56 protein-coding genes, 1 pseudogene and 1 riboswitch (2 of these 58 only partly in view) are annotated in these 57,671 nt (G+C 45.1%); of the genes and pseudogenes, 46 read left to right on the forward strand and 11 right to left on the reverse strand.

Annotated elements, in window-relative coordinates; genetic code table 11:
• The 8 genes from xylB to ACQKMP_RS26500 all read left to right on the forward strand — a co-directional run.
• On the forward strand, nt 1-20 hold the 3' end of the coding sequence (gene xylB / locus ACQKMP_RS26465) for a xylulokinase (RefSeq protein WP_339798647.1). 1,477 nt of this gene lie to the left of the window's left edge; the window shows 20 of its 1,497 coding nt (coding positions 1,478-1,497); its start codon lies beyond the left edge, outside the window; its stop codon occupies nt 18-20.
• Between the two features lie 217 nt (nt 21-237).
• A complete protein-coding gene (locus ACQKMP_RS26470) occupies nt 238-2,025 on the forward strand; it encodes a sensor histidine kinase (RefSeq protein WP_076285491.1) in 1,788 nt (595 codons plus the stop codon).
• Nucleotides 2,022-3,563, forward strand: coding sequence for a response regulator (locus ACQKMP_RS26475; protein ID WP_427471885.1), 1,542 nt, complete (start codon nt 2,022-2,024; stop codon nt 3,561-3,563). Before ACQKMP_RS26470 ends, ACQKMP_RS26475 begins: the two co-directional genes overlap by 4 nt.
• Before the next feature lie 788 nt (nt 3,564-4,351).
• Complete coding sequence (locus ACQKMP_RS26480; protein WP_231573511.1) at nt 4,352-5,287, forward strand: ABC transporter permease; 936 nt, start codon at nt 4,352-4,354, stop codon at nt 5,285-5,287.
• Between the two features lie 65 nt (nt 5,288-5,352).
• Entirely contained in the window at nt 5,353-6,258 is a 906-nt protein-coding gene (locus tag ACQKMP_RS26485) for a carbohydrate ABC transporter permease (protein WP_042191881.1), read from the forward strand.
• A 146-nt stretch (nt 6,259-6,404) separates the two neighbouring features.
• Nucleotides 6,405-8,162: an ABC transporter substrate-binding protein gene (locus ACQKMP_RS26490; protein WP_076285489.1), complete on the forward strand. Its 1,758-nt coding sequence runs from the start codon at nt 6,405-6,407 to the stop codon at nt 8,160-8,162.
• Between the two features lie 118 nt (nt 8,163-8,280).
• Complete coding sequence (locus ACQKMP_RS26495; protein ID WP_427471888.1) at nt 8,281-10,653, forward strand: glycoside hydrolase family 95 protein; 2,373 nt, start codon at nt 8,281-8,283, stop codon at nt 10,651-10,653.
• 140 nt (nt 10,654-10,793) lie between these two features.
• Entirely contained in the window at nt 10,794-11,933 is a 1,140-nt protein-coding gene (locus ACQKMP_RS26500) for a transglutaminase domain-containing protein (protein WP_427471890.1), read from the forward strand.
• A gap of 76 nt (nt 11,934-12,009) precedes the next feature.
• Here the strand turns inward: ACQKMP_RS26500 and ACQKMP_RS26505 are convergent, their stop codons facing one another.
• Together ACQKMP_RS26505 and ACQKMP_RS26510 are read right to left on the reverse strand one after the other, a co-directional pair.
• Nucleotides 12,010-13,488, reverse strand: a complete 1,479-nt coding sequence (locus ACQKMP_RS26505; protein ID WP_042131059.1) for an amino acid permease — start codon at nt 13,486-13,488, stop codon at nt 12,010-12,012.
• 201 nt (nt 13,489-13,689) lie between these two features.
• Nucleotides 13,690-13,895, reverse strand: a riboswitch (Lysine riboswitch).
• A gap of 103 nt (nt 13,896-13,998) precedes the next feature.
• Complete coding sequence (locus ACQKMP_RS26510) at nt 13,999-15,135, reverse strand: virulence factor (protein ID WP_042191874.1); 1,137 nt, start codon at nt 15,133-15,135, stop codon at nt 13,999-14,001.
• A 243-nt stretch (nt 15,136-15,378) separates the two neighbouring features.
• Here ACQKMP_RS26510 and ACQKMP_RS26515 point away from each other — a divergent pair, with 243 nt between their 5' ends.
• From ACQKMP_RS26515 to ACQKMP_RS26525, 3 genes are all read left to right on the forward strand, one after another.
• Nucleotides 15,379-16,344 carry an MBL fold metallo-hydrolase gene (locus ACQKMP_RS26515; protein WP_042191870.1) on the forward strand — a complete coding sequence of 322 codons (966 nt, stop codon included), beginning with the start codon at nt 15,379-15,381 and terminating at the stop codon, nt 16,342-16,344.
• 156 nt (nt 16,345-16,500) lie between these two features.
• Nucleotides 16,501-18,126 (forward strand): ABC-F family ATP-binding cassette domain-containing protein, encoded by a 1,626-nt coding sequence (locus tag ACQKMP_RS26520; RefSeq protein ID WP_042131056.1) that lies wholly within the window; start codon nt 16,501-16,503, stop codon nt 18,124-18,126.
• Between the two features lie 115 nt (nt 18,127-18,241).
• Nucleotides 18,242-18,850, forward strand: a complete 609-nt coding sequence (locus ACQKMP_RS26525) for a histidine phosphatase family protein (protein WP_427471894.1) — start codon at nt 18,242-18,244, stop codon at nt 18,848-18,850.
• A gap of 82 nt (nt 18,851-18,932) precedes the next feature.
• Here ACQKMP_RS26525 and ACQKMP_RS26530 read toward each other — a convergent pair whose 3' ends face one another.
• A complete protein-coding gene (locus ACQKMP_RS26530; protein WP_042191867.1) occupies nt 18,933-19,118 on the reverse strand; it encodes a hypothetical protein in 186 nt (61 codons plus the stop codon).
• Nucleotides 19,119-19,242: 124 nt separating this feature from the next.
• On the opposite strand from ACQKMP_RS26530, the gene ACQKMP_RS26535 reads away from it, so the two are divergent.
• Entirely contained in the window at nt 19,243-20,112 is an 870-nt protein-coding gene (locus ACQKMP_RS26535; protein ID WP_042191865.1) for a cation diffusion facilitator family transporter, read from the forward strand.
• Nucleotides 20,113-20,313: 201 nt separating this feature from the next.
• Nucleotides 20,314-21,390, forward strand: a complete 1,077-nt coding sequence (locus ACQKMP_RS26540; protein ID WP_076285484.1) for an SH3 domain-containing C40 family peptidase — start codon at nt 20,314-20,316, stop codon at nt 21,388-21,390.
• A gap of 236 nt (nt 21,391-21,626) precedes the next feature.
• Here ACQKMP_RS26540 and ACQKMP_RS26545 read toward each other — a convergent pair whose 3' ends face one another.
• On the reverse strand, nt 21,627-22,001 hold the full coding sequence (locus ACQKMP_RS26545) for a hypothetical protein (protein WP_042191861.1): 375 nt from the start codon (nt 21,999-22,001) through the stop codon (nt 21,627-21,629).
• 126 nt (nt 22,002-22,127) lie between these two features.
• A complete protein-coding gene (locus tag ACQKMP_RS26550; protein ID WP_042131050.1) occupies nt 22,128-22,295 on the reverse strand; it encodes a DUF1328 family protein in 168 nt (55 codons plus the stop codon).
• 188 nt (nt 22,296-22,483) lie between these two features.
• Between ACQKMP_RS26550 and ACQKMP_RS26555 the strand changes: the two genes are divergently transcribed.
• The 9 genes from ACQKMP_RS26555 (at nt 22,484) to ACQKMP_RS26595 (ending at nt 32,973) form a co-directional block, all read left to right on the forward strand.
• A complete protein-coding gene (locus ACQKMP_RS26555; RefSeq protein WP_427471898.1) occupies nt 22,484-22,990 on the forward strand; it encodes a DUF948 domain-containing protein in 507 nt (168 codons plus the stop codon).
• A gap of 60 nt (nt 22,991-23,050) precedes the next feature.
• Complete coding sequence (locus ACQKMP_RS26560; RefSeq protein WP_076300663.1) at nt 23,051-23,575, forward strand: hypothetical protein; 525 nt, start codon at nt 23,051-23,053, stop codon at nt 23,573-23,575.
• Between the two features lie 235 nt (nt 23,576-23,810).
• On the forward strand, nt 23,811-24,983 hold the full coding sequence (locus ACQKMP_RS26565) for a SpoIIE family protein phosphatase (protein ID WP_042191856.1): 1,173 nt from the start codon (nt 23,811-23,813) through the stop codon (nt 24,981-24,983).
• Nucleotides 24,980-28,651 carry a response regulator gene (locus ACQKMP_RS26570; RefSeq protein WP_339243505.1) on the forward strand — a complete coding sequence of 1,224 codons (3,672 nt, stop codon included), beginning with the start codon at nt 24,980-24,982 and terminating at the stop codon, nt 28,649-28,651. Before ACQKMP_RS26565 ends, ACQKMP_RS26570 begins: the two co-directional genes overlap by 4 nt.
• Nucleotides 28,652-28,738: 87 nt before the next feature.
• The gene (locus ACQKMP_RS26575; protein WP_042191852.1) at nt 28,739-29,605 is read left to right on the forward strand and encodes a CheR family methyltransferase; all 867 of its coding nucleotides are present in this window, start codon (nt 28,739-28,741) and stop codon (nt 29,603-29,605) included.
• Nucleotides 29,606-29,626: 21 nt separating this feature from the next.
• On the forward strand, nt 29,627-31,297 hold the full coding sequence (locus tag ACQKMP_RS26580) for a response regulator (RefSeq protein ID WP_042191849.1): 1,671 nt from the start codon (nt 29,627-29,629) through the stop codon (nt 31,295-31,297).
• Between the two features lie 99 nt (nt 31,298-31,396).
• On the forward strand, nt 31,397-31,735 hold the full coding sequence (locus ACQKMP_RS26585; RefSeq protein WP_427471901.1) for an STAS domain-containing protein: 339 nt from the start codon (nt 31,397-31,399) through the stop codon (nt 31,733-31,735).
• Nucleotides 31,736-31,753: 18 nt separating this feature from the next.
• Nucleotides 31,754-32,206 (forward strand): anti-sigma B factor RsbW, encoded by a 453-nt coding sequence (rsbW, locus tag ACQKMP_RS26590; protein WP_042191848.1) that lies wholly within the window; start codon nt 31,754-31,756, stop codon nt 32,204-32,206.
• Nucleotides 32,203-32,973: a sigma-70 family RNA polymerase sigma factor gene (locus ACQKMP_RS26595; RefSeq protein WP_042131042.1), complete on the forward strand. Its 771-nt coding sequence runs from the start codon at nt 32,203-32,205 to the stop codon at nt 32,971-32,973. The genes rsbW and ACQKMP_RS26595 overlap by 4 nt, the downstream gene beginning before the upstream one ends.
• 208 nt (nt 32,974-33,181) lie before the next feature.
• Here ACQKMP_RS26595 and ACQKMP_RS26600 read toward each other — a convergent pair whose 3' ends face one another.
• From ACQKMP_RS26600 to ACQKMP_RS26610, 3 genes are all read right to left on the reverse strand, one after another.
• On the reverse strand, nt 33,182-33,514 hold the full coding sequence (locus tag ACQKMP_RS26600; RefSeq protein ID WP_042191847.1) for a DUF5665 domain-containing protein: 333 nt from the start codon (nt 33,512-33,514) through the stop codon (nt 33,182-33,184).
• A 149-nt stretch (nt 33,515-33,663) separates the two neighbouring features.
• A complete protein-coding gene (locus ACQKMP_RS26605) occupies nt 33,664-34,173 on the reverse strand; it encodes a YtxH domain-containing protein (protein WP_042191844.1) in 510 nt (169 codons plus the stop codon).
• Nucleotides 34,174-34,279: 106 nt separating this feature from the next.
• Entirely contained in the window at nt 34,280-36,040 is a 1,761-nt protein-coding gene (locus ACQKMP_RS26610) for a glycoside hydrolase family 13 protein (protein ID WP_427471903.1), read from the reverse strand.
• Nucleotides 36,041-36,493: 453 nt separating this feature from the next.
• Here ACQKMP_RS26610 and ACQKMP_RS26615 point away from each other — a divergent pair, with 453 nt between their 5' ends.
• The 4 genes and pseudogenes from ACQKMP_RS26615 to ACQKMP_RS26630 all read left to right on the forward strand — a co-directional run bounded on the left by ACQKMP_RS26615 (nt 36,494) and on the right by ACQKMP_RS26630 (nt 41,356).
• The gene (locus tag ACQKMP_RS26615; RefSeq protein WP_427471905.1) at nt 36,494-37,828 is read left to right on the forward strand and encodes a maltose ABC transporter substrate-binding protein; all 1,335 of its coding nucleotides are present in this window, start codon (nt 36,494-36,496) and stop codon (nt 37,826-37,828) included.
• Between the two features lie 19 nt (nt 37,829-37,847).
• On the forward strand, nt 37,848-39,155 hold the full coding sequence (locus ACQKMP_RS26620) for an ABC transporter permease subunit (protein ID WP_427471907.1): 1,308 nt from the start codon (nt 37,848-37,850) through the stop codon (nt 39,153-39,155).
• A pseudogene (locus ACQKMP_RS26625) lies at nt 39,152-39,987 on the forward strand (sugar ABC transporter permease). The gene ACQKMP_RS26620 and the pseudogene ACQKMP_RS26625 overlap by 4 nt, the downstream one beginning before the upstream one ends.
• A 364-nt stretch (nt 39,988-40,351) precedes the next feature.
• Nucleotides 40,352-41,356 carry an asparaginase gene (locus tag ACQKMP_RS26630; RefSeq protein WP_427471908.1) on the forward strand — a complete coding sequence of 335 codons (1,005 nt, stop codon included), beginning with the start codon at nt 40,352-40,354 and terminating at the stop codon, nt 41,354-41,356.
• A gap of 77 nt (nt 41,357-41,433) precedes the next feature.
• Here ACQKMP_RS26630 and ACQKMP_RS26635 read toward each other — a convergent pair whose 3' ends face one another.
• A complete protein-coding gene (locus tag ACQKMP_RS26635; RefSeq protein WP_042191840.1) occupies nt 41,434-41,658 on the reverse strand; it encodes a DUF1128 domain-containing protein in 225 nt (74 codons plus the stop codon).
• 146 nt (nt 41,659-41,804) lie between these two features.
• Here ACQKMP_RS26635 and yyaC point away from each other — a divergent pair, with 146 nt between their 5' ends.
• The 6 genes from yyaC to ACQKMP_RS26665 all read left to right on the forward strand — a co-directional run bounded on the left by yyaC (nt 41,805) and on the right by ACQKMP_RS26665 (nt 48,726).
• Entirely contained in the window at nt 41,805-42,332 is a 528-nt protein-coding gene (yyaC, locus tag ACQKMP_RS26640) for a spore protease YyaC (RefSeq protein WP_379425344.1), read from the forward strand.
• Nucleotides 42,333-42,422: 90 nt separating this feature from the next.
• Nucleotides 42,423-43,229 carry an alpha/beta fold hydrolase gene (locus ACQKMP_RS26645; RefSeq protein WP_427471910.1) on the forward strand — a complete coding sequence of 269 codons (807 nt, stop codon included), beginning with the start codon at nt 42,423-42,425 and terminating at the stop codon, nt 43,227-43,229.
• 306 nt (nt 43,230-43,535) lie between these two features.
• Nucleotides 43,536-44,207: a DUF6483 family protein gene (locus tag ACQKMP_RS26650; protein WP_339243499.1), complete on the forward strand. Its 672-nt coding sequence runs from the start codon at nt 43,536-43,538 to the stop codon at nt 44,205-44,207.
• The gene (locus ACQKMP_RS26655; protein WP_427471911.1) at nt 44,207-45,013 is read left to right on the forward strand and encodes a PhzF family phenazine biosynthesis protein; all 807 of its coding nucleotides are present in this window, start codon (nt 44,207-44,209) and stop codon (nt 45,011-45,013) included. The genes ACQKMP_RS26650 and ACQKMP_RS26655 overlap by 1 nt, the downstream gene beginning before the upstream one ends.
• An 85-nt stretch (nt 45,014-45,098) precedes the next feature.
• Nucleotides 45,099-46,289: a class I SAM-dependent methyltransferase gene (locus tag ACQKMP_RS26660; protein WP_076300657.1), complete on the forward strand. Its 1,191-nt coding sequence runs from the start codon at nt 45,099-45,101 to the stop codon at nt 46,287-46,289.
• 244 nt (nt 46,290-46,533) lie between these two features.
• On the forward strand, nt 46,534-48,726 hold the full coding sequence (locus ACQKMP_RS26665; protein WP_427471913.1) for an O-antigen ligase family protein: 2,193 nt from the start codon (nt 46,534-46,536) through the stop codon (nt 48,724-48,726).
• On the opposite strand, the gene ACQKMP_RS26670 is transcribed toward ACQKMP_RS26665, so the two are convergent.
• Both ACQKMP_RS26670 and ACQKMP_RS26675 read right to left on the reverse strand, forming a co-directional pair.
• A complete protein-coding gene (locus ACQKMP_RS26670) occupies nt 48,715-49,368 on the reverse strand; it encodes an SdpI family protein (protein WP_042191828.1) in 654 nt (217 codons plus the stop codon). The genes ACQKMP_RS26665 and ACQKMP_RS26670 overlap by 12 nt on opposite strands.
• A gap of 2 nt (nt 49,369-49,370) precedes the next feature.
• Complete coding sequence (locus ACQKMP_RS26675) at nt 49,371-49,709, reverse strand: autorepressor SdpR family transcription factor (RefSeq protein WP_427471936.1); 339 nt, start codon at nt 49,707-49,709, stop codon at nt 49,371-49,373.
• Between the two features lie 217 nt (nt 49,710-49,926).
• On the opposite strand from ACQKMP_RS26675, the gene ACQKMP_RS26680 reads away from it, so the two are divergent.
• The 14 genes from ACQKMP_RS26680 to gatA all read left to right on the forward strand — a co-directional run.
• Complete coding sequence (locus ACQKMP_RS26680; RefSeq protein ID WP_427471915.1) at nt 49,927-50,685, forward strand: SDR family oxidoreductase; 759 nt, start codon at nt 49,927-49,929, stop codon at nt 50,683-50,685.
• A 355-nt stretch (nt 50,686-51,040) separates the two neighbouring features.
• A complete protein-coding gene (locus ACQKMP_RS26685) occupies nt 51,041-51,655 on the forward strand; it encodes a DedA family protein (protein ID WP_042191826.1) in 615 nt (204 codons plus the stop codon).
• Nucleotides 51,652-52,218 (forward strand): thioredoxin family protein, encoded by a 567-nt coding sequence (locus tag ACQKMP_RS26690; protein ID WP_076285468.1) that lies wholly within the window; start codon nt 51,652-51,654, stop codon nt 52,216-52,218. Before ACQKMP_RS26685 ends, ACQKMP_RS26690 begins: the two co-directional genes overlap by 4 nt.
• A 4-nt stretch (nt 52,219-52,222) precedes the next feature.
• Nucleotides 52,223-52,852: an MBL fold metallo-hydrolase gene (locus tag ACQKMP_RS26695; RefSeq protein ID WP_042191821.1), complete on the forward strand. Its 630-nt coding sequence runs from the start codon at nt 52,223-52,225 to the stop codon at nt 52,850-52,852.
• A gap of 186 nt (nt 52,853-53,038) precedes the next feature.
• Nucleotides 53,039-53,362 (forward strand): hypothetical protein, encoded by a 324-nt coding sequence (locus tag ACQKMP_RS26700; RefSeq protein WP_042191819.1) that lies wholly within the window; start codon nt 53,039-53,041, stop codon nt 53,360-53,362.
• A gap of 75 nt (nt 53,363-53,437) precedes the next feature.
• Nucleotides 53,438-53,983 (forward strand): RNA polymerase sigma factor SigY, encoded by a 546-nt coding sequence (gene sigY / locus ACQKMP_RS26705; protein WP_042191818.1) that lies wholly within the window; start codon nt 53,438-53,440, stop codon nt 53,981-53,983.
• Entirely contained in the window at nt 53,970-54,305 is a 336-nt protein-coding gene (locus ACQKMP_RS26710; RefSeq protein ID WP_042191817.1) for a YxlC family protein, read from the forward strand. Before sigY ends, ACQKMP_RS26710 begins: the two co-directional genes overlap by 14 nt.
• Nucleotides 54,302-54,514: a hypothetical protein gene (locus tag ACQKMP_RS26715; protein WP_042191816.1), complete on the forward strand. Its 213-nt coding sequence runs from the start codon at nt 54,302-54,304 to the stop codon at nt 54,512-54,514. The genes ACQKMP_RS26710 and ACQKMP_RS26715 overlap by 4 nt, the downstream gene beginning before the upstream one ends.
• A 52-nt stretch (nt 54,515-54,566) precedes the next feature.
• Nucleotides 54,567-54,758, forward strand: a complete 192-nt coding sequence (locus ACQKMP_RS26720) for a PLDc N-terminal domain-containing protein (protein ID WP_042191814.1) — start codon at nt 54,567-54,569, stop codon at nt 54,756-54,758.
• On the forward strand, nt 54,758-55,672 hold the full coding sequence (locus ACQKMP_RS26725) for an ATP-binding cassette domain-containing protein (protein ID WP_427471917.1): 915 nt from the start codon (nt 54,758-54,760) through the stop codon (nt 55,670-55,672). Before ACQKMP_RS26720 ends, ACQKMP_RS26725 begins: the two co-directional genes overlap by 1 nt.
• A complete protein-coding gene (locus ACQKMP_RS26730; protein WP_427471919.1) occupies nt 55,669-56,439 on the forward strand; it encodes an ABC transporter permease subunit in 771 nt (256 codons plus the stop codon). Before ACQKMP_RS26725 ends, ACQKMP_RS26730 begins: the two co-directional genes overlap by 4 nt.
• A 244-nt stretch (nt 56,440-56,683) precedes the next feature.
• Nucleotides 56,684-57,067, forward strand: a complete 384-nt coding sequence (locus ACQKMP_RS26735) for a hypothetical protein (protein ID WP_042131017.1) — start codon at nt 56,684-56,686, stop codon at nt 57,065-57,067.
• A 122-nt stretch (nt 57,068-57,189) separates the two neighbouring features.
• Nucleotides 57,190-57,477, forward strand: coding sequence for an Asp-tRNA(Asn)/Glu-tRNA(Gln) amidotransferase subunit GatC (gene gatC / locus ACQKMP_RS26740; RefSeq protein ID WP_042131015.1), 288 nt, complete (start codon nt 57,190-57,192; stop codon nt 57,475-57,477).
• A gap of 27 nt (nt 57,478-57,504) precedes the next feature.
• On the forward strand, nt 57,505-57,671 hold the beginning of the coding sequence (gatA, locus tag ACQKMP_RS26745; RefSeq protein WP_042191806.1) for an Asp-tRNA(Asn)/Glu-tRNA(Gln) amidotransferase subunit GatA. The gene runs 1,291 nt beyond the window's last position; the window shows 167 of its 1,458 coding nt (coding positions 1-167); the start codon lies at nt 57,505-57,507; its stop codon lies beyond the right edge, outside the window.

The raw sequence follows: 57,671 nt of genomic DNA on the forward strand, positions 1-57,671 counted from the left end.
TGGCAGCGTACCGCCAATAATTAAGGACGCCGAAGGGTTTATGCTTGATATGTCTGATAAAAAAGGTCTTTCGCATATGGCGAAGGCCCTTTTTATGACCATCTCGTTTATTGATCTGAGGATAGGCTGTATTCGTAGTTGTTGCCGTTCCTATTTTTCTTCTGTAAAGTATGGGGTATCTCCAGGGCAGCGTTAAACTCTGCATGAGATAGTGAAGGTTTCGGGGGGCGGAAGGCCATGTTCCAATGGATTGTTAAGCTGTTGAATGACATCAAAATCCGCAATAAGCTGTTGCTTGCTTTTTTACTCACTACGTTACTTCCGGTATTACTGGTAGGCGGTTATCTTACGTTTGAGATGAGGACCATGGCGTTTCAGAGCGCACTGGAACAAGCTTCAATCAACGTAGATCGGGTAAAGAAAAGAACAGAAGAAGTCATCGGTGTATCTCAGGATATCGCATATCGCTTGAGCAATGATGCACGGTTGAAGAGACTTGCCATACGTCAGTATGTTAGCACTTATGATGTGGTGGAAGCTTACCGCGATTACTCGGATATGCGTGAGTATCTAAGGTTGTATAAAGATATATCCAACATTCGCTTATACACTGACAACGCTACGCTGCTTAACAACTGGGAGCTGATCAATCCTTCACCTGAGATTAAGGAGAGCCAGTGGTATCAGAGAGCACAGCGGTACGATAGTCTTGTCGGTTGGGAATATATCGAAGATGAGCGTGATAAGCGGAATTATTTAAGTCTTGTCCGCAAAATCGAGCTGGAGGGCTCCAGTAAGATCGGTGTACTCGTTATTAATGTGAACAGTCAGCAGCTTGCATCCATTCTAAGCCAGGAATCTTTTGATACCATGATCGTCGATGATCAAGATAATATCATTGCAGCGAATCGCAAAGATCGGACAGGTAAAAAGCTGGTGGATGTTTCTTTTGACACGAAGCTCTTGGGGCAGGGAAGTGGAAGCTATGAAGCAGTAGTAGATGGTGAAGCTTCCAAAATTGTGATCGAGGAGCTTAAACCACAAGCCAGCCGAAATGCACTACGAATTATATCTGTTTTTTCGATTGAAAGTATAGTTAAAGAACCCAATCAAGTGATTAAGCTTTCGATTACTGTGGTTGCGATAAGTGTTCTATTGGCCTTTTTAATTATATATAGCTTCTCCTCTTTGTTTTCACGACGATTGCTGCATTTAAGCAGACATATTAACCGAGTCAGTACTGGGGATTTTGATACGACATTAAAGATTGATGGCAAGGATGAAATCGCCCTGTTAGCTCGTCAATTCAATTCCATGGTACGCAGCATTAATGATTTGATGTATGAGGTACAGGAATCCAATGCACAGAATAGTCTGCTGGAACAGAAACAAAATGATATTAGATTCAAAATGCTGGCCAGCCAGATTAACCCGCATTTCTTATTCAATGCACTAGAAGCGATTCGGATGGAAGCTCACATGAAGGGGCAAGTGGAAATTGCCCGTGTGGTACGTCTTCTAGGTAAAATGATGCGCAGTAACCTGGAGGTAGGCCGAAGTAAAATTTTGCTTAGTCAGGAATTAGAAGTGGTACGTTGTTACTTGGATATTCAGCAATTCCGTTATGAGGAGAGGTTGAAATATCAATTTACTGTAGACCCTGCCGTTGAATCTCTTTACATGCCCCCGCTTCTTATTCAGCCACTCGTTGAGAACGCAGTAATCCACGGACTGGATAATAAGATGGAAGGTGCATTTGTGACGGTGGAAGTTGTACAAGTTGGGGATCATGCTAAATTTACGATTACAGATAACGGAGTAGGAATATCTCCAATTCAGCTGGAGGAATTACTGAACACGCTTGAGCGTAAGGAAGAGCGTGAAGGTGAGCGAATTGGACTTCGTAATGTACATGACCGGCTAAAACTATCCTACGGCGCAGAATATGGGCTAACGATTGAAAGTAGACCTAATGTAGGAACGGTTATTTTCTTCTGCATACCAATGGAGGACAACAATCTATGATAAAAGTGATGATTGTCGATGATGAGCCGAAGCTACGGGAAGGACTTCGAAGTCTGATCCCTTGGGAGAAGCTCGGTTATACGGTGGTAGCTACAGCAGCTAATGGCTTGCAAGCACTTGAAAAGTATCATACCTTCTACCCGGAGCTGATCGTTGCTGATATTCGTATGCCTGGAATGGATGGTCTGGAAATGATTAGTGAGCTTCGTAAAGAAGGCTCAGAAAGTCATGTACTCATTTTGAGTGGACATGCTGATTTTGAATATGCTAAGCGGGCGATTGGATATCGGATCGACGGCTATTTGCTGAAGCCAGTGGATGAGGATGAGATGATCGTATGTCTGGAACAGCTACATGAAACGATTGAGCAGGAGCAGCGGTTCAGTGACTGGAATGAGGAGGAGCCCGCTCGTAATAGGGAAACTTTACTCCGAGCGCTTCTACAGCCAACCTCAGAGGAAGAACTGGAGGAGGACCTTAGCAGACATGTGGATGCGCTAGGACTCGATCAGGGAAATTATGAAGTCATTCTCATTGAGTTAAGAAAAACAGCTGGTGCAAATGATGAGGATCTCCGGGGAATCAAAACAGTAATGGAACAGCATTTTAGTAATCATCCTAATGCATCATTCTTTACATTGTCACAGTATTTGGGCATTCTCATGAAGGATCCGGACCAGAGCGTGAGCAAGCGGGAAGAATTATATAAGGGATTATCTGCAGTGATAGAACCAAAGGGTTACGACTTCATTGCAGTAGCGGGGGGAGTAGTACCTCGACCTGAAATGGTGGGAGAATCGTTTAATTCAGCACGTGAACTGTTAAGACGTTCCTTCTTCTTCAAAAAGGGGATCATCATCAGTACAGATCCTTCAGGATTTCTGATGGAGATGAAGGAGAAGACTGAAGAGGATCAGGAGACGGAGAGTCGTCTGCTGCTTGCAGTAGAAACCGGAAGTCTGAGCGCGATTCGACCGATAGTGCTGACTATCTGTGCTGAACTTGTATCTGCGGGCAGCGACGAATTGCGAATTAAAGAGACCTTTGTGAGACTCCTTAGTACTGTCCTGGCCCGTCTGGAGCCTACGTATCCGGAAATTCGCACTTATGCAGCAGAGCATTCCCCTCCAATAGGGGAGCTTTATCAAAGTTATTATTTGTCTGATTTGCAGGATCAGGCTGTCTCATTTCTCGAAGAAATTGCGGGTCAGATGACCAGTGGGCGTGGAAATGAAATTAAGAAGATCACAGAAATAATCAACCGTCGCTACAATGAGAACCTAAAGCTGGAGACCTTATCCGAGTTATTCTGCTACAACAGCGCTTATCTCGGTAAAATGTTCAAGAACACCACAGGAGAATACTTCAATACGTACGTGGACAAAGTGCGGATTGAGAAGGCTAAGGAATTTCTGACGCAAGGGATGAAAGTATACGAGGTGGCTGAGAAGGTAGGGTATATGAACCCTGATTATTTCAACGCTAAGTTCCGTAAATATGTAGGAATCTCACCAACTTCTTATCGTAAAAGCATCTAAGGATGGTGTGGTATTCTTGTCTTGTCTGTTATACCCGTGGCTGAGTTCAGGTGGTTTTCTGAACTTCAGTCCACGGGTCTTTTTTTGTTTTCCCTACTCCCACCAATTGTACGTGGTGAAGTATTAATGTAGTTAAATAGACACCTGCTTAAGCTTATGCGGGTGAAGGGTTAATGCAGTTTCTTTTGATTTTTGGTTCAATAAAATCTGCTGGTAAAGGAGCGAAGAGGGATTTTTGAAACTGTAGAAGCGTTGAAAGCTTCTAATTTTAAATTGGTGACTGGTAGAAGAACGAAGAGGAATATTTGGAACTGTAGAAGCGGAGCGTTCGCCCGAAAGCTTTTCGTAGAAAAGCTAGCTTCGAAAGCATATGCTATCCTCGGATTTCTACCGCGAGAAGCGGTTCAAATCAGGAAATCTGAGGATAACAGCGATCGGAAGTCCAAATATTCCGCGTAGTGGCTGGTTACCAGAAGCCTAGTTAGAAATTTCGAAGAACCAGCGATCAAAAAGTTCGAACATTCCTCGTAGTGACTAATATCCAGCAAGCAAAGTGTTTTTAGGAGTCCAATTCAAAGAATAATGTAGACGCCAGCAGCATTAGCCCCCCTGTGTCGATGAGCCGAAATGAGAATTCACCCCGGACAAAAATCTCTAATTTTCACCTGATTTTAAGTCGAATTTATAGGGTACTGCAATCGCTTACAAAGTTTTAGAATTAAGGCATAGAGAGGAGGGGCTTTATGAAAGCGGACACAGTAACTGCTCAAATCCCGCCGGACACCCGAATGCGCAACAAAAAGCCTGCTTCAGGAGGACGGTTTTGGAGAAGCTTTAAGAATCAAAAGTATTTGTGGCTGATGTCGATACCTTTTGTAATCTGGGCATTCGTCTTCAGTTATCTCCCATTATGGGGCTGGACGATGGCTTTTCAAAAGTACAAGCCCGCACGTGGCTTTTTTGAACAAGAATGGGTAGGTTTTGAACACTTTAAGACACTGTTCAGTGACTCGCAATTTCTTCTGGCGCTGCGTAACACGCTAGCGATGAGCGGAATGGGCTTGGTCGCAGGCTTTATCTTTCCGATAACGTTTGCAATATTGCTCAATGAATTGCGTCTTGGATTTTTTAAACGTTTTGCTCAGACCGTCTCGTATTTGCCTCACTTTGTATCATGGGTGGTTGCAGCGGGAATTGTAACTAAAATGTTATCTAGCGAAAATGGTCTTGTAAACGATCTCTTGTTAACAATTGGATTTATAGACTCACCTATCCAGTTCATGGCTCAGGGCCATCTCTTCTGGGGAATCGTTACTTTATCAGATGTGTGGAAAGAAACCGGATGGAATGCGATCATCTACCTTGCAGCCATCTCGGGTATTGGACCTGAACTGTACGAAGCGGCTCGAGTGGACGGTGCCAGCAGGCTCCGCCAGGTATGGCATATTACTCTTCCTGGTATCCGGCCGACCATTACAGTGCTACTTATTATGTCGATTGGTAATTTGCTGAATATCGGCTTTGAGAAGCAATTCTTGCTTGGAAATAACCTCGTTACCGACTACTCTCAGGTGCTGGATCTGTACTCTCTGAAATACGGACTAGGCATGGCGAGATATTCCTACGGTACCGCGATCAATATATTCAACTCAGTGATCAGTGTAATCCTGCTGTTTACGATTAATGGAATCTTCAAGCGTACAACTAAAGAGAGCCTTCTGTAACACAGAAGGCCCTTCTACCAATCGTGGCTGCAATATTGCCCTTTTCATGAAAGGAGAGCGTTACAGTGGGAAACACAGCTATCACCGGAAAGTCGTGGTCAGACCGGATCTTTGACTTCATAGTGTACTTTGTAATACTGTTCGTGGTTGTAATCACGATCTATCCGTTTCTGAATGTGCTTGCTATCTCGCTGAATGATTCAGTGGATAGTGTGCGCGGCGGCATCACCATTTATCCTCGGGAATTTACCTGGGACAATTACTTAAAAATCTTCAGTTTCGCAGGGCTGATCACCGGGTTTAAAATATCCGCTTTGCGGACAGTCGTCGGTACTTTGTTCGGTCTGATCAGTGCCTCGATGCTAGCATTTACGATCAGCCGTCCTGATTTCGCAGGCCGCAAGTTCGTCTCTACATTCTTGGCGATGACCATGTATATCTCTGGAGGAATGATTCCAATATACATGCTGATCAAGGATCTCCATATGATGAACAGCTTTGCAGTCTATGTATTACCTGGACTGGTTAGTGCCTTTAACGTCTTCGTCATCCGCTCCTTCATTGACGGACTGCCGTATGCACTGCAGGAATCGGCGAAGCTGGATGGAGCGAATGATTTTACCATTTACTGGCGTGTCATCCTGCCGCTGATGAAGCCGGCCCTAGCAACAATCGCACTGTTCCTAGCGGTAGGTCAATGGAATGCTTGGTTTGATACGTATTTGTATAATGGTTCAAGCCCTCATCTGACAACACTCCAATATGAACTGATGAAGGTTCTGCAGAGTACAACCAGTGGTAATGGTGGCGATTACCGCTCCAACATTGCTTCTCTAGCTTCGAATCAGGTCTCGCCAGAGTCTATCAAGATGGCGATTACGATTGTCGTAACCGTGCCAATTTTGTTGGTGTATCCGTTCATTCAGAAATATTTTGTTCAAGGTATGACACTTGGCGCTGTGAAGAGCTAATCACAGCTAATAGGGGAGCATAGTCTCCCCAAAGCTTTAAGAGTGTTTTGTATCCGTTTTCTTTTCTTGTGGGAAGTTTTGGGATAAGTATTAACAGGATTTATCTGTGATACGATAGATAAACAATTTTAAGGAGGGTTTATGTAATGGGGAATAATAGAAAAATAAAAGCTAAAGCAACGGCACTTACACTTACTTCTATTATGATGCTCGGCATGCTCGCAGGTTGTGGTGGAAACAACGGCAATAATGCAGCTGGAGATGCAGCTGGAAATGCAACAAATAAGGGGAATGCGGCTAATTCGGCCAATGCGGTTGAGGATACTTCTCCGCTCACGATGACTTTCTTCAGTGCTGACCCTAACCCGAACTGGACAGGCATGCAAGATGAAGTAGGTAAAGTGATTACGGAAAAAACAGGAGTTACCTTGAATGCTGAATACGCGGTTGGTGACCCTGCTCAGAAAGTAGCGTTGATCGCAGCGAGCGGTGATTATCCGGATCTGATCAGTGCCAAGACCGACGTAAGCAAGCTGGTGGATGCAGGCGCAATGCTTGATCTGACAGATCTGATTGAAAAATATGCTCCGAACATCAAAAAAGTATTAGGCGAAGAAGGCATGAAACGCTCACGCTACAGTGACGATGACCACGCGATCTATGCTATTCCTACGTACGCAGGTGTTGATAACAAATACTTTGATGCTGGTGGCGGATTTGAACTACAACACCGTGCTGTTAAAGAAGCGGGATATCCTGCAATTAAAACTGTCCAAGATTATGAGAACGTAATCAAGGCTTACCTGGAAAAACATCCAACCGATGAAAATGGTAACAAAAACATCGGTCTGACCCTAAATGCAGATGATTGGTACATGTACATTACAGTAACTAACCCAGCATTCACTACTACAGGCTCTCCTGATGATGGAGAATATGCAATTGATATCGACACACAAGAAGTAACTTATCACTTCCGTCGTCCTGCTGAGAAAGAATATTTCCGCTGGCTCAACCATATGAACGATATCGGATTGCTTGACCCGGAAAGCTTCGTTCAAAAGTATGATCAGTACAAAGCTAAAATCGCTACCGGCCGTGTTATTGGTTTGATCGACCAAGACTGGGGTTATGGCGATGGAGAAAGAGCATTGAAAGCTGAAGGTAAGCTGGATCAAGGATACGGACACTATCCAGTAACCCTGTCTGAAGAGTACAAAGAAACTTCCTTCTGGCCTACAGGCTTTATGGGTGGTAACGGCATTGGGATCAGTGTAGATGCTAAAGATCCGGTACGTGCAATTAAATTCTTGGACTACTTAGCTTCCGATGAAGGTCAAGTATTGGTTAACTGGGGTATCGAAGGCAAGCATTACAACGTAGTTGACGGCAAACGCGTCATTCCTGAAGATGTGAACAACCGTAAATATAATGACACTACCAATTTCCAAAAAGAAACAGGACTTGGCAATGTCGGATCAAACTACGCTCTGCTTAGCGCTCACTATGGTGACGGCGTATTGGATCCAACTGGAAACTACTATACCACTCGTTTCCCTGAGCAAGTAACAGTAGGCTACAATGCGGTTGAAAAAGAAACACTTGCTGCTTATAAAGCAACAACTTGGAAAGACCTCTTCCCAAATGAAGATGAATTCAAAGTTAAACCTTGGGGCGCGGCATGGAACATCACGATTCCTGGGGATAGCGAAATTGTCGTTCTCGACAACAAGCTGAAGGATATCAGTTGGAAACGGATTCCTGAAGCCATCTTGTCCAAACCAGCTGATTTCGACAAAGTTTGGGATGCTTACATGGCTGAACTGGATAAAGCTGGTGTGACGAAAGCTGAAGATTTACGTGAAGAGCTGGTTAAACAACGCGTGAAACTTTGGAATGAGTAATTATTCCTGGAACACGGCTAATAAAATAAAAGCATGAAGATGGCGGGAAGTCCGAACGAAAGTCCGGGCTTCCCGCCAATTTCTTTTCATCTGTAATTATAGGATAGGAGGAATATACGTGGGAGAAAGTAAGAACACTGGGGTGCATGATCTCTGGTATAAGCAGCCGGCGGCTGAATGGGAAGAGGCACTGCCCGTGGGTAACGGCCGTTTGGGCGGTATGATCTTTGGCGGAACGGAAGAAGAACTAATTCAACTAAATGAAGACACCTTATGGTCGGGCTTTCCGCGGGATACAGCTAATTATGAGGCGCTGCGCCATTTGACTCCGGCCAAACAATTAGTGGCAGAGGGGAAATACAAGGAAGCGGAAGCACTGGTAGATTCCAAAATGTTAGGCAGACGGACTGAATCCTATCAACCGCTCGGAGACTTGCGAATGAAGTTCAATCTTGGTGGTCCTGTAGAGGATTATCAGAGGGAGCTTGATTTGGATCAAGCGCTTGCTACGGTATCCTATACTGCTGGGGATGTAAGGATTGTGCGCGAAGTTTTGGCCAGCAGACCAGATGAACTTATAGTCATTCATATCCGTGCAGAGGGGAAAGAGGGGCTGGGTATTTTGCCGGATTTCTCAGTGGCTCTGACTTCGCCGCATCCTTTCCGACTAGAGATCACTCCGGATGGCGCGCTGATGATGACCGGTCGTGCTCCATCGCATGTGGCTGATAATTATGTAGGAGATCATCCGCGTGCCGTATTATACGAAGAGGGGCTTGGCATAAGTTTTGCCGCTGCAATGGAGATCCGTACAGATGGCGGCAAATGTAATGCTGAGAACGGCATGTTGTTGGTTTCAGGTGCGCGCTCTATTACGATCCGCCTAGCTGCAGCAACCGATTATGCCGGGTATGACCGGATGCCAGGAAGCGGCGGTAAGCTGCCTTCGGAGTTGTGCCTAGAGCAATTGGCTTTGTCCTCTAATGGATATGCAGAGCTGAAGCAGCGCCATCTAGAGGATCATCAGTCCTTGTTCCGCCGCGTGGAGTTGACGCTTGCACCTTCGTCCTCCCGGATAGAGCTTCCCACGGATGAGCGACTAGCACGGTACCAGGAGGGGCAGGCAGATTCTGCGCTAGAAGCGCTGCTGTTCCAGTATGGCCGCTACCTGATGATTGCTGGCTCACGGCCGGGGACGCAAGCTCTGAATTTGCAAGGGATCTGGAATCCCTATCTCCAACCGCCATGGAACAGCAATTATACGACTAATATAAACACTGAAATGAATTATTGGCCAGCCGAGTTATGCGGGTTGGGTGAATGCCATGAACCTCTAATCGATTTTATTACGGAGCTTAGTGTGGCTGGCAGCCGTACAGCAAATATTCATTATGGCGCACGTGGCTGGACGGTGCATCATAATACAGATTTGTGGCGTATGACGTCTCCGTCAGACGGCAAGGCGATGTGGGCATTTTGGCCAATGGGAGGAGTTTGGCTCTCTCGCCATTTGTGGGAGCGTTACGCTTTCCGTCCAGATGAGGAATATTTGCGCAACACAGCTTATCCTTTGTTAAAGGGAGCCGCGTTATTTTGTCTGGATTGGCTGGTAGAGCTGCCTGATGGAAGCTGGACAACGGGTCTGTCTACCTCACCGGAGAATGTATTCTTGACTGCTGATGGCACGCCATGCAGTGTTTCAGCTGGCTCAGCTATGGATTTATCGCTGATCGCTGAGCTGTTCAAGTATTGCATTCAGGCTGCTGAGATTTTGAATACCGATGCCCAGCTGAGGCAGGAGCTACGCCAGAAACAGGAACGACTCGCTCATCCTGGGATTGCACCGGACGGACGTATTCGTGAATGGAATGAGGATTTTGCTGAACAAGAGCCTGGGCACCGCCATGTCTCTCATTTGTATGATTTATATCCCGGGAATGTAATTAGTCCTTCCTCCACACCAGAGCTAGCAGAGGCGGCAGCGTTATCGCTTAAGAAGCGCTTGGAAGGCGGGGGCGGACACACGGGCTGGAGTGCAGCCTGGCTACTTAATCTATATGCGCGTTTGAAGGATGGAGAGAGTGCGTATAGCTGTTTACGTCGTATTTTGCAAGATTCAAGTCTGCCGAATTTATTCGGTAATCACCCTCCATTTCAGATTGACGGTAACTTCGGAACTACGGCCGGAGTTGCTGAGATGCTCTTGCAGAGTCATCAGGAAGGGCTTGAATTATTACCCGCTCTTCCAGAAGAGTGGTCTGAAGGCAGTGTGAAAGGCTTGATAGCCCGAGGCGGCTTTATCACAAATATAGAATGGCGTAAGGGACGCTTAACGAAGGCGGAACTGACCTCGACGCATGGACAAATATGCAGAATTTACAGTCACCAGCCTTTGCTCATTCAAAGTCCCGATGGTTCACGAATAGGGATAGAGATGGAATTTGAAACCGTTATAGGAGAGACCTATATCATTACACCGCAAAGTGAATAAAACACATCGTTCTAGCATATAGGCTGTTCTCAGAGTAGAATTATTCTACAGGGAGCAGTCTTTTTTTGCCTAAACGCTCATTATCTATTAAATGGTAGGGTTCATTACAAGTCTATAGGAGCCGGAGGAACGGAATATATATGTGGAAAAAACGCTTCACATTAGTAAAGATCATTCTGGGAGGAGTGATTATATTCGCTGCTATTCCACCGATGATTTATTGGGGCTGGGGTCATGCTTATGCGGCTTCGAGTTCACCCACCCTTCGTTCTGTAAATGAAGTAGCGCAGAAGCTAACGGGTGCAATGAACAACCGCAGGGAGACCATTACTTTTACTTATGAGAGCAAAGCTTCAAATTTGAAAACGAAAATACAAGCGGCTCTGGATCAAGCGATGGCTAGTGACCCTTATTTGTATTACATTATAGACAGCTACGGATATACTTATCGAGGAAGCGCAAGCTCTGTAAAAGTTACGGTGGAAGTGAAATATTTGGAGACGCTGGAGCAGACGGCTTTTGTAAACAAAGAAGTGAAGGCTGCGCTGAAGAAGATCATAACGCCGGGCATGAACAATCATCAGAAGGTGAAGGCTATCCACGATTGGGTTGTGCTTCATCTGAAGTATGACACTTCGTATCGTAAATATACGGCTTATGAAGGATTGAAGAGTGGCAGCGCCGTTTGCCAAGGGTATTCGCTGTTGACCTATAAGCTGTTAAAGGAGGCTGGATTCACGAATAAAATCGTTGAGGGTACAGCCAAACAGCCTGGAGGACGTAGCCAGTTGCATGCCTGGAATCTTGTGCTGTTAGATGGACAGTGGTATCATCTCGACACGACTTGGGATGACCCGACACCTGATAAAGCAGGTGTGGTTAGCACTGCATACTACTTGAGAACGGATGCGCAGATGCGTCAGGACCATAGCTGGACGAAGTCTTATCCGGCAGCTTCTGTAGGTTATCATAAGACCTTGTCTGCGCTTGTGGAGCGTGGAGGACAGAATGCGGCTGTCTATAAACAGCTTCAGAAGGATCTCAATTATGAGCTATATGCCGAGGAGCTAATTGTACGTTCGGTAGGAGATCTGACTCGGCTAGCGAATAAGGCAATTGCCTCCGGTGAGGTGTCTATATTATTCCGTTATCAAGGGAGTGGGACCAAGCTTAAGAACGACCTGCAGGAGCTATATAAGCTTGGACTAGAGGATGTATCTTACTCCAGTTCTGCTTTTGACAATACGGGCGATCTCAAAGTGTTTGTGACCTGGGAATAGAAGGATAACCAAAAAGGACATCCCATAAGCCTAAGTGGCTACGGGACGTCCTTTTTTGTTTTTTACCGGGTCTATTTTATTCTGGGTGAGTACTTAGGTCGCATTTATCCAAAGGAATAATATTACTCTTCCGGAACCAGCGATAGCCTACCCAGATCAAGACAAACAGCGGCAAGCTGATATAGGAAACGGCGATACCATACCAGTCGATATTTCCACCTGAGAAGGCGCCCATATTCTGACCGAGGATAGCTACAATACAAAGTCCTAAAGCAAAGATAGGTCCGAATGGGAACCATCTAGCTCGGTAAGGTAGTTCATCTAGCGAATGCCCTTGTGCTATAAAAGCACGTCTGAAACGGTAATGGCAGACCGCAATACCCAACCAGTTAATAAATCCGCACATACCAGAGGCGTTCAGTAGCCAGTTATATACGGCACCGTCACCAAAGAATGAAGCGAGAAAGGCGAGCATTCCGACAGCCGTAGTTACTAGCAAAGCGCCAACAGGGACACCACGGCGATTGAGCTTACCCAGTGCGCGCGGAGCCATGCCATCCTTAGCCATTGCATACAGGACACGGGTGGAAGCATACATTCCAGAGTTCCCTGCCGACAGTACAGAGCTGAGAATGACGGCATTCATTACGGATGCAGCAATTGCAAGCCCGGCTTTATTGAACACGATCGTAAACGGACTGACTCCGATGTCATCGATGCCTCCACGCAGAAGATCTGGATTTGTATAAGGAATCAACATTCCGATTACAAATATAGCAAGGATATAAAAGATTAATATACGCCAGAATACTTGGCGGATCGCAATTGGGACGTTGCGGCGTGGGTTCTCGCTCTCACCAGCAGCAACGCCGATTAGCTCGGTACCCTGGAAGGAGAATCCGGCTGCCATAAAGACCCCGACGAAGGCGAAGAAGCCACCGTGGAAGGAGCTGCCCCCGATTTGGAAGTTACTGAAGCCTACGGCTTCTCCACCCATAATGCCGAATATCATGAGGACACCGACAACGAGGAAGGCGATAACGGTAATGATTTTGATAATGGCAAACCAATATTCTGATTCCCCGTAGCCACGAGCAGATAGGAAGTTTAGGCCGAACATCAGCAGTAGGAACACCAGACTCCAGAGAAAGGAAGGGCTGTCCGGGAACCAATATTTAATGATGACGGTAGCCGCTGATAGCTCTGCTGCAATCGTAACCGCCCAGTTATACCAGAAGTTCCAGCCGATGGCGAAGCCAAAGGCGGGGCTGACGAAACGAGTGCCGTAGGTACTGAAGGACCCGGAGTCCGGTAAATAGGTGGCGAGCTCCCCAAGACTAGTCATGAGAAAATAAACCATTACACCCACAGCCGTATAAGCTAGAAGCGCTCCACCAGGTCCTGCTGAAGCGATCGCGCCGCCACTGGCTAGAAACAGACCCGTTCCAATAGATCCGCCAAGCGCGATCATGGTCAAATGTCTTGCTTTGAACGATTTTTTTAGCGCAGGCTGATTTATGTTGCCTTGCGCTGGGTTTTGCTGATTGCCCTGCATGAATATGACACTCCTTATGATCTAATCTTACTGTTCATGAACGGGGAGTGCTGAGCTGCTGACTCCCGCAAGGCGGGAGGTATACTTCGTGATTTCCAGAAGGTTATGGATGACTGTACGAAACATACAAATTCTGTAAACGCAAAGAAGCCGCAAACTATGTCTGCGGCTTCCATCTATACAGCTCCGCATCATACTCCCTGTGAAGATAGCGCAACACACTGCAGTCTGCTACTTACGCAGGCTGTACAATGTGACAGTTCCGTGCCTTTCGGCAACGGCCCCAGCCTGCACCGCTGTAAGAGCTACAGCGCAAGCTTCGGCGGATATTCCTTTCGGCGTGATTCATAGACGGCTCTAACGTCTCCACACGCGTACTCTTTATATCCGCGACCTCTACCTCATCTTAGTATGACGAGGCTATCTTTACTTCATTCATTTATAAACAACAGGAATTAGTATAAAGCAAGTTTACTTCTCAAAGCAATGACAAAATCAGGTACTTCCATGTTAATTACGACGGCGTTCTGACATCTGTTGCCATACGGTGCCTGCTGCGGCTTCACCTGAGGCGATACGCTCCAAAGCCATCTTGGCCTGAAGGCCAACCTCGAACTCTGGATCATCCGCTGCAAGTGTGAGCGCATCTTGAGCTTCGGATGTACCAACTTCGTAGAGAAAACGAGCTGCGCGCCAGCGGACAAGCTTGCTCTTATCTGTTAGCGCCGCCGTCATCACTGGCGTGGCGGCAGGATCGCCGATGTCGGACAGCGTATCGCCAGCCGTACGTCTTACGGCTGGGGCGCTGTCAGCCATCGCCTCATAGAGCAGCTCCATCGCCTCAGGCGTGCGAAGGTCGCCAAGATACACGACCGCAAGCCTGCGAATATGCAGCTTGGGATCGTGTAGCGCCGCCTTAAGCTCCGGCAGGAGCTCCGCCGTCGGCGTAAGATCCTCTAGCGCGGCGTAGCGCACGCGCCAATCCTCATGCTTCAGGTCTCGCAGCAGCTCATCCTGTGTGCGAGTTCGTCTCTGCTCGACGAACTCACCTTCGGCTCCGTGCGCAATGGCTTGCTGCACGAGGGAGTCGAGGCGTTCCTGCGGATACGCTGCCTCGATCTCTTGCTCGACCTCGCGCGCAATGTCCGCGGGCTCGCCATAACGCACGCCGTAATCGGTGAGCTTGCGCTCTTTGATCATCACGGCGCTAGCCACATCCATAACCGCTTTAGTAAAGCGGTTAGCTAAGGATATGCGCTCTTCATTCGCGCCCGTTTTGACGCGGATTTGCATCGGAATTCCGCGGAATAATTGGACGAAGACTTGCGCTTCCCCAAAATGAGCACCGGCATTCTCGTCAGCTAGGCTCCAATCTCCAGTTACACCTTCGCTGTTAGCGAAGCGGCTTTGAACTTCTCTTAGAATGGCTGCCCAATCGGCATTGCCTTTGCGCTCAAGTGCTGCGAAGTCAGCAGCATGATAAATGCTAATAACGCCCGGTATCGTTAACATTTCACGTGCCCAAGCAGGTGCGGAACGCTCACTTTCTGGAGTATAGGTTCTGCGAATTCCGGGTTCTAAACTTTCGTCCAAATGTAGCTTCATCGTATTTGGACTTGGAGTCGGTTCAATAAAAGTAATCTTCATACGTAGCTCCCCCTTGAACGGTATATGCACCGCCATACTTTATACACATATTATCTCATTTCTGGTGTGAAACCAAAAGAACTCTTCTATTATTTCGCTAAAGTCTGCAATTGTGATGAATAAAAGGGCGAACCTTTATCATGCTATTTGTATATTTTGCAAAATACGCTGCTGTTCAATATAGTTGTAGTATATTCGCTAAAGCTAGGATTGCTCGGTAAACTTCTGTAGAAGAGGTGTTGTATGCCTAAAACTCGTTACCATAACGTCGATAATGTAAGTACCGATAAATCATTAAAGGAATTTCGCCAGTGGCGTGAGGAACGTCGTCGCAAGAAGAAGGACTATTCATATGTTGTACCGAATACGCCGCCCAGATTATCTTATCTGTCTGAGAATCGATTGGAGTCTACCATTACGTGGATTGGGCATTCAACATTTTTCCTTCAATATGAAGGGATGAATATCATTACAGATCCTATCTGGGCGAGAAGGCTGGGCTTTGAGAAAAGACTGGGACAACCTGGGATTCCACTTAGCGAAGTGCCACCGATTGACCTGATTCTGATTTCGCACTCTCATTATGACCATTTGCATATCGCCTCTATCCGCAAATTATATCGGGCAGGGACAACGCTTGTAGTTCCTGTTGGTCTGAAGCGAAAAATGCTTCGAAAAGGGTTCCGCAACTGTGTGGAAATGGAATGGTGGCAGGAGATTAAGCTAGGTAAGATCAAGCTTAGTTTTGTGCCTACTCAGCACTGGACGCGGAGAACACCATGGGATACGAATACTTCTCATTGGGGTGGGTACATCTTGGAGCCCGCTGATTCCGGAAATCAGAAGTCTTCTCCGAATCTTTATTTCGCTGGGGACAGCGGTTATTTTCCAGGCTTTAAGGAGATCGGAAGTCGTTATAAGATCGATATCGCGCTTATGCCGATTGGGGCTTATGAACCGGAATGGTTCATGACCTCTCAGCATGTAAATCCTGAGGAAGCCATTCAAGCTTTCCTAGATGTAGGGGCGGAGACCATGATTCCGATGCATTACGGTACCTTCAGACTTGCGGATGATACCGCCCGGGAAGCACTGGATCGCATGGAGAACGCCCGAGTTAAACATGCGATTTCGGAGGAAAGAATTCGTACACTCGGTTATGGAGAAACACTGGTCGTACAAAAGGAGAATCGCACATCTGGGGAATAATTGAAAAAATTCCTCCTTAAAAGTTGTCGCCGTAAAACAGTTGGAATAAGTTTCGTAGGAGTGAGATCAGCTTAAATGCCTATTTCACGGGATTTTTGCACTGATTTTATGCTATAATGAGCCGAAACCCTAAAGTGAAAAGGATGGTAATGCGTAATGATTAGCACAAGCGGCGTAACACTCCGCTACGGAAAACGCGCTCTCTTCGAAGATGTAAACATAAAATTCACCCCTGGTAACTGCTATGGTTTGATTGGTGCCAATGGTGCTGGTAAATCAACCTTTCTGAAAATTCTGTCTGGGGAGATTGAAGCGAACACGGGTGATGTTCATATAACACCAGGTGAACGCCTTGCAGTTCTGAAGCAGAATCATTTCGAGTACGATGAATTCCCAGTACTTGAAACAGTAATTATGGGTCACACTCGTCTTTATGAAATCATGAAAGAAAAGGACGCGCTTTATGCGAAGTCTGATTTCACGGAAGCAGATGGTCTGCGTGCCGGTGAGCTTGAAGGCGAATTTGCAGAACTTAATGGCTGGGATGCAGAGCCGGATGCGGCGGCTATGCTGATCGGTCTTGGCATTATGCGTGAACTGCATGATAAGAAAATGGCCGAACTGAGCGGCAATGAGAAGGTACGGGTACTCTTGGCACAAGCCTTGTTTGGCCGTCCAAATAACCTCCTGCTCGATGAGCCTACCAACCACTTGGATCTAGAATCGATTGGCTGGTTAGAGAACTTCCTCATGGATTATGAAGGTACTGTTATCGTCGTATCCCATGACCGTCACTTCCTGAACAAAGTATGTACGCATATTGCGGATATTGATTTTGGCAAAATCCAGATGTATGTTGGTAACTACGACTTCTGGTACGAGTCCAGTCAGCTTGCTCAAGCTTTACAGCGTGATTCGAACAAGAAGAAGGAAGACAAGATCAAGGAACTGCAAGCCTTTATTCAGCGTTTCTCGGCCAATGCTTCCAAGTCTAAACAGGCGACTTCTCGTAAGAAACAACTCGAGAAAATTACGTTGGATGACATTCGTCCATCTAACCGTAAATATCCGTTCCTCAACTTCAAACCTGAACGTGAAGCAGGTAAGCAGCTTCTGACGATCAGCGGATTGACCAAATCGGTTGAAGGTGAGAAGGTTCTTGATGAAATCAGCTTTGTAGTTAACAAAGGTGATAAGATTGCTTTCGTGGGTCCTTACTCCCAGCCTAAATCACTTCTATTTGATGTGATCATGGGTGAGCAGGAAGCGGATGCGGGTGAATATGCGTGGGGCGTCACTACAACTCAAGCTTATTTCCCAAAAGACAACTCCAGCTATTTCGATGGTGTGGACTTGAATCTCGTAGAATGGCTGCGTCAGTATTCTAAAGATCAGGATGAGACGTTCCTGCGTGGATTCCTTGGACGGATGCTGTTCGCCGGAGAAGAAGCACTGAAGAAAGCGAGTGTATTGTCCGGGGGCGAGAAGGTTCGCTGTATGTTGGCGAAGATGATGCTGAACGGTGCGAACGTGCTTGTATTCGATGAGCCTACCAATCACTTGGATCTGGAATCCATTACGGCACTGAATAACGGACTGATCGATTTCGACGGGACTATTCTCTTTACTTCCCATGACCATCAGTTCATCCAAACGATTGCTAACCGTATCATCGAGATCACACCTACAGGTGTAATTGATCGCACGATGACTTACGATGAGTATTTAGAGAATCCTGAAATTAAGGAAATGCGCCAACGCATGTATCCTGTAGAAGTATAATATTTACTTTCCGTTATGCGGAAGGAACCCGTTAAGCAGCTACTCTAATCCTGATAGGATTAGGGTAGCTGTCTTTATAATTTCGATTTTGAAAAGGTAACGGTAGGTGAAGCATGTGGACAGAACTATTTTTATTATGAGGCATGGGGAGACCGAGTTTAATACGCAAGGTCGTTACCAAGGCCAATTGGACTCACCTCTGACTGAGCATGGAATGGATCAAGTCAGACAAATGGGGAGGCTGCTTCGTTATTCGGTGGAGCATCCCTCCGAATGGAAGGTGATTTCAAGTCCACTTGGGAGAGCGCTGCAAAGCACACAAATTTTGTGTGAAATCTTAGGTTATGATTTCAATAAAATAGAAACGGATTCCAGGTTAAGTGAAGTTTCCGTTGGTTCTTGGTCAGGGCTAACGCTCAAGGAAATTGAGCAGGGCTGGCCAAATAGTCTTGAGGATACGAGTATGTATGACTGGTATTTTCGTTCACCAGATGGAGAGAGCTATGAAGCGGTTCAGGAGCGTGTCACAGACTGGCTGGATAGCTTGTCCTCCACTCCGCGGGTCATTGCGGTTACACATGGATTAACAAGTAGAATTCTACGGGGAGTATACGCGGGGCTTGCAAGACAGGAAGCCTTATCACTTGAGGTTTCCCAAAGCGCATGTTTTCAGTTGGCTAATTGTACAATAAAGAGAATCAGTTATGAATTTGATGAGTTCTAGCCCATCCTTTAAGGCAGGCGAACGCATAAAAGGCTGCGTTGTCCCTGAGGGATGCGCAGCCTTTTATGTTTATAAAGTAGTACTAGGACCCGCCGGTACGACGGCGTTGGTTGTTAGGCTTTTTGTTATTCTGACTTTTTAGTGGTTTAGCGGATCCGGCCTGAAAAGTTGATCCAGGTTTGGAGGAAGATTGTTGTTTCTTCTGCTCCAGCTTTTGCCGGATAGCTTCAGCTAAATTGATTTTTCCTTTTTCATTGTTTTCGCTCATTATGATAACCTCCTTTGAAGCAAGTCCTTCACTTTATTCTAATTGTTTTTAAATGCTGCTACAAGGGCAAGAATAATTGAAAGAATTCTTTTCTAACAAGACTGAAAACGAGGAGATAGCCAAAATGGTTGATATTTACGAAGATATACGTAAAGGCGAGCGGGGCGCTTGGGTTAGCATAGCGGCTTACCTCATTTTATCGACTTTCAAGCTGGTTAGCGGTTATCTATTCGCCTCTAGTGCATTGGTCGCGGACGGAGTCAATAATTTAACTGACATCGTAGCATCTGCAGCCGTGTTGGTTGGTCTAAAGATTTCGCGGAAGCCACCTGACTCTGACCATGCTTATGGACATTTTCGGGCAGAGACAGTAGCTGCATTGTTGGCTTCTTTTATTATGGCGGTAGTAGGTATTCAAGTGATTGTGGAGGCGGTGCGGTCCTTTTTCGATCGTGCAAAGGAAACCCCGCAGCTATGGTCTGCTGGTGTGGCTCTAGTGTGTGCAGTAGCAATGATGGGAGTATACATATACAACAAAAGGCTGGCTAAGCAGATAAATAGTAGTGCACTTATGGCAGCGGCGAAAGATAATTTTTCCGATGCTATGGTTAGTATAGGTGCTGCTGTTGGGATTGTAGGTGCTCAGTTCGGACTGCCATGGATTGATTCTGCGGCGGCAGTAGTTGTCGGACTGATTATCTCTAAGACGGCATGGGATATTTTTCGTGACTCGACCTACCGGCTTACGGATGGCTTTGATGAAGATAGATTGATGGATCTACGTAGTACGATTGCTCGAACACCGGGAGTAGAGGGGATTAAAGATGTGAAGGCACGGGTTCATGGGAATCATGTACACGTGGATGTTGTAGTGGAGGTAGACGCGAATATTACAGTGGTGGAAGGTCATAGGATCAGTGACTCCATTGAAGAGAGAATGAGCAAGCTACACAATATTATGAATGTACAGGTGCATGTGGAACCTAAAGATTAAATTTGAAAAATTCTATTTTAAGGAAAAAACAAACATATTTAAGGAGGATTCAAGACTTTAGTCCTGTATTTTACCATAAAGTGGCATGATTATATGTGCAATTTGGAGCATGTTCCAAATCCCGGGCAAGCCTATAATGAGGGCATAAAGGAATGTAGTTCACACCTTTGTTGAAATCTCATCATGGTATTGGGGGAACGTATGATTAAATCACATAAGCAATTAACAGCATCCTTATTGGTTTCAGCTGCAATTGTTGCAGGTTTAGGAGTATCTGCTCCTGGAAATGCAGCAGCAGCCTCAAGTCCATCAAATTCAGTTATGGCAGCAGCAGCCGGTCAAACAGCGGTCATCGAGGCAAGTGTTCGCCTTCGCAGTACACCTTCTACAAGTGGAGAAGTAGTGAAGTATTTGCAAAAAGGAGATCAAGTGCAGATTGTGGCACAACCGAATAGCTATTGGTATCAGGTGAAAGCAGCGGATGGTTCCGTAGGCTATACTAGTACAGATGATAAGTATATCAGCGTAAATTCATCTTCAGTAGGTACACCAACAGCACCATCAGCACAAACGGGAACCATAAAGTACGGAGTGAATCTTCGAACTGCGCCTTCTACAAGTGGAAAAGTACTGAGACTTCTGAAGAAGGGGGAACAAGTACAGCTTCTGGCACAGCCGAACAGCTCCTGGTATCAAATTCAAACCTCTGATGGTAGCATTGGATATATAAGTTCAAGTGATCAATATACTTCGTTCGCTAATAATGGGGGGACTGGGACGGTAACGCCGACACCAACGCCGCCAGCACCAGTACCACCTATTTCTACACCTGGGGCTTCTGCCCAAATCGAGAGCGTAATCTCAGCAGGTATGGGCTATCTGGGTACACCTTATGAGTTTGGTTCCAGCAGATATGATACAAGCACCTTCGATTGTTCTGATTTTATCCGGCAAATTTTCATGGATGCTGTGAATTTGAAACTGCCTGCTGATTCCCGTCAACAGGGAGATTGGGTGAAATCGAATAGTACGGTAGTTACGTCTACTTCCGGTTTGAAACGCGGCGATCTAATGTTCTTTATGGATTATAAAGGGAACTCCGCTTCAGCGTATGAAGGGATCGACAAATCTAAGGCAAGAATATCGCATGTTGCTATGTATCTAGGAGATGGACAAGTTCTCCATACGTATTCCGTAGCTTCAGGCGGGGTGAAAGTAGATAAATTAAGCGCTTCTTGGACGAATCGTTTCCTCTTCGGGGGATCGGTCATCCGATAATTATATAGGTATACAGAAGCGGCAGCATCGCATGTTTGTGACGGGTGAACAAAGGCGGCGTAAGCGCAAAAGCTACCCCCTCAGTAGAATGATCTACTGAGGGGGTAGCTTTTTGTAAATATAAGAATTTATATGTTCCGTTCTATAAATTATCCTTATATTTCTCGCTTAAACACTTGCCGTCCTTATAGGGACGCCGAAGGCGTTTATGCTTGTTATCATCTTTTCTGTACTAATTACATAATTACATTGGCAGCAACAGGAACCTTTACCCACGCTTTTCCTAGCCAAGTGTAGATTTCTCTCCATTCATTGCCCCAAGTATCCGTAATCACTTCACCTGTGGTATCAAGCGTTTGAGCGCTAAGCCAGCCTGCGGGAATCATACTGCCAACTGAAAAGTGGAAAGCTGTTTTTTCGGTTAGAACAATTTGTGGTGTGGCTGGAGTAATATCCGATGGGGTAATGATCGTTTCAAAAGATGTTGTGTAAGTGCTTCCAGTTCCGGGCGTAGAATCTGTAGTTGTCCCTGTTACCTCAGCGGCTGATGCTGTAGCTGCTATTGAAGCCATAAGTCCCAAGGCAAGTGTAATGCTGGCGAATTTTTTCATGTTAAGTTCCTCCTCATTATGATCTAACTTCAAAACTTTTTCTTATTTTCTCAAGTGACATCTGTGTGGGAATGACCTATACTTTCTGCATGATGAATAAGATATATGGATAGATATGGGAGGAGGCTACATCGATCTACCTCTGCGTCCCGTGAAGAGGGAAACAACAAACAGAACCAAGAATACGAAGAATAGTATCTTTGCAAGACCAGCAGCGGCTGCTACAAGATTGAAGAAACCAAAGATACCAGCGATTACAGCTACAACTAGCAGAATTGCGGACCATTTTAACATTACATATCACCTATCCTTTTTTTGATTTGTAGTCATTGTATAAACGGGGACTTTGATTCTGAAACAAAGGGGAGCAGGGAATTTTGACAACGCTCGACAGATTGTTTCGGCATATGGTAGTGGGGGTAACTATGCAGTATACAAGGCTGATTAGCCACTATTTATGAGATTTGGAAGGGGTTATGAATATGATCATTGAACTTAGTGTAGCTCTCGTTGCTATCGCATTCGCAATACTTGTTTTCTTTCTAATTAAGACTTTGCAGTCAGCGAAGCAATCTCTCGACAAAGTAAGCCAGACCTTGGTGGAAGTGCAGAAGACGATGGATGAACTGACTTATGAAGTGAAGACTACAGTCAGACATGCAAATGAAATTACCGCTGATGTACAGAATAAAATTCAGAAGATTGATCCTGTCATAGATTCTGTGAAGAATTTGGGAGAAGTTATGAATGAGTTAACCTTAACCGTTAAGCAAGTTTCAGTAACTGTGATTGAGAGATATCGTAAATCACATGAACTGAGGGAGAAGCGTAAGGGGGTATCCATAAAAGAAGCTCCGCTGACTCCAGCTGAGGAACGTACGGTAAACTCTTATGATGCTGTTAATAACGAGAAAGCATCGGGGAAAATAGCTACTGTGTTAAAAAGTGTAGATGTAGCTGCAACTCTTTGGAAAAAATTCCGTCATTAAAGTTAAGGCAGCAAGTCCTCTGTAAATGGCGGCTGCAGATAAGAAAGGTGGGATAACAACATGAACATTATCATACTCTTGTTTAGTCTACTTTCCCCATACTTTGATGCGTCTCCACAGTTGACGCCTATCTCGACTTTTAGTGATCAGCCTAAGACAGTTCTTACATTTGAACATTCCTCAGAAACGAGCCCTGCTATAAATCAGTTTGATTCACTGCAAGGTGTTGCTTTATATGCTACGAAGGAAGAATTGCTTCTGGCCAAGGGCAATCCGCTGGCGGTAACAAATGATCCATTGCAAGGGACAGAGGAGTACCAATACGCAGATGTAACAGTGGGTGTTGGTGAGGGGTTTGTACTGTATGTGCATGTCTCACCTTCTCAAGCACAGCAGTTTGGTCTACAGGTAAATGGGGTGGGAATTGATCCCGTGAAGGATAATGTGCAATCGACCTTGGGTAAACCGTATTTTATTGCCGAAGATGGTGATGTATATATGAGAGGAAACAATGCGCTCAAAATATACCGAAATTTGGCAGGTGAATTTGAAGGTATTGATTTATTTGATAGTATTTCTTCTTAATATGTTTCACTTTTGATTATTTTGGTTAATAAACAGAGGCTGTCTTTACCATAGAGTAACCTCCCGAACCACTAGATGTAGTGGTTCGGGAGGTTACTTTGCTGAAGGCGTAAATGAACCTATTACTATATTTACATATATTAAAAATAGAAATAACACATTTAAATAGCGTATGATATAGGTAATGAGTCGCAGAATTTTACGTTCGTAATACTATTCGTGTGAGGTGAAGATGATGAGAATCTTAATCGTAGATGACAATCCGACTAATGTTATCATTATCCGTGAAATCCTGAAAAAAGAAGATTACCGAAATTTCGTAACCGCATCCTCTGCAAAAGAGATGCTTACACGGTTGGGTATCGGTTCTGTGAGTGAAGATGGACGTCCTCGGATGTCAGATATCGATCTGATTTTACTGGATATGATGATGCCGGAAATGGATGGAATCGAGGCATGTCGTGTTGTACAGCAATACGAACACCTAAAGGATATTCCAATAATAATGGTTACAGCTGTTGGAGATTCCAAGAAGCTGGCAGAAGCACTGGATGCAGGTGCAGTAGATTATGTTACGAAACCCATTAACAAAGTGGAGCTGATGGCCAGAATTCGGCTCGCGCTGCGGTTGAAGCGAGAGAAAGATTGGCATAAGGAACGAGATCAGCGAATTCAAGAAGAATTGAGACTGGCCGCACTTGTTCAGAATGCTGTGTTGAGCTTGCCTCTTCAGGAAGAGGATTTTGAGGTCAATGCCATCTATCAGCCATCCTCTGAGCTTGCCGGTGATTTATACGCGTGGTATCCCCTTGGTGATGGCCGATATGGCGTGATCCTGCTGGACATTATGGGACACGGAATATCGTCATCTCTTTTTTGTATGTTTCTTGCTTCTGTGTTAAAGGACACGGTAACTACGTATGTAGAGCCGGAAAAGGTAATTCAAGAGCTCAATCGAAGGTTTAATCAGCTCTATATTGAGAAAAAGCTGATCCAATACTACTTTACGACCATTTATCTTGTGATAGATACCCGTATGAAACGTATTGACTACGTCAACGCCGGGCATCCACCTGCGCTATTTTTTGAAGGTGTGGCTAAGACTCCAGTCATGCTGGAAAGTAACTGTCACCCAGTAGGTTTGTTTGAACGGATTGATATTCAGCCACAGAGCTTAACCTATGAAGATGAAGGGCATCTAGTTCTTTATACAGATGGTCTATTGGAACTGGTTGAGGGCGAACAAGAAGAGCAGCTGAAATTTATGATTCAACATTTAAATGTTGAACATGAGTGGAACGAAGAAGCTATTCGAGCTGCTTTTTTCAATGTTGAGGTTCCTAAAGAGCGTGATGATGATAAGTGTATTGTGTGGATCTCACTGAAGAAGGGAACAGATAGAGAATGAAGATAAAGGCTAAACTCTTAATTGGCTTCAGTGCCATGTTAGCGATTATGCTTGCACTTACGATGATAGGGTACGACCGCTTAAATTATATGAATAACCAACTGGAAGGGTATCAGGATAGATATATGAAGGGGCGGTCTTCTTCGGGGATGCGTGGAGAAGTCAATGATATGGCGCGAATATTGACCACGACCATGTTGAGTGCAGATGCATCATCGGTAGAATCTCAAAAGAATGAGATTAATAAAAAGATTACTAAAGCGAATGAGCACTACGAGAAAATAAAAGCATCGATGACTAGCGCTGAAGAAATGCAAATGGTTGGTCAAATAGATGATGCGTACACCACTTATTTAAATTATCAGGAAAAGGTATTGAAACTGCTATCGGCTGGTTATTTTCAGAATGCTAGCACGTATTCCAACACAGAGGGACAAGCGATTCAGAATGCCGTGTTAAACGCTCTGAACAGTCTCTCTGATTATAATGCTTTTATTATGAATGAAGAGAGTACGAAGGCCAACGAAGCTTATAAAAGTTCGACTCAGATGGTAGTTCTAATGATGATTATGGGCTTACTTCTCGGACTTGGAGTGGTTTTATGGATCATCCCAAGCATCACTCGGGGGCTTAATGTCGTTTCGATGATGATTACCAGCTTTGGCAACGGTAGAGTGAGGGCCATACGGCGTATAAAGGTTACTACTAAAGATGAAATTGGTGAGGTTGCTCTTGTCTTTAAGAAGATGGCTTTAGATCTTGAACAGAAGCAGCAAATGGAACAGGCCTATGCGCAAGCGCAGAATGACCAATCCTGGCTGAATGCGAATGTTGCTCGGGTGACGGAACTATTGCGAGGTGTTAGCTCCTTGGATCAGGTCTCACAGACCTTCATCAATGAGTTTACCCCTGTGCTGGGAGCACAGTTCGGAGCTGTATATTTAAAAGATGCCAATCGTCCTGACTTTTTACGAAGCAGTGGATATTATGCAGTAGATAATGATAAGAAACCTAAGGACGGGTTTGTGATTGGAGAAGGGCTTGTAGGACAAAGTGCGCTCGATATGCACCCGATCAGACTGGAGAAGGCTCCTGAAGACTATTCATCCGTTAAGTCCGGATTCGTGGATGCGCAACCTGGATATATTTCTATCCATCCGCTTATTTTTGAAGACGAACTGCTAGGCGTAGTAGAATTTGCTTCATTCCAACCTTTTAGCAGTTTGAAAAATGATTTACTGCAACAACTCGCTAATAATTTAAGTATTATTTTTAATAATATTAGCCGTCGTTTGATCGTGGAGAAATTGTTGCGTGATTCACAAGCTCTTACGGAGGAGCTGCAGTGTCAGTCGGAGGAACTACAGACTCAGCAAGAGGAATTGCGTCGTTCCAATGAGAACTTGGAAGAGCAGACGGATGCGCTTAAACGTTCGGAAGAATTGCTCCAGCGTCAGCAGGAAGAACTGGAGCATTATAATACGGAACTTATTGCGAAGACCCGCGCTTTAGAGGAACAAGTGCAGGAGGTTGAAGAGAAGAAGGATGAAATTGAGCATGCAAAAATTCAATTAGAGAAACAGGCCAAGCAATTATCCGTTACTAGTAAATATAAATCAGAGTTCTTGGCGAATATGTCTCATGAATTGCGAACTCCGCTCAACAGTCTCTTGATTCTGTCGCAGCTACTCACGGAGAATAAGGATGGCAACTTGTCAGAGAAACAGGTTGAATTTGCACATACGATTTATATGTCAGGTGCAGACTTGCTTAAGATGATTGATGAGATTTTGGACTTATCCAAGGTTGATGCTGGCAAAATGGAACTGAACCAAGAAGAAATTAAATTAACGGAGCTGAAGAGCTTTGTGAAGCAGAATTTTGCTCCGCAAGCGCTCAAAAAGGGACTTTCTTTAAAAATTACCTTTAATGAGCCACTGCCAGATAGTGTCATTGCCGATGGTCATCGGTTGAAGCAGGTGCTAAGAAATCTGCTTTCTAATGCCTTTAAATTTACGATGGAAGGATTTATTGAGTTCTCGGTTAGCCAAGCAGATGACAATCTTATTCCGCTAGATCTGCCAGGTGAAGTTGAATATATTGCTATTGCTGTAAAGGATAGCGGAATTGGTATTCCGGCAGACAAAACTGATATTGTGTTCGAAGCCTTCCAACAGGTGGATGGAACTACCAGCCGTAAATTTGGGGGGACAGGCTTAGGTTTGTCCATTAGCCGTGAGTTAGCACGTTTAATGGGTGGAGCTATTGTACTGGAATCCCGTGAGGGCCAAGGTAGTACCTTTACTATGTATTTGCCAGTTATAGGGAATTATATTAAGCAGCAACCTGCAGTAATAGAAGCTGCTGCTTCTAGAGAAGATGCAACCTTCGAGGGGTATATTGGAGATATACTTCCAACCCTTGTACCAACGCAGGCTCATGCACCTATCCCACAATTGGTGATCGATGATGATCGTGATCAATTAACTGCAAATGATAAGGTTTTACTTATTATTGAAGATGATGAGAGCTTCGCAAAAATTCTGCTGGATATGGCTCATGGCCGCAACTTCAAAGGACTGGTAGCCCTCCAAGGGGATACCGGATTGCAGATGGCGAAGACTTATTTACCAGATGCGATTATTCTTGATATTCAGCTGCCGGTTATGGATGGCTGGACCATCCTTAGAGAACTAAAGAGTGCATCACAGACTCGCCATATCCCTGTCCATGTCATCTCTGTAAATGATGAAGTGAAGCAGGGGCTTATGATGGGGGCAATGGCTTATTTAAGAAAACCTTCTTCTAGAGAGGCGCTAGAACGGGCTTTCTCGCAAATCGAGAACTACACCTCCAGTACGTTGAAGTACTTGCTGATTGTAGAGGATGATGAGATTCAACGTCGTTCTATCATGGAGTTGATCGGTCACGACGATGTGGCCATAACCGCAGTTTCAACTGGCGGGGAAGCACTGAATGAGCTGCGGAAGCAGAGATATGATTGTATGGTTCTAGATTTGATGCTTGAGGATATGACAGGCTTCGATCTGCTGGATCAGATTCGTGATGATGAGGAATTAAATGATCTGCCTATTATTATTTATACGGGTAAGGATTTGGATGGCAAAGAAGAGACGCAGCTGCGTAAATATGCGGAATCAATCATTATCAAGGATGTACGTTCTCCAGAGCGGTTGTTGGATGAGACAACATTGTTCTTGCACCGGGTAGAAGCAAATCTTCCGGAAGATAAACGTAAGATTCTGCAGAAGCTTCATAATAAAGAAGAATTGTTTGAAGGAAAGAAAATACTGCTCGTCGATGATGATATTCGCAATGTCTTTGCGCTCTCCAGCGTACTCGAAGAGTATCATATGGAAGTGAAGTTTGCGGAGAATGGACGCGAAGCGCTGGAAATGCTGGTAGAGCAAGAAGATTTTGATCTTGTGCTAATGGATATGATGATGCCAGAAATGGACGGATATGAGGCTATGCGCCGGATTCGCGAGATGCCACAGTATCAGAAACTGCCTATTATTGCGCTGACCGCCAAAGCTATGAAAGAGGATCGTGCCAAATGCATTGAAGCTGGAGCCTCTGACTATATGAAGAAGCCAATTGCAACAGGTCAACTTCTATCTTTAATGCGAGTCTGGCTGTATTCGTAACCTTAATATTGGGGTAATACTTTAAAAGAACTAACAAAAAGCCATTCTTCAAAAGTGCGGCGTGTTGATAAGGGAGTCGGGATAACAATGAAAGCAATAGAACACGGATATGAGGAGCAACCCGTTCTGGCGGGAAGTGACGAACTGGAGCAAATTGAGATTGAGCTGCTTCTTGATGGGGTACACCGTTTATATGGCTATGATTTCCGGAATTATGCGTTGCCTTCATTAAAACGGCGCATCTGGCATCATGTTCATGCGGAGAATGTACTCACCATATCCGCGCTGCAAGAGAAGGTTCTGCATGATCGGGCTTGTTTTGAACGATTTGTCTACAGTCTCTCTATTCCTGTGACTGAAATGTTCAGGGATCCGGGATTATTTCTAACTTTTCGCCAGAAGGTAGTTCCTTTGTTAAGAACCTATCCCTATATTCGTATCTGGCATGCCGGATGTTCCACTGGGGAGGAAGTTTATTCTATGGCCATCCTGCTTCATGAAGAAGGGCTTTACGATAAGGCTCGAATTTATGCCACAGATATGAATGAGCGTTCTTTACAGCAGGCTAAGGAAGGCGTTTATGATATTAGCAGAATGAAGCAATACACAAAGAATTATTTGGAGGCAGGAGGTACCCGGGCATTTTCCGAATACTATACTGCTAAGTATAACTCAGTTATTTTACAACCTTATTTACGCAAAAATATTATTTTTGCTGAGCATAATTTAGCTACTGACACTTCATTTAATGAATTTAATGTTATTCTCTGCCGGAATGTAATGATCTATTTCAATGATGAGCTTCGTGATCATGTTCACGGGTTGTTTCATGAAAGTCTAAGTCGCTTTGGAATCCTTGTTCTGGGCTCTAAGGAGTCCATTCACTTTACGAAATATAGCGATTGCTATGAATCTTTAGACAGAGTGGAGAAAATATACCGTAACATAAAATAACGCATGTAGGAGGGTGGTCCTATGGGGTTTCAAGAACCAATTCATATACTACTAGTAGACGACCGTCCTGAAAATTTGCTGGCGCTGGAGGCAGTGCTTGAGAGCCAGCATTACGAGCTAATTAAAGCTACCTCCGGTGAAGAAGCGTTGCGCTGTTTGTTAAGGTATGATTTTGCTGTCATTGTACTAGATGTACAGATGCCGGGTATGGATGGAATTGAAACTGCCAAATTGATCAAGGCCAGAGAGAAAACGAAGGAAATTCCGATTATTTTTATCTCTGCCAATAGCAAAGAAGCGGAGCATTTATTCGCGGGCTATTCGGCAGGGGCTATTGATTATATGGTCAAGCCTTTCATTCCACAAATTTTGAACTCTAAGATACAAGGCTTTGTCGAAATGTACATCACGAGCAAGAAGCATCAGACTCAAACCATGCTGCTGCAGCAAAAGACGAAAGAACTGGAAATCATTAATAGTGAGCTTATCAAGGCAAAAGAAGAGGCGGAGATTGCCTCGAAAGCAAAGTCGGAATTTCTAGCCATGATGAGTCATGAAATTCGTACACCTATGAACGGCGTAGTTGGCATGATCGATCTATTAATGGAGACGGATCTTACTTCTGAGCAAAAGGAATATTCGGAGATCATTCGGAAAAGTGCGGACACGTTGATTACGGTAATTAACGACATTCTTGATTTTACTAAAATGGAATCTGGAAAAATGGAAGTTGAAGAGCACTTATTTGAACTCCGAAATTGTATTCAAGAGGTGTTCAGCCTCTTCTCGATAGAAGCAGGAAAGAAGAACCTGGAGCTCGCTTATTTTATTGATCAGAAATTGCCTCGGCTTTTATATGGGGATATGGCTCGTTTACGCCAAGTTTTAATTAATCTGATCGCTAACGCAGTTAAATTCACAAATCAAGGTGGGGTCTATCTAGTCGCCTCGATCAAGAGCGTTGCGGATCATAAAATGGAAGTTGAGTTCACAATTATGGATACGGGGATTGGTATTTCTCCGGAGAAATGTGACCGACTATTTGAGCCCTTCTCGCAGCTTGATTCTTCCATGACACGGAAATATGGGGGAACAGGTCTGGGACTAGCTATATGTAAATCTCTTGTCGGAATGATGGGCGGAGAAATTCGGGTAGAATCGATGGAGCAAAAAGGAGCCACTTTTATCTTTACGATTCAGGTATCTATGCCAGGAGAAGATTTGATAGGTGGATATCAAGAAGAGGAATCCACACATCCTGTTTCCAATCAAGAGGGAAGAAGTAGAATCCTTGTTGTGGATGACCATCCGATTAATCAGCGTCTAATGGTCAGCATGCTGGATAAGCTGGGCTATGCGGCCGATATGGCTGAAGATGGTCAACAGGCTGTGGAGATGGCGATTAAACACCCTTATGATTTTATCTTTATGGACCTTCAAATGCCAGTGATGGATGGCTTGGAGGCGACCGCTCAAATTCGTCGAGAGGGTGGTCCTGCTGCCGAGAAGACCGTTATCATTGCAATGACGGCGAACGTCATGGAAGGAATTCAGAATCGCTGTAAGGCCTCTGGAATGGATGATTACATCAGCAAACCGCTGAAGATGAGTAGTATAAAACAAATTATTTCTCGATATTCTAGCAACGACAATGTATTAGTAGAACCTGATATATCTATTTTCCAAGCGTAATCTAGTATTTACCAATCCGTTTTTTTAACGTTATCTGATTCAAAGGTATATCATTAAGGTTATTAATATAGAAAATATTTGTTCAGGAGAGATCGTCTAATGAATACGCATAAAAGTAACAAGTTCCATGCTAAGACAGAAACCAAAGGGAATGTATGCTCAGTTTTCCTGAGTGGTGAACTTGATTTATCAGTTGCTTCCGATTTCCGCCTGGTTATGGAGCCACTTGTGGGAGACACCAAACTAGATTTAGTTATTAATCTAAAAGAATTAAAATACATCGATAGCACAGGGATTGGTATTCTACTTTCGATCCTGAAATCAAGACAAGGAATGGACGTTAAGTTTATGGTTGAGGATGTTCCTCCACAAATTCAGAAGTTGTTTGACATGACTGGTATTTCCAAGTTTTTTGCCTCCCAAGAGAATTCCCACTAGGAAAGGATAGAACAAAGAATGAGTGATGATGTGCAAAAAGTAATTCTTCAGTTGCCTGCTAGCGCAGAGTATGTGGATATTGTTAGGTTGAATTTATACGGCATTGCCTCGAAAATGGGTTTCACCTATGAGGATATAGAAGACATGAAAGTGGCAGTGTCAGAGGCGTGTAACAATTCAGTATTATATGCCTATGGCCAAAAAGACGGAGTAGTAGATGTTATTTTTGAGGTAGAGGAAAGCTCCTTATCCATTACAGTCAAAGACGAAGGGGAGAGCTTTGACGGCTTGGACAAGTCTAATGAACGTATGACACTGCATGATAAGGAGTTAAGTGACGTTCAGGTTGGCGGGTTAGGGTTCTACTTAATGCAAGCGTTGATGGATGACGTTAGTGTCGTAAGTGAAGCCGGAAAAGGGACGGTGGTAACTTTGAAGAAGCACCTTAATTTTAGCGAGGAGAAAGTATGAGTGACAAAGTGACTCCCCCCGAGTCCATGAATGAAGCAGTCACCCAAATTTGGGAGTATCAGCAGACCAAGGATAACGATCAGGCGACGTTGCTGATACAGAAATATGAGCCTATGGTGAAAATGGCTGCTGGGAAGATTTCCCGTAATCGCCCCGACTTGTATGAGGATTTATATCAGGTCGGGCAAATGGCGCTCATCCGGTTACTGCAGCAATATGATATCAGTCTCGGAATCCCTTTTGAGCCCTATGCGATGAAAAGCATGATTGGACATATGAAGAATTATTTGCGTGATAAATCTTGGTACATACAGGTTCCTAGACGGATTAAAGAAAAAGGAGCGCTTGTTCAACACGCGATTGATGAACTTACAGTGAAGCTTGAGCGTTCTCCTGCGGTCGATGAGATCGCTCATTATCTTGATCTGTCTGTTGAAGAAACTGTAGAAGTACTGGCAGGCAGAGAATGTTACCATTACGTATCTCTAGATTCACCGCTTTCTCAAGAGGAGACTGGAGCTACGCTAGGGGAGCTTATCAGCTCTGATGCGAACGATTACGAGACTGTAGAGAAACGAATGGATCTGCAGCAAGCACTAGGACAATTGAAGGAGCAAGAGCAGCAAGTGTTGCTGCTAGCCTTCCAAGATGGTCAATCCCAGCGGGCAATTGCTCAGAAGCTGGGGGTTTCACAGATGAGTGTTTCACGGATACAGAAGCGGGCCACTGAGAAGTTAAAGCAGATTATGGCCAACTCATCCTATTGAGCTCCTTTATGTGTAATATACATTACCTGGATTTGAATTCTACTGTTCGACGATAAGGACATGCCTCTCTCCGTGCCTGGAGAATAGCATGTCCTTTATTTGTGTTCCACAACGCCCTTACCCCGCTTGTCCGGCTAACCTTGAAGGATTAGCCGGACAAGCGGGGTAAGGGGGAGCGGTGATAGATGGGCGATAAATAGCCCACTTGTTAGCTGTTCGCATCAATGTATTTTTTGATCTCGCCAAGGTATTCACCGATCACGGGAACATCAAGAAATAGACTAAGAATGTAGCCCAGAACACCAAGGACTACGAACGTTCCGAGAGATAGGCCGAGACCTCGGGATATACCGGCCATCAAGTTTGTGATAATTCTTTTTTTGGGATCTGAGTAGTTATCAAGGATGTCCTTAAATTCTGATTTTTCTAGTGAGTCAGCAATCTTATCCAGACGGTTGTTTAAGCGTTTGACCTCATGCCGTAATTCGAAAGGATGTTCATCAATTTCATATGCTTTTGTTTGGCTATTTGATTCTCCCATGGAGCACCCCTGCTTTCTGTAGCCCGATCGGGCATTCATTAAGGATCTATTCAATCAGATGAAACTTTATATAGGGTATAACTAAACAACAGCCAGCTGCGGACAGCTGGCTGTTGTCGAATGAAATGATAGCTGTATTATGCCGCAGATTAGTAACTGGATTTATAGGAGGATTTAACATCCTCTTTCGCATCTTTAGCCTCATCGGCGACTTCTTTAGAGGATGCTTTGGCTTCGTCAGCCACTTCTTTAGAAGCGTCTTTAACATCAGAGGCTACATTATTTGAAGCTTCACTTACAGTGTCACCAATTTTGCTGCCTGCTTCTTGAAGGGTAGCGGCAATTTGCTGCTTGCTGTCACTGACAGTAGTGTAGATATCAGAAGCTTTGACTGAAACTGTACTAGCCAGATCGGTTGCTTTTTCACCTACCGTTGTGGCAATGGCTTTGGTCTTGTCAGTTACGACACCAGCAACTTCTTTAGTTTTGTCAGTAGCAAGCGTAAGTTTATCGGACAGATCACTGCGCATTTCACGACCAGGCTTTGGTGCAAATAATAGGGCTGCTGCAGCACCTATTAAGCTACCAATAAAGATACCTTTGAAAAAGTTGCTTCCGTTTTCTACTTCATGCTCTACTTTATGTTCTACGTTACTCATCACCAATCACTCCTTATAAGTTATCTTACTTCGTATTTAAACTTTGGCGTATAGGCTGAAACAATTGATGAGCAAGGCGTAGATGGCGAGGGGCTCTTGTTATGGACTATTTATTAACAGCTTGGAATACCGCATAGCCGAATTCGGGCAGATTCAGATGTAGTAATGATGTGAATTTTTCTGTTCGCTTCTGCGTCTCTAGGTTTACCCATATAGCATCCATCCCGGGTACAGGAATGGTGGCGTCGACTAGCACCTCTTCATTGTTGAGCACGATTAAGAAGCGGTTATGTTCGTCCCACCGTTCATATACAAGCAGTCTTGGGTGGTCCGGGATCTCCAGCGATTTAAAGCCGCTACTACGGAACGCAGTATGCGAATTACGAAGACCGATCGTCCAGCGATAGTATTCAAACAGTTCCCTGTTCTGTTTCTTGATGTCCCACTCCATACATTTACGATTATCTGGGTCATATTCACCTTCCATACCGATTTCATCGCCATAGTAAATACATGGTGCTCCCTGAAAGGTCATTTGGAACAAAACGGCCAGTTTTAATCTCCGGATGTCACCACCGCAAAGGGTCAGGAAACGAGTTGTGTCATGGCTGTCTAATAGATTAAAAGTGGCCTCTGTAATTTGCTGCGGGTAATTCGCTAGCATAGTAGCAATCGATAGAGAAAATTGTGAAGCATTAATTTGTCCGTGAGCGAAGAAATTAATCTGAATGTTGGTTAGTGGGTAATTCATAACGGCATCAAATTGATCGCCAAGTAGCCACGGCAAGGAGTCATGCATAATTTCGCCTACAAGATAGGCTTCTGGATTAATGCTTTTGATCGTATTACGGAATTGTCGCCAGAACGTATGAGAGACTTCATTCGCGACATCAAGCCGCCAACCGTCTACACCGATTTCCTCAATCCAATAACGACCAACGTTCAACAGATACTCTCTGACTTCAGGATTCTCAGTGTTGAATTTTGGCATGATAGGCTCGAATGCAAATGTGTCATAGGTGGGAATTCCGTCGATGACTTGTGGTGGCCACTCACGCACATGAAACCAATCGGCATAACGGGAAGAACGCCCGTTGGTGAGCAGATCAACAAATGGCGGAAAGGTATGGCCGCAATGATTAAAGACACCGTCTAGAATGACGCGGATACCTTTGGAATGACAGGCGTCGACAAGTTCTTTTAGCAAAGCGTTGGTTCCAAAATGAGGGTCCACCAAGAAATAATCCTTTATATCATATTTATGATTGGTGGTTGCCTCAAACAGAGGATTGAAATAGATGGCGGTAATGCCCAATTCACAGAGATAATCCAAATGATCTAGTACACCTTGCAAGTCTCCTCCGAAGAAATTCCGGGGACTCGGCGTACCGCCCCAATCTAGCACATCTGCCGGATCGTTAGTAGGATCGCCATTTGCGAAACGCTCCGGAAAAATTTGATAAAATACTGCATCCTTTACCCATGCTGGAGGGGAGTGTACATCTTCACGGTTCAAGAAAGGAAAGTCGAATAAGCCCTCATATATTATGACTGGAGGCTCTGAGAAGAAGCCTTTTTCCAAATAATAAAGGACCTCATCTTTGTTATAAAGTGCAAAATAGTAAGTGAGTCTGCGATAAACAGGACGGACCGCAGCCTGCCAATAATCGAATAAGCTATCAGAAGCCATGTGCTGCATGGGAATAACCTCATGGGTTTTGTCCCAACTGTATTTATCTCCGCAAAAAAGATCAATCTTTGACACGTTATCCCGTTTAGTTCTTATGCGAATATGCAGTGTAGACTCATCGTAGGCATATGACCAATTCTGCCCCATGCGATGATAAACGGCTTCTTGTTGAATCATAATCAATTTCCATCCCTTCGTGGCCTGTAAACGCAAAAAAGGGCCAACCTCATGATAATCAGAGGTTGAACCCTTGGCGGTTTCATTGCCTTTAAATTTTGTCTGAATCTTATCATACCCCTCAAGATTAAAGCAAGAGATTATTTCACATGAATTCACAATATGGAATATTTAGTATGTAGTTGAAAAAAGGAGAAAATATAAGGAAAAACAAGAAAAGTGCTATTAAATAACCCCATTTGGATCTATACTCTGATTGCAATCCAAATTATGGGTATTATAGAATGAGGGCGAACGAACTTGATTTTTCTTAATACGCAAACAAATTAAAGGCACTGTTACCTAAAAGGTACAACCTCGGCACTTTGTGCGAATGAGGTTGTACCTTTTTTGCATGCTCTTTTTCTATGCGTGTTAGGTCTGATCACTTATGAATAAAGGGGAGATGAGCAAATGAAGAAGAGTAAACGATCTAAAATGCAAGCGGTATCATTTAGTTTGACCCTAAGTCTGCTGTTGGCATTGACGGTTACGGCTTGCGGTTCAGGCAATGGGAACTCTACGGCTCAGCCGAATTCAAGCCCGAATTCCACAGTGAACGAGCCGGGGGGAACTACAAATGAGACGAATCCCGCCGAAGAGGAGCTGAAACCGGAAGCTGGGGCCGAATTAACGGTCTGGGAAGCCAAGGAGCAGGTTGAGTACATGAAGCAGTTAGCCGCTGATTTCGAAAAAGAATACGGCGTTCCTGTCAAGGTTGAGGAAATGGCGGGCGGCGATCAGGGAACAAGGTTGGCGACAGATGGCCCGTCCAAACTAGCCGCCGATGTGTTGACTCTCCCGCATGATCAGATTGGTCAGGCTGTCAAAGCGGGATTGCTTTTGCCAAATGATGTGTTTGAGGAAGAAACGAAATCAACTATGGTGGAGACAGCTATTCAGGCATCGACTTATGACGGTATCCTGTACGGCTATCCTAAATCGGTGGAGACCTATGCGCTGTTCTACAACAAGGATCTGATATCCGAAGCTCCAAAAACTTGGGATGATGTGATCGCTTTTGCCAATACGTACAATAAGCCGAAAGAGAACAAATTTGCGATCATGTGGGAATTCGTCGGGTATTACAGCTATCCATTCATTGGCAGCTTCGGCGGATACATTTACGGTGACAACAATACGAATGTCAAAGATATCGGCTTGAATAATGAAGGCACCGTCAAAGGATTTACCTTTCTTCAGAGCTTAAAAGGAATTCTCCCATTGAATGCAGGAGATATCACCTATGACGTTAAAACTCAATTGTTTCAGGAAGGCAAGCTGGCGATGAACATCGACGGGCCTTGGTCCATAGCGATGTTGAAGGATCATGTTAACCTTGGAGTGGCGCCTCTTCCTAAGGGACCTGATGGTCAAGACAGCATTTCTTTTTCCGGTGTTAAATCGTATTATGTCAATTCCTATACGGTATATCCGGTCGCTAGCCGCTTGTTCGCGCATTTTGCAAGCAGCAAGGAGAATCAGCTAAAGAACTTTGAAATGACGGGTGCGATTCCTGCGAGCATTGAAGCCGGAGAAGCGCCGGTAATCAAAGATGATCCGATTATAAGTGGATTCTTCGAGCAGTTCCAACACTCCGTGCCGATGCCTTCTCTATCGGAAATCAAATCCGTCTGGGAACCGCTAAAGGCAGCTTTTGTATCCCTGTGGAACGACCCGGGTCTTGATGTTAAGCAGACGCTCGATAAGACTGTATCAACGATTCAGGCCGATCTGGATTCGAAGTAAAGGACAGGTGACTTGAGCTATGCACAAAAAAACAGGTGCAGCGCTACTCTCGGCTATTATTCCGGGACTGGGCCAGTTCTTCAATCGACAGTGGCTGAAAGGATTAGTATTCCTGCTGGTGGGGTCTGCTGGAATCTATTTTATTGCTCATGATCTAATGGGTTATTTGCGGGGATTGATCACACTTGGTGAATTTCCAAGCCGTATGGTCAAGGTAGGTAAATTAACCCGGATGGTGGAGGGCGATCACTCCATTTTTATGATGATCAATGGTCTGATGTCATTGCTGGCGCTGCTGTTTTATACAGCTTTTCATTTACTGAATATCAGGGATGCCTTTCTAGTTGGAGCTGCGCGGGACCGGAATGAGCCCATTCATTCATTCGGTGAATCGCTCAGACATATGGGGCGTAGAAACTTCGCCTATCTTGTACTAGCGATTCCTTTTGTGGCAGTGGTTTTTCTGACGATATTGCCGCTTGTTTTTTCGGTGCTACTGGCGTTTACGAACTATGCCGACCCGATTTTACCGCCTGCGCATCTAGTAGAATGGGTGGGGTTCGGTAATTTTAATAAAATGCTAAGTTTGGATGTATGGAGTTCAACCTTCGGCGGAGTGCTGACTTGGACACTGATCTGGGCGATTATTGCTACTGCGACGACTTACATTGGAGGTGTGCTCATCGCTGTACTTATTCACCAGCCCCGTGTTCGGTGGAAAAAGCTTTGGCGTACACTGCTGATCGTTCCCTTTGCTATTCCTAATATGATTTCTCTGCTCGTCATGCGTAATATGTTCAATAATCAGTTCGGACCGATCAATAGTTATGTAAGAGCTTTGGGATTGGAGGGGGTGGCCTGGCTGACTAATCCTTTCTGGGCAAAGGTCACCGTAATTCTGGCTAATATGTGGATCGGAATTCCGGTTACCATGATTCTGGCCTTTGGGGTACTGACAACGATTCCAAGGGATATGTACGAAGCTGCTGAAGTGGACGGTGCTGGGGCATTCTACAAATTCCGCATGGTTACATTGCCTATGGTACTGTTCGCGACTGCTCCAATCCTGATCATGCAGTTTGCCGGTAACATTAATAGCTTTAACGTCATTTACCTGATGACCAACGGAGAACCGGTTAATCCGGATTACCAGTACGCGGGCCATACCGATCTGCTGGTGACTTGGCTCTACAAACTGGCGCTTAACCAATCGCAATACAGCTTTGCTTCCGTAATCGGGATTGTCATCTTCCTGCTGGTCGCGACCTTCTCCATCTGGAGCTACCACCGAACGCGATCCTACAAAGAGGAGGATATGATTGCATGAAGCCAAAACTGACAGAAGCGTTTAAAACGATTGGAAGCCATTTGCTACTGATTGTGCTCAGTTTTATTAGTCTTTTTCCAGCGTTTTGGATTATTATGTCTTCATTCAAGACGGGAAACAGTTTGTTCAGCGACTCGTTGATTCCTAAAAATTTCACGTTCATTCATTACAAGGAACTGTTTGAGCAAACTAAATATTTGATTTGGTTCATGAATACACTAAAGGTTGCAGCGCTGTCTACGCTACTTGGCACTTTTCTGCTGCTGTTGACTTCGTATGCCATCTCTCGCTATCGGTTCACGGGCAGAAAAACGACACTGACCGCGCTTCTAGTTCTGCAAATGTTTCCGGGATTCATGGCTATGATTGCAGTTTACGTGCTGCTGAACACGCTTGGGCTACTGAATTCCCATTGGGCACTTGTGCTTGTATACAGCAGTGGCGCCATTATCACCAATGTGTTGTGGCTAAAGGTTTTTTTGATACTATTCCTAAAAGTCTGGAAGATGCTGCGCGGATGGATGGGGCGAGTCATATGAAAGTTTTTCTATCTATAATGATCCCGCTGTCCAAACCGATGCTTACCTATGCCAGTCTTATGATATTTAATGGCTGCTTTGTGGATTTCATATTCGCTGACCTTGTATTGCGTACGGAAGAGACGAGAACGCTCGCTGTCGGGCTTTTCCGGATGGTGAATCAAAGCAATTCGACTGAATTCACATTGTTCGCCGCCGGAGCGGTGCTGGTTGCTCTCCCGGTCACGCTACTGTTCATTTTCCTTCAGCGATTCCTGGTGGACGGTCTGACCGCGGGTGCAAGTAAGGGTTAGTTCGATTTGCGCTCCCACTCTACAGCAGTACTGAATTCTATAAAAACCACTTCCTTTTCAGAAGAGCAAGAATCTGATGCGGGAGTGGTTTTTTAATTTAAAAGCTTCATTTATGTTCCTGTCATTCAGGATTTATTGCTGATGGAATTGTTTTTGTGTGGTTTCTAAAATCTTCTTGGTGTGGAGAGGATTGAAGAATGATGAAAATAGGAGTAGAATTCCTCATGGAACTAACACTTAAGGGAGTTTGTGATGTACAAAAAATCCCCGGAGCACGGGGTTATTTTCTAGCATTTATTAAATGTAGAATCCTAATAAATCCTTGTGAGTTATAGAGCAGCAAAGAGAAAAGAGGAGAGTTACCATGGAAACAGTATTAGTAAGAGAATATCGGTCAGATTTGCTGGAATGTGTCCATAGCGGACATATTGCAATCGTAGGAGAACACGGGAACGTAAAGGGCTATGCAGGTGATCCTGAGTTTGTATCCTTTACCCGTTCTGCGGCCAAGCCACTTCAGGCTATCCCAGGCATTCGTGGAGGAATCGTGGAGCATTATGGTTTTACACCCGCAGAGGTTGCCCTAATGACTGCTTCTCACCGAGGAGAGAGCTACCATGTTGCCGCGCTAGAGAGTATTTCCTCCAAGATTGGGATCGATGAGCAACAAATGATATGTGCCACTAGCTATCCACTGGATTATACGAGTAGAGAGAATGCCATTCGCGGTACGGGCAAAAGAAAGTTCTATCATAACTGTGCGGGCAAGCACATGGGGATTTTATCATATAGTAAGCTCAAAGGACTACCACTTGAAGAATACTCTCAGCCGGAGCAAACGGTTCAGCGTGAAATTATAGATACGATTGCTTATATGGCTGGTGTAGCACCAGACAGTATTGGTCTAGGTACGGATGGATGCGGTCTGCCGGTATTTGCCATGCCTTTGACAGCCTTGGCGACTGCGTATTTGAAATTAGCTAATCCTGATTTAATTGCTGACGAGGCAACTCGCAGAGCGGTCACCATAATCACTGCGGCCATGAATGCTCATCCGGAGATGGTTTCTGGGTCTGGACGCCTTGATTCGATCCTTTTGGAAGATGAAAATATTATTGCTAAGGGTGGATTTAAAGGCGTATATTGCTTCGGGTTGCGCCGCGAGCGACTGGGTATTGCCTTCAAGATTCTGGATGGATCAGAAGAAGAGTGGGGACTTATTGTACAAGGGATTTTAAATCAGATTGGATACAGTCAGAAAAATACTTTGGAAAAGCTGCGTAATGCATTTTCAGGTGTGATCTACAATGATGGTGGTACACGGGTAGGTCATGCAGATACAGAATTTCAGCTTCATTTCATGAAATAGGAACTTAAAAAGGAGCCCGTCGCTGCGCATCCATCTCGGATTCGCAGCGACGGGCTCCTTTTGTAAACGAAGAACAATTATTTCTGACGTAGACGGCCGAGTTCGGAGACGAGCGCTTCCACCTGAGAAATACTGAGTCTATCGCTGCCCATGGCTACCTCATAGACATCGAAGATATCTTCATATTTATCTACTGAAAAAGCGGAGGCTTGCATTGCAGCAGCACTTGCCATCTTCAGTTTGTTCTTGATGGCCTCGATCATATATTCAACATTTTCCTGACTAGGTTGTGTTAAATCCATAGGGTTATTAACATCCTTTCTGTACACTGATTCATGTATTTTACCATGATTGTGAGCTTGATCACCATTTTTTTGTCGGGCTCACAGAAATCATGTTAAATTAAAGGCGTGAAATCAAAAAAATATCATCGAAGGGAGGAAAGGTATTGGCAATTAGAGAACAGGGAAGCGGTAAACGAAGCAAAATGGACGATGTAGGATTGGTGTCCTTTTTTATGGAAATTGCAGCGCTGCATTCAGCTAAGAAAGTTACCTTTCTGTGTATCGGAACGGATAGATCTACAGGTGATGCTCTCGGTCCACTAACAGGCAGCAAACTTCTGGAATATGGCTTTCCGCACGTAATCGGTACGTTGCCATCTCCTTGCGATGCAGATAATTTGGTGGCCAGAGTCGCTGAGATTCCATCTGAGCATATCATTATTGCTGTGGATGCTTGCCTAGGACCTCCAATAGCTCTTGGATATTACTTCGTTTCGGATGAGCCGCTTCAGCCAGCACAATCGGTGGGGGTATGCCTTCCCGCAGTGGGGCATTATAGCTTGGCGGCGATTGTAGATATCAACGGTCCCAAGCCCTATCGGACGCTGCAGACGACTCCACTACATAGAGTTATGGTTATGGCTGAACAAATTGCCGCCGCAGCAGCAAAAGGGTTTGGAATTGGGGGTTAAGAATAGGATGCCGGTTTCAAGGAGAGCTGTTTTGCTTAATAATAGATATTAGTTAATATATCTTAGTATTTTGGAAAGAGGGAAGCAGCCATGGAAAGAGTACGTTGTGACGGAAGCAATATTTGCTACAGTGATCAGGGGAAAGGCGAGGTTATTGTATTACTGCATGGCTTTTGCGGAAGTGCTGAATACTGGGAACAAATCATTCCCATCTTAAGCAGCGACTACCGAGTGATTGCTCCCGATTTACGTGGTCATGGAGCTTCAGAGGCTCCACTAGGCCCCTATACTATTGAACAAATGGCAGACGATGTTCTGGGCTTGTTAAATACACTAGAAATTTCTGAATGCACCATGCTGGGACATTCTCTTGGTGGGTATATTACACTTTCGTTCGCGCAGCGGTATGCCTCTCGATTGAAGGGCTTCGGATTAATCCATTCTACTGCATATCCGGATAGTGAAGAAGCTCGGGAGAATCGATTGAAAAGTGTCAGCAGGATTCAAAATGAAGGCATTACTCCTTTTGTGGACAGCTTCGTCCCAGGAATTTTTGCTAAAGCAACCGCTTCTGCATCACCGCAGCTGCTGGAGCGAGCTAAAGAAATTGGTTACAAAACGCCTCCACAAGGAGCAGCGGGAGCTGCGCTGGCGATGCGTGAGCGTCCGGATCGGCGTGATGTGATCACAGCTACCACGTTGCCGGTACTACTTGTTGCTGGCGAGCAGGATGAACTGATTCCTGCGGAGCGCACCTTTACTTCGGATAAACCAAATATAACGCAAGCTACGATTTCTGGAGCGGGCCACATGAGCCTCTTTGAAGCTCCTGAACGGTTAGCTGAGGTTATCAAGGAATTCACCCAAGCTACGGTTAGTATTAACAGCCATTCGTGATCGCTGAAATAATAATTCAAAAAGAGGCAGCTCCGCGTCAAAGTAACTGGCGTGGGCTGCCTCTTTTTTAGGAGACTATTGAAACTTACGGATTCCCAATCCGGCAAAGATAGCTATGGTTGTTACGCCGCCAATGTGGGACGGCCGGCATTTCATGTCAATAAGTAGAAGGATTCTAGTCATTATTTTTTCCGTAATTGCTTTAGTGGCATAGCGTAGTGCAATGGTTTAAGATAAATGAATAAAACACATATAATACCTAGATACAAAAGCTTCACAGTTACAGTATGGAAAAGGGGGAAGTTCATGTTCCGAAGAGACTATATTGTCCGAATGATCGAAGATATGACGGCGATGGTTGCCAAGGTTCTAACGCTGAAGCAAGAGCGGAAGACAACGGAAGCCTTATGGGAAATTGATGAGCTATTGAACCGACATTTTCCGCTGAACTCACGTCTTTTAAATTCACTATCTGTAGAAGATATTATAGATATGTTCCGGTTTAACGGTGTATTGGAGTCAGATAAGCTTCAAGGTGTAGCTAAGCTGCTTAAGGAAGAGGGCAGCATTTATGCTGCAAATGGCGATCATGACGCGGCACTATTCAGAAGTATGAGAGCACTGCATTTATTTTTGTACGCAGATTTGCACGGCGCTGATCGAGAAATGCTGCAGATGACAGAGGATATTAATGAACTTCTGGAGGAAGTCAAAGCGTATCGTCTTCCAGCCAAGACGGAACGGCTGCTTCTAGATTATATGGAGTCAATCGGACATTATAGTAAAGCGGAGGACAGTCTGTATCGACTATGGGAGCAGGGAGAAGATGTCTCACTGGAAGGTGATGAATTGTACAGACGGCTGCTGCTTAAATCACCGGAAGAATTGGAACAAGGCTCGCTTCCTATCCATGAAGTGGAACAAGGATGGAAAGAGTGGCGCCGGATCACAGAAGTTCGGAGGGAGTCGGAAGCCTAATGAATACCCCTTTATTTATTATCGATGCCTTTGCAGGAAAAGCATATTCAGGAAACCCGGCAGCAGTATGCTTGCTGAAGCATCCAGTCGACGAGGCATTTATGCTTAAGACAGCAGCAGAAATGAACTTGTCAGAGACGGCATTTCTCTGGCCGGAGAATGATGGATATCGTCTGCGCTGGTTCACGCCCAAGGTTGAGGTTAATTTATGTGGCCATGCTACTCTAGCGAGTGCACATATATTATGGGAGGTGGGATTGCTGGATCCAGAGGTGGAAGCTAGATTTTATACACGCAGTGGGTTGCTTAGAGCTTCTCGTGCGGATGACCTCATCTCACTGTACTTCCCGCCTTATGAGCTTAAGTCTTCTCCTACAATTCCGGCTCTTATAGAAGCACTTGGTATTACAGAAGAAAATGTGGTAGAAACTATGCTATATGCTGAAAATGTACTTGTACGGCTCGATCAGGAATCCCTAGTTCGTGAACTTAACCCAGACTTTGGGGCTTTATCCCGGCTTGAAGAGCGAGCCTTTGCGGTTACTGCAGAAAGCTCCATCGAAGGCATTGATTGTGTGTCACGGTTCTTTGCACCGAAGATGGGGGTAAATGAGGATCCGGTCACAGGCTCAGCGCATACTGCGCTAGCACCTTTCTGGGCTAGTCGACTTAACCGTACGCAGTTGACCGCTTATCAAGCTTCCGAACGAGGAGGCTTACTTCAACTTGAGGTAAGCAAAGATCAGATTAAGATGTCTGGCCGAGCAATAACTATTGTTAGTGGAGAGCTGCATGTGAAGCCCTGATAGGATAACTCTTGTAGAGCCGTGATATAATGGAACGATGATGGTTAGGAGACAATGATTCTCCATTTTTAATCCCGAAAGTGAGATGTGCGTTGTGGAATCTTTAAAAGCTCTTATTGAACAACTGATTAATGACCGTACCTTGATTATGGCTACCTTAAGCCAAGTACGTAACAAAGGGGAGACCTGTACGAAGGTACAGATTAAACCTGTCGAACTAAAAGGTAAGTTGCATTATCAGTTTGCGTCCTATATTGGTACAAAGGTTGAACATCGTAACGTACCGGCAGAATTAGCAGCGGAGGACATGACCCTTTTATTTAGAGAATCATATCGCCAAGGCTTGTTATGCACGGTGGAAGCGGATTATCAGGTGCTGATTAGCAAAAAATTCAAAGTATCCATCCTTACCAAGTCTCCCAGTAAAAAAGAAGAGCCGGATCTGGCACACAACCGCCGCAAGCGTTATGTGCTGGAGGATGGAGAACCTGTGCCATTTCTTGTGGAGCTTGGCATAATGAACAGAGAAGGAAAAGTGCTGGCCAAGCGATACGATAAGTTCCGGCAGATCAACCGTTTTTTGGAGATGGTTGAGGATGTGCTTGCCGATCTGCCAACGGGACGGCCATTAACGATTGTTGATTTTGGATGTGGTAAATCGTATTTGACCTTTGCTCTTTATCACTATCTGACCGTCCGCAAGAAGCGGGAGCTTAATATTATTGGACTTGATTTGAAAGCGGATGTAATTGAGCATTGTAATGAGCTTGCTGCGAAAATCGGTTATGATCATCTGAAGTTCCTTGTGGGTGACATTGCCGAGTACGATGAGCTGGATCAGGTAGATATGGTTATAACGCTTCATGCTTGTGACACAGCTACAGATGCTGCACTCGAAAAAGCAGTACGTTGGGGCGCCTCCGTCATTTTGTCTGTGCCTTGCTGTCAGCATGAATTGTTCGCGCAGATTGAGAATGAAGTAATGAGTCCGATGCTTTCACATGGGATACTTAAGGAGCGTTTCTCTGCCTTGGCTACGGATGCTATCCGTGCCAAATTGCTCGATATGATGGGTTATAGCAGCCAGCTGCTGGAATTCATCGACATGGAGAATACACCGAAGAATATTTTAATCCGCGCCGTTAAAAGCTCGGGTGGTGATAACTCCGTCAAATGGCGTGAATACACCGCATTCCGTGATTTTATAGGGGCGAAACCTTACCTTGAGCGCGTATGTGCTGACCTGCTTCCGAGTGAAATTTCGGTGGAGGGGTAGCACGAGCAATTTTCCCCATCCGGCGGGATTTTTCGAAAAATAGTTGTACATTATGCAATTACATTAGGATACAGTAGCGAATATCAGAGGTTAGTTGCACTCTTTGTAACTATCAAGCTTTTTTGATGAGAATTGGGACGGTACAGCTCCTTCGTGGAGAGGTATCGTCCTTTTTGCATTCTAGTTTTGCGAAGGGGAAATGTGGAAAGGATAGAGATAACTTAACGAATATAGGGGTATCTAAATGGGGAGCGTTAACAGAGAGCGGAGTCTGGATTCAATAATCGTATATTTTAGTGCAGCCTTAGTCATCGCAGCCGGAGTAGGAGCTTGTTTGCTGCGTGGATTTTTTTTTACAGAGGAGATGTACCTCTTTCTGACCCTATGGTTTGTGATGTGTTCTGTGGCTTTGCTTTATTTGTACATTGGAGTAGGCAAGTGGAGAAGTAGCACAGGGGGAGCAAGTGGAGTACGTAGAGCTTTGAAAATAATGTTGACTGCACCTTTAATACTTCTATCACTCTATCAGATTCATTGGCTAAGAGATCCTCTTTCGGCACAGGGAACAATGAATGAAATATTACGGTGGGGCTTGTATGCTAGCTTTGCATTTTTGGTTTGTTTTTGCGCGTTGAATCGGGTGGGGCGTCAGCTTATCATTGCTGCGTGGTCTATTTTGGGCATGTTCTTAAGCATAAGTGCTTTGCTGGCAGTGTGCGGGGTGGTAGAGTTACCTTTCGCTATAGCCTACAGTAATTCATCGGAAGTAAGCATTACAGGTGCCAGATTAGCAGGGGTGATGGAATATCCTAATGCCTTTGGTGCTGTAATGGCTGTTTTTCTACTGGAGCGGCTGTTTGCTGTCGCTGCTTATTATGTAAGACCTCAGAAGAGTGTGGATGGATGCGATAGATTGGAACGGCGAGAACCGCGCAGCACGGCCGCCGCGCTGCTGCGCCTGCTGCCGCTGTTCCCGTACGCCGCCGCGCTGCTCCTCAGCGAGTCGCGCGGCGCGTGGCTGACGGCGGCTTGCGCCTGCGCCGCCGTCTTGCTCTGGAAGCGGCTGCTCATCGCGCCGCTTCTTGCCGCTGGCGCCGCGCCCGTGGTCGCCGCGGCGCTGCTCTACCGCCAACTGGCCCGTGCCGGGTTGGCGGTAGAGCCTTTGCCCGGCCTGCTGTTGCTGGCCGGGCTTTGGGCCGGCGCGTTGCTAGCCGGCCTATGGCTGTGCCGCCGCCAGCGCAGCGCGGCGGGCATTGCCCGAGCCGCCATGCTGGCATTGGCGGCAGCAGGTTGGACGGCGGCGGGCACTGTCGTCCTCCTGCACGTGCGCGAGCGGATCACCGGACCGTCATCGACGGTATCCGCGCGTGGTCTGTTCTACCGCGACGCCTGGCGGCTGACGGTAGAGGCACCTTGGCTGGGGCGCGGGGGCGAGACTTGGCGGAGTTCATACCTCGCCGCCCAATCTCGCCCTTATGTTGGCAGCCAAGTGCATAGCGGTTATCTCGACATCCTGTTGAACCTAGGATTTGTTGGCCTGGCAGCCATACTGCTTATGCTGCTAGCAGCAGGCTGGCTGCTGGCTCAGAGATCGCCGCGTCTACTGCCGCCATTTTTGGTTATCGTTATGCATAGCGCAGTCGATTTTGACTGGAGCTACGGATTAATCTGGCTGCTGCTTTTTTGGCTGCCAGCACTTGCCCTGTCTGAATATGAGCACAAACATCAATCTGCGAATACCCGCTTTACGTCCATAAGTTTGTTCACCACTCATTTCGCATCCGCGAACCTCAGCGCCCCTATCCCTGCATTCGCGAGTATGTCACCCCCATATTCCCGCCGACTATTCATCACTGTCGCCTGCTGCCTTTTTCTCATGCTATCTGTATTGTCCCTTCACGCCACACAAGGAGAGAGGTACTACCGGCAAGCAGTTCAGACGGTTGATCCCTCGGTGAAGGTAGATTTGCTAGAGCAATCACTAGCGTGGAATCCCCAGTCTCCTAAAACAGCTGTAGCATTATCCAGGCTACTTACGGGTGAACAAAGCGTGAGTATACTCCAGCAGAGTTTGCAATATTCTCCGGAGAATGCAAGTTTAAACTGGGAAATGGCTAGACGATGGATGTACAGTGATGATCCGGGAGCTGCATTATATTGGATACGCCGAAGTATTAAGCTCGATAAATACAACTCTGTTAAGTGGGTCAAAGGGATTGAAGGCATGCTTATGATGGGCCGGAAGAAGTTAGCGGAAGGGAATCGAATGGAGGCCATAAGCTGTATTGCCTCAGGGAACGAGCTTCTGCGGGAGTATAGAGTGTTGGCAGAATACGAGGCAAGTAAAGGTGAGCAGCATAATGACCGGAAGTTCCAAATAACAGAACAAGCCGACGACCTGAGTCGACGGCTTAGTGTATTGGCTTCACGATTTTAACTGACGTGAAATGATCCAAGAGTACAGAACAGGAACGAGAATAACAAGTACAAGAGCCGTAATAATAAGGGTCTGAGACAAGGTGCCGCTCAAAAAGGCTCCCCCAAAAATAAGCAATCCGCCGATCATCCACATTCTTCCGGAGAGACGATGTGTTTTTCGCCACACCTCTGGGCTAGAGAGCGTCCATGCTGTGCGAACACCGAACAAATAATTATCTTTTACCTGTGGCATGTAGTTGCCGAGCGCAATAAACATCACTCCTAGGGCTCCTATAGCAATTTTACCCACATTAATCTCTTTACCCAGACCGTAAGCAACCGTGAGCACGAGCATGAGATTAAAAAGCACCCCAATAGCGAGTCTGCTCATAGCATAGGCATTTTCGAACTTCTTATAATTTTCCCGTTTAGGATCAATGCTACGTGTGAACTGCATGATCAGCGGAAGCACAATGCCCAGGATTCCGAACATAAAAATAGCTATATTTTTATCCCAATACCGGTTGACTTTACCTGTAATTCCCCACTGCGCGGGCAGCTCCTGTGGCAGCTTGCCATAATTGATTAAAGCATAAGCTAATGAAGCTAAACCTAATATCACAATCAGTGTATCTTGCCATCTCCATTTAAAATCCTTCATCTTCAATCATCCTCCTTCTCAGAATGCATATTCTGACGGCTTTGTTTTCCGTCCTGTGATTTGCTTTCCGTCTCCAATTGCTTTCCCGTACCTGTTAGCTCGAGCAACCAGCCAAGAACCTCTTCGAGAACCGTCGTATTTAATGAATACATAATGAATTGACCTTTTCGTTCATCCTGTACGAGATCGGCATGCTTCAGTGCATTCAGATGGTGAGAAATGCTTGGCTTTGACATGTTGAAAAAATCAGCAATTTCACCTGCGGTTCGGTCCTTTTCCCTTAGTAACCGAATGATTTGGCGACGGGTAGGATCAGCTAGTGCTTTGAAAGACTCATTCATATTCCACCCACCATTTCGATATTTAGGTAACTGTCTAAATATATAATAACCATTCTTATTCTTATCTGTCAATGCGTATTCTCCTGATTTTGATTAAGAAAGAAATTGTCACCGAATCTTTGGATTTACCGCCGTTTGCGGCTATGCCCTTGCTAATACTAACTGTGGGCAAGTATTCGATGAATGGTTCGAAACATAGAAGCAGAGGAGAGGATATATGATGCTGACGAATAAGGTTGCAGTTGTTACAGGTGCGGGTTCTGGGATTGGGGAAGCAATTGCTCTTCTTTTTGCCCAGCAAGGGGCTAAGGTTATTGCTGCGGACATCCATCTGGGGGATGTTGAAGCGGTGGCCAAGAAGGCAGAACAAGGTCATGGCAACGGGGTGGTGTATCCTGTAAAGGCAGACGTTTCGAAGGAAGAGGATACTCAGCGAATGATTGATGCCGCAAGTACACAATTTGGTGGACTTCATATTCTCGTTAATAATGCGGGGATCATGGATAAAATGACCCCGGCTCATGAAATCACAGACGACTTATGGGAGAACGTAATTGCAGTGAACGTCACCGGACCCATGAGAGCCATTCGTAAGGTCCTACCGATTTTCATGGCACAAGAAGGTGGATGTATCATCAATGTAGCATCGATCGGCGGCTTAGAGGGATCACGTGCAGGAGTGGCCTATACTGTCTCCAAGCACGCTGTCATCGGTATGACTAAAAATGTAGGGTATCAGTACTCGAAGCTTGGAATTCGCTGTAATGCTATAGCACCAGGTGGGGTAAAGACGAATATTGATTTGTCTAATCCGAGTACTTTTGGTAGTCAAAAGGCAGGAGATGGTATGGTGTCCATGCCGCGAACAGGGGAAAGCAGCGAGATCGCATCGATAGCTTTATTCCTGGCTTCAGAAGCTGCGAGCTTCGTGAATGGAACGGTAATAACGGCGGATGCCGGATGGACCGCTTATTAAATAGCTTTTACATTTTAGACAAACAGGTGTCCATTTCCATCTTCATGCTGGAAGTGTACACCTTTTCTGGTTATACAGGTCGTTCTAACTCTTTTTAAGAGAGGGTCTATATAGGGTAATGGCCTCGCGCTGTAAGTAGATGTGATAAGGTTGCTTGTGCTAGAATAGGCTAAGAGAAACTGGAAAATAGAGCAGAGCGGCAGAGCTTTTAAAAATATAAGAAAGTATAAGTTTAGCATCTATACTTTATGTTCTTATATTTCTCGCTTAAACGCTAAGCGTCTTTATATAGACGCCAAAGATGTTTATGCTAGATACATAGCCATATTCTGCGGAAAAGGGAGGAGGAGTACGGTTGCATGTTATTTCTGATCTGATCTCAACATTGTTTGAATGGATTCAGAGTCTTGGTTATTTTGGGATTATGATCGGACTTATGATTGAAGTTATTCCGAGTGAAATTGTACTGGCTTTCGGTGGCTTTTTAGTATGGAGTGGAGATATTAATTTTTTTGGCGCCGTATTATTCGGTACGATCGGCGGAGTCATTGCACAGATTTTTGTGTATTGGATTGGCCGTTATGGTGGCAGACCTGTTTTGGAGAAATACGGGAAATATATTTTCATTCAAAAGAAGCATATTGACCATTCGGAAGAGTGGTTCAATAAGTACGGGACTGGCGTAATCTTTACAGCACGTTTTATTCCGGTTGTTCGTCATGCCATTTCCGTTCCAGCTGGGATATCGAAAATGCCTTTAGGTAAGTTCACTTTGTTGACTACGCTTGCTGTTATTCCATGGAGTGCTTTGTTTGTATATCTGGGTATGACCTTGGGGAATAAATGGGAAGATATTGACAAAGTAGCAGCTAAGTATACCAACGAAATTATACTTGTAGCGATCGCTCTGATCATCATTTACTTTGTGTTTAAATGGTACAAATCCAAGAAAAAGGGGACTACAAAATGAAGCAGAATGTAGCTCAAAAGTTTGGAAAAGGCCTAACACCGCGCCAATTCGTAGAAAGTATGACGAAGAATCAACAGGCTTTTGAATCCTGGTATGAGAAGTTTAATTGGGAAGATGAGAGCGATAAGGAATATTTCGAAAGTCTGAACCATCGCGACGATTTGCGGGTACTTATCCTAGCAGCGGATTGGTGTGGAGACGTAGTACGCAATGTTCCTGCTGTATTCCGTATTCTGGAGACGGCGGGAATGAAGACAGAGGTATTTATTTTGGAAGAGAATCCGGAGCTTATGGATGATTTCTTGACCATGGGTGGCAGATCTGTCCCAGTCGTGATTTTTGCAGACACTGGAGGATATGTGCTCGGACATTGGGGTCCTAGACCAGAGCATGTGCAGCGTATAATGAGAGAGTTCAAACGTGAGAATCCTGACCGTGAGGCCGCTGATTACGACAGCAAAATCGCAGAAGCACGTAAGGCCATGGGGCAAGCCTATGGGGAAGGAACGGAATATCAGGCAGTTATCGCAAAAGAACTGCGTAGTCTGGTTTCCGGATTCTAGACCGATGCTTAATATACGTTCATTTAATCTGGGTCCGCTTCAAACGAATGCCTACTTACTGACAGGTGCGGATCCTGCGAAGGGTATCATCGTAGATCCTGGTATGAATCCTGCTGCATTAGTGCGGAGTATCGAAGGAATGGAAATCGAAGCTATTTTGTTAACACATGCACATTTTGATCATATGGGCGGTGTAGACGAAATTCGTAAAGCTAAGAAATGTCCTGTTTATTTACATCCACTTGAAAGTGAATGGCTAAGTAGCCCCAAGCTGAACGGTTCACTAATGTGGTCGGAGGTGTCACCTCCTCTAGCTACAGATCCTGCGGAATATGATCTGGCAGAAGGGCAAGTTCTGCAGTTCATTGGACACACCTTCCGTGTGTACCATACACCTGGTCACTCTCCAGGCAGTGTAAGTTTCCTTTGTGGAAATGATCTATTCTCCGGAGATGTACTCTTTAAAATGGGAGTTGGGCGCACAGATTTACCTGGTGGTAGGGAACGGGATCTGTTCGATTCTATTCGTGGCAAGCTATACAAAATGGATGACGAAGTGAAGGTTTATCCAGGACATGGTCCACGGACAACCATTGGATTTGAAAAGATTCGAAACCCTTATGTTCCTCAATAGACGTTGGTTCTAGTAGAACCGACAAAAACCGAGGAAGTTTTAATAGACAAAAGACTACAAAAGGACTAGAATGAGGTTAATTAAATGTAACATTAACCTCGCGAAGCACGCAGACTGCGGAATTAATCCCGGTTTGCGTTCTTTTTTTTGTCTTCATATAGGCTTAAAAGCATGGAGGGAAGTAGAATGGAGAAGAATATATACTACCCGCTGGACTACGGTTGGTATGACTCCAAGGAGAAATGGAACCATTTTTGCAGCAGTAATTGCCGTTTTTTTTCGGAGTGTTCAGGAAAGGGTGGCTTTTGTTCATCCATAGAACGTAGAGACATACAATTTGAAGATAAGGAACTTCGTAAGGGCTTGCTTCAGGAGGCCTGTGGGGTTTACGGGGGAGTACCAGTGGTTTCAGGAGGCGAGCTCAGAAGAACGCCTCTTTTTTGGCATTTTCCGGCAAGGAAAGGGATAATTCAGCCCTGGCGGCGTAAGTTGTGGGATCTCAAAAAATAATTATGGAGTGGAATGAACGATTCATAATACATATTCGTACTACAAATAGAAACGAAATCTTGAATGGAGGGGCAGATGAGCGATCAGTCGCTGGAGAGAATCAGACGGGCACAGCAGGGAGATACTTCAGCACTGTCTTCACTGCTGCGAGAACACTATACTTTTTTATTCAAATATTTAATCAAGGTGACCATGGACCCGTTGCTGGCAGAGGATCTTGTACAGGACACCATGGTCAGATGTATGGAGAAGATCAACACCTATAACGGAACTTCTTCCTTTTCCTCTTGGTTAATCACAATTGCCACCAGAATATTTATTGATCGCAAGCGGCGCTGGAAGCGTGAAGCGGAATGGAAACAGCGGGAGCAACAGGAACAGGGGATCCGTTCGATTCGTTGGCGATTTGAGAGCAGGGGGGAAGAGTGGAGTGAAGTGCTGGATTCCCTCTCCAAATTACCTTCTGCGCAAAGAGTGGCTGTGCTACTGAAGCATTACTATGGCTATAGTTATGACGAAATTGGCGAAATCCTGCGAGTTCCTTCAGGTACAGTCAAGTCGCGTGTATCCCTTGGACTTAACCAACTACGAAAGGAGCTGAATGAGGATGGAGAAGGATAAAGATAAGGAGCCTGAGTTGTATTTGCATAAGCTTTCAGATGAGCTTGACCGGTTAGATGCACAATATAATGACATCACACCACCTTCATTACAGGAACTGGAGAGGTTAATGGTTGATGCCTCTGTGCATAGAAAGAGCATGGAACGTAAAGAGCTGCTGTTATTCTGGGGCATATCGTTGATCCTGATCAGCGTATTTCTATCCATTCTCGGTTCTGCACCGATGATCTATTGGATTATTCAAGCGATTATTCCTATTGCGGGACTCAGTGCTCTAGGAATAGCGAGGATCAGGAGGAACAGAGAAGGTGCGCAAGAATGAATGAGCTGCAGGATGTGCCTCTATGGTTATGGTTTTGCATAGCGATAGCATTAATGCTGCAAGGGACATTGCTATTCAGGGACGCAAGACGACGCGGAAGAAAAGCCTGGTTCTGGGGTCTATGGGCTATAACTACAGTTCCTTCACCCGCTTTGGTCTATTTACTTGTTGTCATTCTACCGGAAAGACGTAGGAGAAAGAAGATGTGAAGGTCCAGGATATGAGCTCGTTCCTTTCATTACACAAAAGGAGTGGTACTTCATGGAAGATGTAAATTGGGGATTAATTATGCCGTTGATCATTTTGCAGGCTTTACTGGCTATTATCGGTTTGATTTCTTTAGCCAAAGCAGATAGAGTACGCGGTCCAAAATGGATGTGGATTATAATCATTATTTTCGGAAATATATTAGGCAGCGTAGCTTATTTCACGATAGGAAGGAAAGATGTCTAATGTCACTTCTTCAAGTTACGAATTTGCGCAAAAGCTATGGGGCGCATATTTCCGTACATGATATAAGCTTTGATATTGAAAAAGGGAGATGTGTCGCTTTACTAGGACCCAATGGTGCAGGCAAGACGACCACACTACGTATGCTGGCGGGTCTTCTAGAACCTACCTCTGGAATGATTTCGTTTGAGGGGAGCCGTCCTGGAGCAGAATATCGCAGAGGACTAGGATATGTACCGCAATCTCCAGCCTTTTACGGTTGGATGACTGGACAGGAATATGTTGTGTTTGCTGCAAAGCTTAGTGGAATGGGAGCTAAAGAAGCAACAAGCAGCGCTTTGGAATCGCTTATACGTGTAGGCCTCAAAGACGATGCACGCCGCAGGATTGGTGGATATTCCGGGGGGATGAAGCAGCGGTTGGGTCTCGCACAGGCACTTGTGCATCGCCCTCGACTGCTTCTACTGGATGAGCCCGTATCTGCACTTGATCCGATCGGCCGCAGGGAAGTGATGGAATTGCTACGAGAAATACGTGAAGAGACAACGGTAGTTTTCTCCACGCATGTGCTGCATGACGCGGAAGAGATTTGTGATGATATTATTTTAATGAATCATGGACGCATTGCTGAGCAGGGGTCTCTGTCGCAGCTTCGTTCACAATACAGCCTTCCTGTTATTCGTTTACGTACCGAGAAGCACAAAGAAGCCATTCAGTGGCTGGAATCTCTTGCCTCCAAGCCGTTTGTACTGGATTCGGAGTTGTTTGGAGATCATGCGGTATTTAATGTGCATGATGTAGAAAAGGCCCGCCAGACGATTTTGCAAGAAGCAGCGCAGCTCGAAATTCCATTGCTGCAATTTGAAGCAGGCTCTTCCACATTAGAGGATTTATTTATGAAGGTGGTGGGCGTATGAGCAGCACCTGGGTCCTTTATCGAAAAGAAATGCTCGAGATGGCTCGCAGTTATAAGCTAATCTGGATACCTGTCGTGTTCATCATTTTAGGCATTATGCAGCCTTTAACTATTTATTATTTGCCGGAAATATTAAAAGCCTCCGGGGATGTGCCCCCAGGTCTGCTGGAAGGGTATGAAATACCGCATGCCGCAGTTGTGATGGCGCAAGCACTGGGACAGTATGGAACAATTGGAATGCTGGTATTGGTGCTAGGCTCGATGAATACTTTAGCTGGAGAACGCTATAGCGGAACTATGGAGTTAATTCTAGTAAGACCTGTTTCTCCCGCAGCAATAGTGATCGCTAAATGGACAGCTCAACTGACCCTGCTTGTTGTTGCGCTTGGATTGGGTGCAGCGGGTGCAGCTTATTACACGGAGCAGCTAATTGGTTCAGTACCGTGGGGCGATGCTATCGCAGCTTCAGGAGTATATGGTTTGTGGTTATTATGTGTTGTCTCGGCTACGTTGTTGTTTAGTGCCTTTTTAAGACCGCCAGTAGCTGCTTTTTTAGCACTGGCGTTAATGGCTGGATTGTCATTAGGCTTAAGCTTATTGCCTACATGGTTTGACTGGACACCCGCAGGACTTTCCGGACTGTCAGCAGGAATTCTTACAGCTGGAGAGGGCTTTAGAGCAGGTCCATATCTTTCTGCAAGTGTATTGATCATAATTTGCCTTGTTGGGGCTGCGCTTTTGACAAGAAAGAACAACTTTCCCGATTGATTATTAAGCTGTACTGTATCGAATATAGTATATTTAAAAATATAAGAAAGTATAAGTTTCACACTATACATTTTCCTTCTATTTCTCGCATAAACGCATATCGTCCTTAGGGGACGCCGAAGGCGTTATTGCTTGGTAGAATTTTCAGGATCGTCTGGACTGCCGCTAGACAGTTCTATCTTTTTTTAGTAGACTGTTGAAACAAGCAAAATCATGATAGATTTTGGGGTCAGGAGGTAGGGCGATGCTGCGTTTAGGAGAAAAGATTGTCATTGTTGCGGACGCTTTTGAGCAGAGTCTTCCTATCGGGGAATACGGCTACCTAATTGCTTACGACCGCAATCCCGATAATGCGTTTGACTATGTTATACGTGTACCGGAAGCCAACAGGAACTTTTATGTTCCGGCTGAAGACATTGAGGCGGAAGAACATTTATTAGTAGCTGAGGCTGAAAGAGCAACGCATGAAGCGTTAATTGATTATGCTTTGTCCACGTACAATGAGAAGCTGTTCCATCATTTGATGAACGGTGAAGATATGGATACAGAAGAGACGGAAACAACGTCAACCGAAAGCATGTCCCAAGCAGATTTCATCAAACAAGTGAATCTTAGAGCTTGGATTTAAGGAAGGCCGGCGAAAGCCGGCTTTTTTGTTATAACCCCATCATTGAATTGTCCAAGCTTCTACAATATAATTAAAAACGTTATCCGGGCGCTTTAGCCCTTTAAACAGGAGGGATTTATCTTATGAGCATTACCGTTAAAGATGTGCAGCATGTGGCCAAGCTGGCTCGTCTGCAATTGAGCCCGGAAGAAGAGGCAACCTTTACAGAACAAATGAATGCTATTTTACAATATGCTGAGAAGTTGAATGAGCTAGATACGGAGAATGTGAAGCCGACCACGCATGTACTGCAGGTCAGTAATGTGATGCGTGATGATGTTGTGAAGGAAAGCCTAACGCAAGAGGAAGCACTTCTTAACGCGCCGGATGATGAAGACGGACATTTCAAGGTTCCAGCTGTTTTGGAATAACTACATAATTAGAAAGGGGGAAGAATCTTGAGCCTGTTTCAAAATCGATTGCCTGAAGTACATCGCATGTTAACTGCTAAAGAAGTATCGGTCAGTGAACTGACTGAAGAATCGCTGGCGATTATCGCTGAGCGGGATAAGAAAGTAAATGCATTTTTGACCTTGAACGAGGAGGGCGCTCGTAGCACCGCACG

The organism is Paenibacillus sp. NPDC101420 (assembly GCF_050277435.1).
Lineage (GTDB): Bacteria > Bacillota > Bacilli > Paenibacillales > Paenibacillaceae > Paenibacillus_AQ.

Excerpts from the sequence above, each read along its gene's own strand:
- ACQKMP_RS26605 (WP_042191844.1), bottom strand. The coding sequence starts at position 34,173 with ATGAGTAACGTAGAACATAAAGTAGAGCATGAAGTAGAAAACGGAAGC.
- ACQKMP_RS26600 (WP_042191847.1), bottom strand. The coding sequence starts at position 33,514 with ATGGGAGAATCAAATAGCCAAACAAAAGCATATGAAATTGATGAACAT.
- ACQKMP_RS26500 (WP_427471890.1), top strand. The coding sequence starts at position 10,794 with ATGTGGAAAAAACGCTTCACATTAGTAAAGATCATTCTGGGAGGAGTG.
- ACQKMP_RS26735 (WP_042131017.1), top strand. The coding sequence starts at position 56,684 with ATGCTGCGTTTAGGAGAAAAGATTGTCATTGTTGCGGACGCTTTTGAG.
- rsbW (WP_042191848.1), top strand. The coding sequence starts at position 31,754 with ATGAGTGATGATGTGCAAAAAGTAATTCTTCAGTTGCCTGCTAGCGCA.
- gatC (WP_042131015.1), top strand. The coding sequence starts at position 57,190 with ATGAGCATTACCGTTAAAGATGTGCAGCATGTGGCCAAGCTGGCTCGT.
- ACQKMP_RS26470 (WP_076285491.1), top strand. The coding sequence starts at position 238 with ATGTTCCAATGGATTGTTAAGCTGTTGAATGACATCAAAATCCGCAAT.
- ACQKMP_RS26615 (WP_427471905.1), top strand. The coding sequence starts at position 36,494 with ATGAAGAAGAGTAAACGATCTAAAATGCAAGCGGTATCATTTAGTTTG.
- ACQKMP_RS26595 (WP_042131042.1), top strand. The coding sequence starts at position 32,203 with ATGAGTGACAAAGTGACTCCCCCCGAGTCCATGAATGAAGCAGTCACC.
- ACQKMP_RS26545 (WP_042191861.1), bottom strand. The coding sequence starts at position 22,001 with ATGAAAAAATTCGCCAGCATTACACTTGCCTTGGGACTTATGGCTTCA.
- ACQKMP_RS26515 (WP_042191870.1), top strand. The coding sequence starts at position 15,379 with ATGCCTAAAACTCGTTACCATAACGTCGATAATGTAAGTACCGATAAA.
- ACQKMP_RS26700 (WP_042191819.1), top strand. The coding sequence starts at position 53,039 with ATGGAGAAGAATATATACTACCCGCTGGACTACGGTTGGTATGACTCC.
- ACQKMP_RS26540 (WP_076285484.1), top strand. The coding sequence starts at position 20,314 with ATGATTAAATCACATAAGCAATTAACAGCATCCTTATTGGTTTCAGCT.
- ACQKMP_RS26675 (WP_427471936.1), bottom strand. The coding sequence starts at position 49,709 with ATGAATGAGTCTTTCAAAGCACTAGCTGATCCTACCCGTCGCCAAATC.
- ACQKMP_RS26570 (WP_339243505.1), top strand. The coding sequence starts at position 24,980 with ATGAAGATAAAGGCTAAACTCTTAATTGGCTTCAGTGCCATGTTAGCG.
- sigY (WP_042191818.1), top strand. The coding sequence starts at position 53,438 with ATGAGCGATCAGTCGCTGGAGAGAATCAGACGGGCACAGCAGGGAGAT.
- ACQKMP_RS26655 (WP_427471911.1), top strand. The coding sequence starts at position 44,207 with ATGAATACCCCTTTATTTATTATCGATGCCTTTGCAGGAAAAGCATAT.
- ACQKMP_RS26585 (WP_427471901.1), top strand. The coding sequence starts at position 31,397 with ATGAATACGCATAAAAGTAACAAGTTCCATGCTAAGACAGAAACCAAA.
- ACQKMP_RS26725 (WP_427471917.1), top strand. The coding sequence starts at position 54,758 with ATGTCACTTCTTCAAGTTACGAATTTGCGCAAAAGCTATGGGGCGCAT.
- ACQKMP_RS26535 (WP_042191865.1), top strand. The coding sequence starts at position 19,243 with ATGGTTGATATTTACGAAGATATACGTAAAGGCGAGCGGGGCGCTTGG.
- ACQKMP_RS26680 (WP_427471915.1), top strand. The coding sequence starts at position 49,927 with ATGATGCTGACGAATAAGGTTGCAGTTGTTACAGGTGCGGGTTCTGGG.
- ACQKMP_RS26490 (WP_076285489.1), top strand. The coding sequence starts at position 6,405 with ATGGGGAATAATAGAAAAATAAAAGCTAAAGCAACGGCACTTACACTT.
- ACQKMP_RS26510 (WP_042191874.1), bottom strand. The coding sequence starts at position 15,135 with ATGAAGATTACTTTTATTGAACCGACTCCAAGTCCAAATACGATGAAG.
- ACQKMP_RS26530 (WP_042191867.1), bottom strand. The coding sequence starts at position 19,118 with ATGAGCGAAAACAATGAAAAAGGAAAAATCAATTTAGCTGAAGCTATC.
- ACQKMP_RS26480 (WP_231573511.1), top strand. The coding sequence starts at position 4,352 with ATGCGCAACAAAAAGCCTGCTTCAGGAGGACGGTTTTGGAGAAGCTTT.
- ACQKMP_RS26650 (WP_339243499.1), top strand. The coding sequence starts at position 43,536 with ATGTTCCGAAGAGACTATATTGTCCGAATGATCGAAGATATGACGGCG.
- ACQKMP_RS26620 (WP_427471907.1), top strand. The coding sequence starts at position 37,848 with ATGCACAAAAAAACAGGTGCAGCGCTACTCTCGGCTATTATTCCGGGA.
- ACQKMP_RS26565 (WP_042191856.1), top strand. The coding sequence starts at position 23,811 with ATGAGAATCTTAATCGTAGATGACAATCCGACTAATGTTATCATTATC.
- ACQKMP_RS26575 (WP_042191852.1), top strand. The coding sequence starts at position 28,739 with ATGAAAGCAATAGAACACGGATATGAGGAGCAACCCGTTCTGGCGGGA.
- ACQKMP_RS26550 (WP_042131050.1), bottom strand. The coding sequence starts at position 22,295 with ATGTTAAAATGGTCCGCAATTCTGCTAGTTGTAGCTGTAATCGCTGGT.
- ACQKMP_RS26635 (WP_042191840.1), bottom strand. The coding sequence starts at position 41,658 with ATGGATTTAACACAACCTAGTCAGGAAAATGTTGAATATATGATCGAG.
- ACQKMP_RS26710 (WP_042191817.1), top strand. The coding sequence starts at position 53,970 with ATGGAGAAGGATAAAGATAAGGAGCCTGAGTTGTATTTGCATAAGCTT.
- ACQKMP_RS26555 (WP_427471898.1), top strand. The coding sequence starts at position 22,484 with ATGATCATTGAACTTAGTGTAGCTCTCGTTGCTATCGCATTCGCAATA.
- ACQKMP_RS26610 (WP_427471903.1), bottom strand. The coding sequence starts at position 36,040 with ATGATTCAACAAGAAGCCGTTTATCATCGCATGGGGCAGAATTGGTCA.
- ACQKMP_RS26560 (WP_076300663.1), top strand. The coding sequence starts at position 23,051 with ATGAACATTATCATACTCTTGTTTAGTCTACTTTCCCCATACTTTGAT.
- ACQKMP_RS26695 (WP_042191821.1), top strand. The coding sequence starts at position 52,223 with ATGCTTAATATACGTTCATTTAATCTGGGTCCGCTTCAAACGAATGCC.
- ACQKMP_RS26580 (WP_042191849.1), top strand. The coding sequence starts at position 29,627 with ATGGGGTTTCAAGAACCAATTCATATACTACTAGTAGACGACCGTCCT.
- ACQKMP_RS26645 (WP_427471910.1), top strand. The coding sequence starts at position 42,423 with ATGGAAAGAGTACGTTGTGACGGAAGCAATATTTGCTACAGTGATCAG.
- ACQKMP_RS26475 (WP_427471885.1), top strand. The coding sequence starts at position 2,022 with ATGATAAAAGTGATGATTGTCGATGATGAGCCGAAGCTACGGGAAGGA.
- ACQKMP_RS26715 (WP_042191816.1), top strand. The coding sequence starts at position 54,302 with ATGAATGAGCTGCAGGATGTGCCTCTATGGTTATGGTTTTGCATAGCG.
- ACQKMP_RS26630 (WP_427471908.1), top strand. The coding sequence starts at position 40,352 with ATGGAAACAGTATTAGTAAGAGAATATCGGTCAGATTTGCTGGAATGT.
- ACQKMP_RS26720 (WP_042191814.1), top strand. The coding sequence starts at position 54,567 with ATGGAAGATGTAAATTGGGGATTAATTATGCCGTTGATCATTTTGCAG.
- ACQKMP_RS26520 (WP_042131056.1), top strand. The coding sequence starts at position 16,501 with ATGATTAGCACAAGCGGCGTAACACTCCGCTACGGAAAACGCGCTCTC.
- ACQKMP_RS26730 (WP_427471919.1), top strand. The coding sequence starts at position 55,669 with ATGAGCAGCACCTGGGTCCTTTATCGAAAAGAAATGCTCGAGATGGCT.
- ACQKMP_RS26690 (WP_076285468.1), top strand. The coding sequence starts at position 51,652 with ATGAAGCAGAATGTAGCTCAAAAGTTTGGAAAAGGCCTAACACCGCGC.
- ACQKMP_RS26665 (WP_427471913.1), top strand. The coding sequence starts at position 46,534 with ATGGGGAGCGTTAACAGAGAGCGGAGTCTGGATTCAATAATCGTATAT.
- ACQKMP_RS26505 (WP_042131059.1), bottom strand. The coding sequence starts at position 13,488 with ATGCAGGGCAATCAGCAAAACCCAGCGCAAGGCAACATAAATCAGCCT.
- ACQKMP_RS26660 (WP_076300657.1), top strand. The coding sequence starts at position 45,099 with ATGTGCGTTGTGGAATCTTTAAAAGCTCTTATTGAACAACTGATTAAT.
- ACQKMP_RS26670 (WP_042191828.1), bottom strand. The coding sequence starts at position 49,368 with ATGAAGGATTTTAAATGGAGATGGCAAGATACACTGATTGTGATATTA.